Consider the following 57,081-nt stretch of genomic DNA (forward strand, 5'->3'; position numbering starts at 1 on the left):
CCCGTTACGACAAACGCGGCTACGTCTACCTCGGCACCGTCACCGCAGCCGCCCTCGTCATCTGGCTCCGCACATGATCGGCCGGACAGCTCCTAGCCGGTTCCTGACCGGCCCCGATCGCCGCGAGTGCGCCCTGCCGGACCCGGTCCGGCAGGGCGCACTCGCCGTGCCGGACGGCGCATCCCCGACCACCCCCACCACCCGTCGCGCACAACCGGCCACCCTTCACGGAAAGCGCTTTCCAAGCGGCCTCGGACTGGGTAGGCTCGATCACCATGGCAGGCCTCCTGCCTCCCCTCCCGCAGCGTGCCGCGCCCCAGGCCACCGGCCGGCGGGACTGGCCGTCCGACGGCCGCACCCTCCCCGAAGCCCTCCGAAAGCTGGCCCCTGATGCTCGACCACGACGAAACCGGGTACCTCCGTGACGGGGTGCCGCACCGCGTAGTCTCCGGTGCCCTGCACTACTTCCGCGTCCATCCCGACCTCTGGGAGGACCGCCTGCGCCGGCTGCGCGCGATGGGTGCCAACACCGTCGACACGTACATCCCGTGGAACTTCCACGAACTGCCGACCGGCGCCTTCGACTTCACCGGCTGGCGCGACCTCGGCCGCTTCTGTCGCACCGCGGGAGAGGTGGGCCTCGATGTCATCCTGCGGCCCGGCCCCTACATCTGCGCGGAGTGGGAGTTCGGCGGCCTGCCCGCCCGGCTGCTCGCCGCCGACGGGATGCGGCTGCGCTGCGCCGACCCGGCCTACCTGGCCGAGGTGGACGGCTGGTTCGACGCCGTCGTGCCCGAGATCCTGCCGCTCCTGGCCGGCCGGGGCGGCCCCGTGGTGGCGGTGCAGATCGAGAACGAGTACGGCAGCTACGGCAACGACGCCGCCTACCTCTGCCACCTGCGCGACGGTCTGCTCGCCCGCGGCGTCGACTGCCTGCTGTTCACGGCGGACGGGGCGGAGGACGCGATGCAGCAGGGCGGCGGCGTTCCCGGCCACCTGGCCACCGCGACGTTCGGCTCCCGGCCCGCCGAGCGCTTCGAGGTGCTGCGTCGCTACCAGCCCGAGGGCCCGATGACGGCGATGGAGTTCTGGATCGGCTGGTTCGACCACTGGGGCGAGCCGCACCACGTGCGCGACGCCGCGGAGTCCGCCCAGGCGCTGGACGACCTCCTCGCCACCGGGGGCTCCGTCAACCTCTACATGGCCCACGGCGGCACCAACTTCGGCTTCTGGGCCGGCGCCAACCACACCGGCACCCTCCCGTCCGACGCCGGGTTCCAGCCGACCGTCACCAGCTACGACTACGACGCGCCGATCGGCGAGGCCGGCGAACTCACCGAGAAGTTCCACGCCTTCCGCGCCGTCATCGGCAAGTACCTGCCCCTGCCCGAGGGCGAGCTGCCCGAGCCCGCCCCCCGCGTCGCCCCCCAGCGGGTCCGGCGCCGCGCCGCCTCGGCCCGGCTCCTGGCGAACCTCGACGCCCTGTCCGAGCCGGTGCGCAGCCCGGTGCCCGAGCCGATGGAGAAGGTCGGCCAGTCCCTCGGCCTCATCCACTACCGCACCCGGATCTCCGGCCCGCGGCCGTCCATGCCGCTGCGCATCGACGGCATCGGCGACCGCGCCCACGTGTTCGCGGACGGCCGGCCGCTCGGCGTCCTGCACCGCGACGCCCCGGCGGAGACCCTGCCGCTGGAGGTCGGCCCCGAGGGCGTCGTGCTGGACATCCTGGTCGAGGCGCTCGGCCGGGTGAACTACGGCCCCCTGCTGGACGACCGCAAGGGCATCACCCGCGGCGTCTCGCACGGGCACCAGCGGCTGTTCGACTGGGAGATCCGTCCCCTGCCGCTCTCCGACCCGGGGCACCTGCGCTACGAGGACCCGGACCCGGCGGGCGCCGCGGACCCGGCCTTCCACCGCTTCGAGGCCTCGCTCACCGAGCCCGCCGACGCCTTCGTCGCCCTGCCCGGCTGGACCCGCGGGCTCCTCTGGCTGAACGGCTTCCTGCTCGGCCGCTACTCCGCCCAGGGTCCTCAGCAGACCCTCTACGCCCCGGCTCCGCTGTGGCGGGCGGGCGTCAACGAGCTCGTCCTGCTCGAACTGGACGGCCACGGCGAGGAGATCGAGCTCCGCGACCGGCCCGACCTCGGGCCGCTCGCCGCCGCCCCCAGCTCCGAGTACTGAGCCCGCGGGAACTCGCGGGAGCCCGCGGGAGCCCGCACACCGGCGGCCGTGCCCCCTCCGGGGAGCACGGCCGCCGACCGCTGTCCGGAGCCTGGCCCGGAACCGGGAGCAAAAAAGTGGGGATTCCACCGCGAAACGCCCGAGGGCCGCAGGAGTCGGGTGACTCCTGCGGCCCTCGGCGCACCGCCGGACCGGGGCTCTCCCCCGGTCAGGCGGTACGGTCCAGGTCGCCGCGCAGCACCGGGTGGGCGAAGGGGCTGCCGTCCGCGTAGCGGGCCAGCTCGTCCGCCGCCGCGGCCGCCATCCGCCACAGCTCACCGCCGAGCGAGCCGGCCACGTGCGGGGTGAGCAGCACGTTGGGCAGGTCGTACAGGGGCGAGTCGGCGGGCAGCACCTCCGGGACGGTGACGTCCAGAACGGCGCCGAGGCGGCCCGTGACCAGCTCCTCGACCAGGGCGTCCTGGTCGATCAGCGACCCACGGGAGGTGTTCACCAGCGTCGTCCCGTCGCGCATCAGGGCGAGCCTGCGGCGGTCGATCATGTGCCGGGTGCCGGGCAGTTCGGGCGCGTGCACGCTCACCACGTCGCTGCGCTCGCACAGTTCGTCGAGCGTCACCGAGCGGGCGCCCAGCGCGGCGGCCTCGGCCTCGTCCACGTACGGGTCGTGGAGCAGCAGCTCCAGGTCGAAGGGGCGGAGCAGTTCGAGGACGCGGCGGCCGATCCGGGAGGCGCCGACGATGCCCGTGGTACGCCGGTAGTTGCCGGCCGCGGGGTAGGCGGCCTGCCAGTCGTGCGGGGCCCGCCTGGCACGGTAGTCGGCGCTGAGCCTGAGCACCTGCTTGTTGGCGAACAGCACGTTGGCGACGGTGTACTCGGCGACGGGCAGGGCGTTGGCCCAGGCCGCCGAGGAGACCTGGATGCCGCGCTCCCAGCAGGCCGCGGTGACGTGGTGCTTGACCGATCCGGCGGCGTGGACGACGGCGCGCAGCCGGGGTGCGGCGGCGAGGACGGCCTCGTCGAGCGGCGGGCAGCCCCAGCTGCTGACGATCACCTCGGTCTCGGCGAGCACGGCGGCCGCCTCGGGGGAGGTGAAGTCGTCGACGACGAACACGGGATCGAGCTCGGCGAGGGTGGTGAGCCGGTCCATGGTCTCGTCGTCGACCAGGCGGCCGACGAGGTCCGGGGTCATGGCCAGCAGGGCGCGCGGGCGCCGTCGCGGCGAGGCGGGTGAACTCCCGTGCGCGGCGGTCGGGTTCGGCGGGTTGGACACGTGGTTCTCCGGCGCGGTCGTGGAGTCTGCTGTCTGGTGGGTCACTTGACGCTTCCCGCGGTCAGGCCGGCCTTCCAGTGGCGCTGGAGGCCGACGAACGCGACGACCAGCGGCACGACGGCCAGCAGCGACCCGGTGACGACCAGCGGGTAGAACTCGGGGAAGGCGTGGGTCTGGGTGTTCCACGAGTAGAGGCCGAGGCTGACCGGGAAGAGCCGGTTGTCGGAGAGCATCACCAATGGCAGGAAGAAGTTGTTCCAGATCGCGGTGAACTGGAAGAGGAACACCGTGACGAAGCCGGGCATGACCATCCTGAGCCCGATCGACCAGAAGGTGCGCAGCTCGCTCGCGCCGTCCGTGCGGGCGGCCTCCAGCACCTCGCCGGGGATGTAGCCGGCGCAGAACACCCGGGAGAGGTAGACCCCGAAGGGGTTCACCAGGGAGGGCAGGAAGACCGCCCAGAAGGTGTTGGCGAGGCCGAGTTCGGAGGCGAGCAGGTACATCGGCAGGGCCAGGGCCGTGGTCGGCACCAGCACGCCGAGCAGGACCAGCCCGAACAGCTTCTCCTTGCCCCGGAACTCGTACACGTGGAAGGCGTAGCCGGCGCAGACGCAGACGAGGGCGCAGAGCACGGCCCCGATGCCCGCGTAGAGCAGCGAGTTGAGGTACCAGCGGAAGTAGATGCCGTCGCCGGTGGTGGCGAGGGCGTGCAGGTTGTCGCCGAGGTGCCAGTTGGACGGGGTGAGGCCGTGGCCGCCGAGGAGGTCGCCGGTGTTCTTGGCGGCGGCGGTGAGCAGCCAGCCGAGCGGCAGCAGCGTGTAGGCGGCGGCCAGCACGAGGGCGCCGTTGACGGCGGCCTTGGAGAGCGTCCAGGGCGTGCGCGGGGCGCGGCCGCGGCCGGCCTTGGGCGCGCGCGGGCGCCTGCGGGTGTCGCGTTCGGGGGTGTCGCGTTCGGGGGCGAGGGTGGTCATGCCGGGTCCTCCGTGCGGCGGGCGGGGCGGGTGCGGGTCGCCCAGGTGACGAGGAAGGACAGGACGGCCGCGGTGATGGCGAGCAGCACCGAGGAGGCGGCGGCGAGGCCGTAGTCGCCGCGGTCGAAGGCGGCGGTGTAGGCGTACATGTTGGGAGTCCAGGTGCTGACGACGCCGGGTGAGGCGCCGTGCAGGATCATCGGTTCGGTGAACAGCTGGAGGGAGCCGATCACGGTGAACAGGCCGACCATCACGATCGAGGCGCGGATCAGCGGGATCTTGATGCTGAGGACGGTGCGCAGCGGGCCGGCGCCGTCCACGACGGCGGCCTCCAGCACCTCGCGCGGGACGGCCTGGAGCGCGGCGTAGAAGATGACGGTGTTGTAGCCGACCCACTCCCAGAGCGCGATGTTGACCACCGCGGGCAGTGGGTTGCCCAGCAGGTCGGGGCTGCTCCCGACGGAGTTCAGCGCCTCGATGACCGGGCTGATGCCGGGGGTGTACAGGTACATCCAGATCAGGGCGGCGATGATGCCGGGCACCGCGTGCGGCAGGAACAGCGCGAGTTGGAAGAAGCGCCGGGCGCGGGCCAGCGTGGAGTCCAGGAGCAGCGCGAACGTCAGGGACAGGCCGACCATCAGCGGGATGTACAGCAGGCAGTACAGCGCCGTGGTCCAGAAGCCCTCGCGGAAGGCCTGGTCGCCGAGGGCGCGGGTGTAGTTGCCGAGGCCGGTGAAGACCGTCTCGATGCCGCCGAAGCCGAGGCCGGAGCGGTGCTCCGTGTAGAGGCTGAGGTGGACGGCGTACCCGATCGGGACGAGGGTGCAGGCGGTGAAGAGGATCAGGAACGGCGCGAGGAGCAGGGCGGGCGCGCCGTACCGTCCGTACCGGCGCCGCCCGCGGGTGGGGCGGGCGGGCGCGGTACGGGCGGCGCGGTCGGTTGGAGCGGTGGTCACTGGGCGACCTTGATTCCGCGGTTCTTCAGCTCGGCGACGGTGGCCTGCTGCGCGGCGTCCACGGAGGACTGGACGGTGCCGCCCTGGGTGAGCTTGCCGAAGGCGTCCTTGAGGGAGGTGTTGGTGGCGCCCATGGCCGGGCCCCACTGCCAGCCGGGCTTGATGGACTTGGCGGCGTCGGCGTAGATCGCGTAGACGTCCTGGCCGCCGTAGAAGTCCGTCTTGAACGCGCCCTGGGCGACGGGCACCAGGGCCGGCGCGGCCGGGTAGGCGGAGGAGGTGCCGGAGGCGATGCGGGCGCTGAAGCCCTCGGGCGTGGTGGTGGCCCAGGTGGCGAACTCCACCGCGGCCTTGGCCTTCTTGCTGTTCTTGGAGACCGCGAAGGTGGTGCCGCCGACCATGCCGCTGGCGGGGGTGCCGTCCCAGGTGGGGACGGGGGCGACGGCCCACTTGCCGGAGGCGTCGGGGACGGTGCCCTTGAGCACTCCGCCGCCCCAGGAGGCGCCGAGGTAGCCGGCCGTCTCGCCCTTCTGGAGGGAGGCCGTCCACTGCTGGCTGAAGGACGGCATGACCCGGACGAGGTCGTCGTTGATCAGCTGCTGCCAGTAGTCGCTGACCTTCTTGGTCTCCGCGCCGGTGGCGTCGACCTTCCAGGAGTCGCCCGAGCTCTTGAACCAGTGGGCGTCGGCCTGCCAGGCCATGGCCTCGAAGGTGGTCGGGTCGTCGGGGAAGAAGGTGGCGATCCGGGCGTCCGGCTTGGCCTCCTTCAGCTTCTGGGCGGCGGTGCGGAACTCGTCCCAGGTCTTCGGCGCGGTGACGCCGGCCTGGTCGAGGAGGTCCTTGCGGTAGTAGAAGGCCTGCGGGGAGGCGTCCAGCGGCAGGGCCCAGGTGCTGCCGCCGAGGGTGGTCAGGTCCAGGGCCTGGTTCAGGTACTTGGACTTGACGTCGTCCGTGACGAACTTGCCGAGGTCCTGGACGGCCCCCTGGCTGACGAAGTCCGGCAGCTGCGAGTACTCGACGTTGAACACGTCGGGCGCGTTGCCCGCCTTGACCGCGTTGGAGATCTTCGCGTAGCCGCCGGCGACCCCGGCGGGGATCTCCTCGTACGTCACCTGGATGTCCGGGTGGGAGGCGTTGAAGGCGGCCACGACCTCCTTGGTGCCCTTGGCCCAGCCCCAGAAGGTGAGGGTGGTGGGCTTGCCGTCGTCGGAGCCACCGCTCGACGAACCGCTCGACGAACCGCTGCCGCAGGCCGCGAGGGACGTCACGCAGAGGGCGGACGCGACGAGGGCCGCGGCCAGACGGGGGGCTCTGCGGACCGGGGTGGGGGTGGTGGGCATGGCTCGTCTCCTGTCGGAGGGGTGCGAGGGGTGTGGCCATCCTGGGACCGCGCTCCGATCGAAGTCAAGCCTTTCTGATCAAATGATCCTCTTCGATCTGACATGCCCGGCAACGTTCAGGCTTCTTTACGGGAATGCACCCTTTCCGTGATGTTCACCCCCGTCCGCGTGGATCATTTGATCAATACGATGGACGATCGATCTGGGGTTGTTCCCGGATCCGGTCCACCCGACCCGGCCGAGGAGCCCCGCATGCCCCCGATCGAGCTACCGCCCGAAGACCGCAGGCTCAGCCCCTTCACCGGCTGGACCAGGGCCCACTGGGAGGCCGCCGCCGACGGCCTGCTGGCCGCCGTCCGCCACCACGCGGGCCCCGGACACGCGCTGATCGGGCTGCCGGGCGACCGCCCCAGCTGGTCGGGCCCCCGCTCGGACGGACTGGAGGGGTACGCCAGGACCTTCCTGCTGGCCGCCTTCCGCGTCGCGGGCGCCGGCGGCGACGACCCCCACGGACTGCTCCCCGCCTACGCGGAGGGGCTCGCCGCCGGCACCCGCCGCCCGACCGCCGAACGCGCCCTCACCGACGCCGACCCCGCCTCCTGGCCGGTGATCACCGACCGGGGCCAGGCCATGGTCGAGGCCGCCTCGATCGCTCTGGGCCTGCGGATCACCCGCCCCTGGCTCTGGGACCGGCTGGACCACGACGTGCGCGAACGGGCCGGCGCCTGGCTGGCCGGCGCCCTCCACCGGGCCCCGGTGGACAACAACTGGTGGCTCTTCCCGCTGACCGTCGGCGGCTTCCTCTCCGAGGCGGGCATCGACGACGCGGCCGCGGAGCAGGCCGTGGAGCGCGGCCTCGCGAGGATCGAGTCCTGGTACCGGGGCGACGGCTGGTACACCGACGGGCGCCCGCGCGCCTTCGACCACTACAACGGCTGGGCCTTCCACCTCTACCCCGTCCTCCACGCCCACCTGGGCGGCGACCGGCGGCTGCTCGACCTGTACGGCGGCCGGCTCGCCGCCCACCTCGACGCCTGCGCGCACACCTTCGGCGCCGACGGCGCCCCCGTCCACCAGGGCCGCTCGCTCACCTACCGCTTCGCCGCCGCGGCCCCGCTGTGGGCCGGGGCGCTGTCCGGGCACACCCCGCTGGCCGCGGGCACCACCCGCCGCCTCGCCTCCGGTGCCCTGCGGTACTTCCTCGACCGCGGCGCGCTCGACGCCGAGGGCCTGCTCACCTCCGGCTGGCACGGGCCGTACCCGCCGATGGTGCAGCCGTACTCGGGCCCCGCCTCGCCGTACTGGGCGAGCAAGGGGTTCCTCGGGCTGCTGCTCCCGCCGGACCACCCGGTGTGGACGGCCACCGAGGAGCCCGGGCCCGCCGAACTCGGCGACGCCGTCCGACCGCTCCCCCGCCCCGGCTGGCTGATCCAGTCCACCGCCGCCGACGGCCTCGTCCGGCTGCACAACCACGGCAGCGACGACCAGCCCGCGGACGAGGTGCTGCCCGACGACCCGCTCTACGCACGCCTCGCCCACTCCACCGCGACCGGGCCGGTGCTGGACGGTCCGCCGGACAACCACCTCGGGCTGGTGGTCGGCGGCGCGCTCACCGAGCGCGGCCCGATCCGGCCGCTCGGCGCCGGCGACGGCTGGGCCGCCTCCGAACACCGGCCCCGGACGGGCGGCGCGGAACTCCCCGGGGTCGTCGTGACCTCGCTCGTCCTCGCCGCCGGGGCCGAGGAGGTGCGCGCCCACCTGGTCACCGGGGCCGAACCCGGAACCGAGGTCCGGCACAGCGGGTGGGCGGTGGCGAGCGACCGCGTCGAGACCTCCGTGGCCGGACCGCTCGCCACCGCCACCGCCACCGGTCCCGACGGCGGGCGGCTCGTCTCGCTGCTGCGCCGCGCGGACGGCTTCAGCACGGCCGCCACCGACCCGCTGCCCGCGGGCACCGCGTTCGGCGCCGTCGGCGCGGTGCCCCGCGTCACCGGGCGGACCACCGGCACGGCCACGCTGTTCGTCAGCACCGCGCGGCTCGCCCGGGGCCAGGCGCACCCGCCCCTCACGGCCGTCGAGGTCCGGACCGAGCGGGTGCCCGAGGGCCACCGCCTCCACGTCCGCTGGCCGGACGGCGGGCGGCACACCGCCCTGCTCGCCACCGGCTCCGTCACCGTCCACCGGGAGGACTGACCAGCATGCGACCCGCCCTCTCCACCCTCGGCCTGCCGGGCCTCCCGCTCGCCGAGGTGCTCCGGCTGGCGGCCGAGCACCACTGGCAGGGACTCGAACTGCGGTGCGCGCCCGGCGAACCGGTGCACCCCGCCATGACGGCCGGCGAACTGCGCAGCGCCCGAAGGGAGTTCGCCACCCACGGGATCACCCCGCTCGCCGTCGCTTCCTATCTCGGGGTCGCCGCGCCCGGCGACGACGACCGGCTGGTCGCCGCCCTGACCGACCACCTGCGGCTGGCCGCCGACCTCGGGGCGCGCCACCTGCGCGTCTTCCCGCACGGCGCGGAGTCCGCGACGGGCGCCGCCGACCGGCGGGCCGCACGGCGGCTGGCCGCGGCGGCCGGCACCGCCCGCTCGCTCGGCGTCCGCATCCTGTTGGAGACCCACGACTCGCACCGCTCGGGGCGGGACGTGGCGCGCGTGCTCGGCCTCGTCGGCGATCCGGCCGTCGGCGCGCTGTGGGACCTGATGCACACCCACCTGGCCGGCGAGCGCCCGGCGGAGACCCTGGCCGCGCTCGCGCCCCACCTCGGCTACGTCCAGGTCAAGGACATCGCGGGCGAGGACGACCTCACGCCGCTCGCGCTCGGGGCGGGCGTGCTGCCGATCGCCGCGTGCGTACGCGCCCTGCCGGCGGACTGCTGGGTGTCCTGGGAGTACGAGGCGCCCTGGCACCCCGCCGCCGCCCCGCTGCCCGGGCTGCTGGGCCCCGGCGCGGCCTACCTCGCCCGGCTCGCGGCCTGAGGCCGGGGCGGGGCGGACTGCTCAGGGGCGCGGGCGGGCCTGACGCCCCTGGGCGCCGTCCGCCCGTGCCTCAGCCGGCCTCGCCCGCGCCCCCGCACGAGGTGCGGATCTCCAGCGAGGGCAGCAGTTCGAGACGGTGCACGGGCAGCGAGCCGCCGCGGTCCAGACGGCGCAGCAGCAGCTCCACGGCGGCCGCGCCCACGGCCCGCTTCGGCGGGGCGACGGCCGTCAGCGGCGGCGCGGCGAGGGCCGCGAACACGTCGTCGTACGCGATCAGCGCCACGTCGTCCGGCACCTGGAGGCCCCGCGCCCGCAGCAGCGGCGGAAGCTGGATGGCATCCTGGTCGTTGTGGACCAGGACGGCCCGCACGCCCCGGGCTGCGGCCTCGGCGATCCGCTCGGCGACGGCCTCGGAGTCGACGCCGGGGCGGCGGATGTCGATCACCGGCTGCGGTTCCAGCCCGAGCAGCGCCGTCCCCTCGGCGTAGCCGGTCCGGACCCGGTGCGCCGTCCAGGTGTCCTCGCGGGCGGCCAGCAGCACCGAGCCGTGCCCCAGCGAGACCAGGTGGCGCAGGGCGAGCAGCACGCCGTGCCGGTGGTCCGAGCCGACGGAGTCCAGCAGCGCGCCCTCGCCGTCGGCGGGCGGGCGGCGCTCGACGAGCACGGCGGGCACCGGGAGCCCACCGGTCCACGGGCCGTCCTCGCCGCCGGCCGGGCGCCAGTTGGGGGTCAGGAGCAGACCGTCCACCCCCGAGTCGAGCAGCTGTCCGACCTGGGCGCGGTCGTTGTCGGACTCGTACGGGGCGATCGCGAGCACCAGGCGCGCACCGGCGGCCGCGGCGGCCGCGCGGGCACCGCCGATCACCTCGTCGAAGTACGAACCGACGGTGGGGACGAGCATGCCCAGGACCCGGTCGGTGCCCCCGGCCGCGGCGGACTTGGCACGCGGCAGCGAGACGGAGCCGTGCGAGCGGTGCAGCAGCCCGTCGTCGGCGAGCGCCGCCACGTCGCGGCGGACGGTGACGGCCGAGAGGCCCATCCGGGTGGCGAGGTCCACCACCCGAACCGTCCTGAGGTCACGGACGACCTCCAGGATCCGGGACCGACGTTCCTCTGCCGTGATGGTCATGGCTTCCCTCCTGCGTGCCCGGTGCCGCACGGCAACTGATCAATCTACATCGTTCAATCGAAATACGATCGAACGAACACAGATGTGCTGAGTCGATCAGAACCACCGTACCGGTCACCCGATCATCCGGTCAGGTCCTCCCGCGTTCCCGGCCTGCGGAAACCCCGCCGCACCGCCGGACGGACGGACCGCCGAACCACGGACCGCCGGTTCACCGGACGTCCGGCACCACCGCACCGCCGGCCTGTGCTCCCCCGTTCACCGGGTCCGCGGGGCCGGCGCCGCGGTACTCCCCCGCAACACGACCCGGGTCGGCAGGGCCAGCCGGACCGGCCGTCCACCGCCCCCGCCGGACTCCAGCGCCAGGGTGACGGCTCCCGCGCCGAGCCGTTCCAGCGGCATCCGCACCGTCGAAAGCGCCGGTGCCACGTCGGCGGCGAACGGGATGTCGTCGAAGCCGGCCACCGACATCACGCCGGGCACGTCGATCCCCCGCACCCGGAGTTCGCCGAGCACGCCGACCGCGCAGACGTCGGACAGCGCCAGCACGGCGGTCGGCCACTCGTCCTGCGGGCGGTCGAGTAGCCGCCGCACCGCCTCGCGCCCCCCGTCGCGGGTGAACTCCACGTGCTGGACGGCCCCTTCGGCCGGTTCGATGCCCGCCTCGGCGAGCGCCTCGCGCACCCCGGCGAGCCGGTCCATCGGGACGCGCAGCCGCTCCGGCCCGGTGATCACGGCGAACTCGCGGTGCCCCAGGCCCAGCAGGGCCCGGGTCAGGTCGGCCGCGCCCCCGCGGTTGTCCGGCAGGACGGCGTCGTAGGCGGGGCCGTGGTCGGTGATGGTCGCGATCAGCCCGCCGTCCGCCCGGTAGTCGGCGAGCGCCGCGTCGACGGCGAGGACGGCGGCCGGGTCGGTGTGGGCGGACCCGGCCAGGACGATGGCCCGCACGCGCTGACCGTGCAGCATCCGGATGCCCCGTACCTGCGTCTCCGGCTCCCCGTCCGTGTTGATCACCAGCGGGAGCAGCCCGGCCTGCCCGGCGGCGTCGGAGACACCGCGGGCGATGGCCGCGAAGTACGGGTCGGCCACGTCGTGCAGCAGCACGCCGACGTTGGCCGTGGCGGCGCGGGCGAGCGCCTGGGCGGGGGCGTTCGGCAGGTACCCGAGGGCGTCGGCACTCGCCCTGACCTTCGCGGCCAGCGCCTCGCCGACCGTCCGGGCCGAGCCGTTGAGGGCGCGGGAGGCCGTCGCGAGCGAGACCCCGGCGTGACGGGCGACCTCACTGAGGGTGACACCCATCGACCGATTCCCCGCTTTCCCCGGCACCTGCGTTGACGTGCGCAGCATATCTCCCTAACCTCTCGGAAAGCGCTTTCCCACTGCTTTCCCACTGACCGCACCGGACCCGGAGGACCACGCATGACTCAGAGAGTGATCGGCGTCGTGATGAACGGCGTCACCGGACGAATGGGCTACCGCCAGCACCTGGTGCGCTCGATCCTGGCCATCCGCGAGCAGGGCGGACTCCCCCTGGAGGGCGGCGACACGCTGTGGCCCGAGCCGATCCTGGTCGGCCGCGACGCCCGCAAGCTCCAGGACCTGGCGGACCGCCACGGGCTGACCCACTGGACGACCTCGCTGGACGAGGCGCTGGCCCACCCGCTCGCCGAGATCTACTTCGACGCCCAGGTCACCCCGGCCCGCGAGCAGGCCCTGCGCACCGCCATCGCGGCCGGCAAGCACGTCTACACCGAGAAGCCCACCGCCGAGTCCCTCGACGCCGCGCTCGAACTGGCCCGGCTGGCCCGCGAGGCCGGGGTGTGCAACGGCGCGGTGCAGGACAAGCTCTTCCTGCCCGGCCTGCTCAAGCTCAAGCGGCTGGTGGACGGCGGCTTCTTCGGCCGCATCCTGTCGGTGCGCGGCGAGTTCGGCTACTGGGTGTTCGAGGGCGACTGGCAGGACGCGCAGCGCCCCTCCTGGAACTACCGCGCGCAGGACGGCGGCGGCATGATCCTCGACATGTTCCCGCACTGGCGGTACGTGCTGGACCAGATCATCGCGCCCGTCCGCTCGGTGTACGCGCACAGCGCCACCCACATCCCCGAGCGGGTCGACGAGCAGGGCCGCGGCTACCCGGCGACCGCCGACGACGCCGCCTACGGCGTCTTCGAGCTGGAGGGCGGGATCACCGCCCAGATCAACTCCTCCTGGGCCGTCCGGGTCGACCGGGACGAGCTGGTGGAGTTCCAGGTCGACGGCACCGAGGGCAGCGCGGTCGCCGGGCTGCGCAACTGCCGGATCCAGCACCGGGCCACCACCCCGAAGCCCGTGTGGAACCCGGACCTGCCGGCCACCGAGCGGTTCCGCGAGCAGTGGCAGCAGGTCCCGGACAACGGCGAGTTCGACAACGGCTTCAAGGCGCAGTGGGAGCTCTTCCTGCGGCACGTCGTCACCGGCTCCCCGTACACCTGGGACCTGCTGGAGGGCGCCAAGGGCGTCCAGCTGGCCGAACTCGGCCTGCGCTCCGCCCGCGAGGGCCGCCGTCTGGACGTCCCCGAGCTGGAGATCCGATGACCGAGCTGAACCTTCCCGGCCACGGCCGGCACCGGCTGGCCGCCCCCGAGCCGCTGGAGATCCCGGCGCACCCGCCCAGGAGCCGGACGGCCTTCGCCGCCGCGCACGTCGTCGCCGACCCGCTCGGCGGCAACGCCCCCGGCGCCCCGGCGGCCGTCGACTGGGACGCCACCCTCGCCTTCCGCCGCTACCTGTGGTCCCTCGGCCTCGGCGTCGCCGACGCCATGGACACCGCCCAGCGCGGCATGGGCCTGGACTGGGCCGCCACCCGGGAGCTGATCGTCCGCTCCGGCGCGGAGGCCCGCGCCGTCGGCGGTCTCCTCGCCTGCGGCGTCGGCACGGACCAGCTCACCGGCCCGGCCACGGACCTCGCCGGGATCACGGCCGCCTACGAGGAGCAGCTCGCGGTGGTCGAGGAGGCCGGTGCGCAGCCCGTCCTGATGGCCAGCCGCGCACTCGCCGCGCAGGCCCGCGGGCCCGAGGACTACCTCCGGGTCTACGGCCGGCTGATCGCCCAGGCCGGCCGGCCGGTGGTCCTGCACTGGCTCGGCGAGATGTTCGACCCGGCGCTGTCCGGCTACTGGGGCTCCGCCGACCTGGACGCGGCCACCGCGACGGTGCTCGCGCTGATCCGGGAGCACCGCGCCGGCATCGACGGCATCAAGGTATCCCTGCTCGACGCCGACCGGGAGGTCGCCCTGCGCCGCGCCCTGCCCGAGGGCGTCCGGCTCTACACCGGCGACGACTTCAACTACCCGGAGCTCATCCGCGGCGACGCGCTCGGCCACAGCCACGCGCTGCTGGGCGTCTTCGACCCGATCGCCACCCGCGCCGCCGCCGCGCTGCACGCCCTGGACGCCGGGGACACCGACCGGTACGACGCGCTGCTCGCCCCCACCCTCCCGCTGGCCCGCCACCTGTTCGCGGCGCCGACGTACCACTACAAGACGGGCGTCGTCTTCCTCGCCTGGCTGGCCGGCCACCAGAGCCACTTCACCATGGTCGGCGGGGCACAGAGCGGCCGTTCCGTCGTCCACCTGGTGGAGCTGTTCCGGCTGGCGGACGCCGCCGGGGTGCTGCCGGACCCGGAGCTGGCGGCGCACCGGATGCGGCAGTTCCTCGCGGTGGCGGGGGTGGAGGCGTGAACCGGATCTCGCTGAACCAGATCACCACCAAGGGCTGGAGCCTGCCGGAGGCGGTGCGCGGCTGCGCGGAGGCCGGCGTCCCCGCGATCGGGCTCTGGCGCGACAAGGTCGAGGAGGTCGGCGTCGGGGTCGCGGCCAAGCTGGTCCGCGAGGCGGGACTGGCCGTCAGCAGCCTGTGCCGGGGCGGATTCCTCACCGCCGAGGGCCCGGACGCCCACCGGGCGGCGCTCGCCGACAACCTCCGCGCGCTGGAGGACGCGGCCGAACTGGGCACCGACACCCTGGTGATGGTCGTCGGCGGCGTCCCCGAGGGCAGCCGCGACCTGGCCGGGGCGCGGGAGCGGGTCGCCGACCGGCTGGCCGAGCTCGCCCCGTACGCCGGTGACCTGGGCGTGCGGCTGGCGATCGAACCGCTGCACCCGATGTTCTGCGCCGACCGGGCCGTGGTCTCCACCCTCGGCCAGGCCCTCGACCTGGCCGAGCCCCACCCCGTCGGGCAGGTCGGCGTCGTCGTCGACAGCTACCACGTGTGGTGGGATCCGGACCTCGCCGCGCAGATCGCCCGCGCGGGCGCCCGGATCGCCTCCTACCAGGTCTGCGACTGGACGCTGCCGCTGCCCGCCGACGTCCTGCTCGGCCGGGGCCACGTGGGAGACGGGTGCATCGACTTCGGGGCGCTGACGGAGATGGTCACGGCCGCCGGCTACACCGGCTGGATCGAGACCGAGATCTTCAACCAGGAGATCTGGGACGCCCCCGGGGCGCGGACCCTCGCGACGGTGGTCGAGCGCCACCGGGCCCACGTGGAGAGCGCATGAGGGTCGTCCTCGCGCCGGACTCCTTCAAGGGGACGGTCACGGCGACGGACGCCGCCCGGGCGCTGGCCGACGGCTGGCGCTCGGTGCGGCCGGACGACGAGCTGATCGAGCGTCCGATGGCCGACGGCGGCGAGGGCACCATCGCCGCCGTCGCGGCCGCCCTGCCCGGCACCACCGAGCACGACGTCCCCGGCTGCACCGGCCCCGACGGGCGGCCGGTCACCGGGCGGTACGCCCTCCTGCCCGACGGCACCGCGCTGGTGGAACTCGCCGTCGCCGGCGGACTGCCCCTGATGTCGCGCCCCGCACCGCTCACCGCGACCACGCGGGGCACCGGCGAGACGGTCGCGGCGGCCCTCGACGCGGGGGCCCGCCGGCTGGCGGTCGCCCTCGGCGGCTCCGCCTCCACCGACGGCGGCGCCGGTCTGCTCGCGGCGCTCGGCCTGCGGCTGACCGACGTACAGGGCCGGGAACTCCCCGACGGCGGCGGGGCGCTGGTACGGGCCCACCGGGTCGACGCGACGGCCCTGCGCCCGGCACCGCCCGAGGGCGTGGTGCTCCTCACCGACGTCACCGATCCGCTGCTCGGCCCGGACGGCGCCGCCGCCGTCTACGGCCCGCAGAAGGGCGCGGGCCCGGACGAGGTCGCCCTGCTCGACCGGGGCCTCTCCCGGCTCGCCGCGCTCCTCGGCGCGGACCCGGCCCTGCCCGGCACCGGGGCGGCGGGCGGCACCGCCTACGGCCTCGCGGCCGCGTGGGGCGCCGTCATCCGCCCCGGCGCCGCCGCCGTCGCCGAACTCCTCCGCCTCGACCGGGACATCGACACGGCGCAGCTGGTGATCACCGGTGAGGGCCGGTACGACGCGACCAGCCTGCGAGGCAAGGCGGTCGGCGAGGTCCTCGCCCGTGCCGCCCGTGCCGGTGTCCCCGCCAGGATCGTCGCGGGCGAGTCGGCCGACGACCGGGCCCTGACCCTCAGCGCGCTCGCGGGCGACCCGGCCTCCGCCCGGGAACACGCCGGGACGTGGCTGTTCCGCGCCGGCGCCCGCCTCGCGCACGAGGTGGCGGAGGGCTGAACCCTCGTCGTCCTGCGCGGCCGGACCGCCGGCCGCGCAGGACGGCACCGGGAGGACCGAGGTCGGCCAGGGACGGCCGGGGACGGAGCCGGGGACGGGCAGCCCGTCCGGTCAGACCCGCTCGGGCAGCACGGCCACGGCCTCCACCTCCACCAACTGGTCGTGGTACCCGAGCACCGAGACGCCGAGCAGGGTGCTCGGGGCGTCGTGCTCCCCCATGTAGGAGCGGTAGACGTTCCACACCTTCACCAGGTCCGCCTGGTCACCGGAGGCCACGTAGACGGTGGTCCTGGCGATGTCGGTGAGGGCCGCCCCGCTGTCCTCCAGCACGGCTATCAGGTTCCGCATCACCTGGTGGGCCTGGGCCTCGTGGTCGCCGACCGCGACCGTCCTGCCCTCCTCGTCGAGCGGGCAGGCGCCGGCCAGCCAGAGCGAGCGGGCGGGGGCGTCGACCTCGGCCGCGTAGGCGTAGTCCACCGCCTTGGTCAGGCGCGTGCTACGGATCAGCTTGACGGCGCTGCTCATGTGGTCTCCTCCGACGGTCCCGGCCGAACGTTCGCGCCCATCGTTGGCCTCTCCTGAACGACCGTCAAACCATTTACCGGCGAACTCCCCTCCGTTTCAAGGTTCCTGGATTCACGATTCACCGTTGCGGGTGATGGCGGACCCGCCCGCCGGCGCGGAATCCTGGTGCGGATCCACGCACCACCGCCCGCACCGCCGCCGCACCGCCACCGCCATCTGGAGGCACCGCCATGGAATCCCGACCGCACGGCCCCGACCAGTCCTCCGGAGTCCGCCGGCGCCGCATGCTCGGCCTCGCGCTCGGGGCGGGCCTCGTCCCGGCACTCGGCTCCGCCGCCCAGGCGGCCTCCGACCCCTCGCCCGGCACCGGGACGGCCCGGGTGCTGCCGGCCGCCGCACTGGGCCGCCGGGCCGCCGAGGTGGCCGCGAGCCAGATCGGCGTGCCGTACGCCTGGGGCGGCGGGGACCGGCTGGGTGCGGGCCTCGGCTTCTGCGACGAGGAGAACGGCTGGCTGAACGGCGTGTGCATGGGCGAGAAGACGGTCGGCTTCGACTGCAGCGGCCTGTCGCTCTACTGCTGGTACCGAGCCAGCCACGGCACCGTCGAGCTCGGGCACTACACCGTCGCCCAGTTCAACCTCAGCGCCCCCGTGGAGCGCGACGCGCTCGCCCCGGGCGACCTGCTGTTCTTCTCCCGCCCCGACGCACCCCTGCACCACGTCGGCGTCTACGCCGGCGAGGGCGCGATGATCCACGCCGAGCGCACCGGCACGCTGGTCGCCCGGGTCGAGAACGTGCTCGACATCCCGCGCTGGGCGGGCGAGTTCGCCGGTGCCCGCCGCCCGGGCCCGCCCGCGACCTGACCCGCCGCCCGCGTCGGCCCCTCCCGTCACACGCCGCCGCGCCGCTCCCCCGTCCCGTGGTGCACCAGCATCAGCAGTTCCTGAAGCGCCTGCCGCTGCCCCGCGTCCAGCGGCGCGAGCACCTCGTCCTGCACCGCCCGCGCCAGCGCGTCCAGTTCGGCCAGCAGCGCCCGTCCGTCGTCGGTGACGGAGACCGAGACCCGCCGCCGGTCGGCCCGGTCCCTGGCCCGTTCGACGTACCCGGCGGCGGCGAGCCGGTCGGCGACCTTGGCCAGGTCGCTCGGGTCGATGGCGAGGCGCCGCACCAGGTCCCGCTGGGCCTGCGGGCCGAAGTCGGCGAGCGCGGCCAGCACCGCCATGTCCCAGAGCCGCAGGCCGCGTTCGGCCAGTCGTTCGGCGAGCCGGCCGCGCGCCGTCCTGCCGACCCGGGAGAGCAGGTAGGTGCTGAGGTCCAGCAGGGTCGGCGGGAGTCCGTCTGCGGGGTGCGGGTTCTCGGAGGCCATGGCGGCAGTCTAGGGACTTTCCCTATAGTGGGTTTCGACCCATCAATTCGAAACCGGCCGAAGACCCGCCCCCCTGCCAGGAGTTCGCCCGTGGACGCCCTGTACCCCCGTCTGCTCGTCACCCGCTTCGCCGAGTGCTTCGGCTTCTACCGCGCGATAATCCCGCCGCTCACCGGCGCCGCCCTGGTCAAGGGCACTCCCGAAGGCCCGTACGCCAACTGGGACGTCGCCGACCAGACCCTCCTGGTCCTCTACGACCGCTCGGCGATGGCCGCCACCCTCGGCACCACCGGGCTGCCCGTCCGCCCCGCCGCACCCGCGCAGGACACCGCGATGCTGGTCTTCCGGGTGGACGACGTGGACGCCGCCCTCGGCCTCTGCCTGCGCCACGGCGGCACCCTGGCGGCACCGGCGGCCGACCGCCCGGAGTGGGGCCCCAATCTGCGCAGCGCCCATCTGCGCGACCCGGACGGCCACCTGGTCGAGCTCCAGTCCTACTGACCGGCGCGCGCCGCACGGGCTCGTGCCGTGTGCGCCGCGCGCCGTCAGGCGAGCAGCACGGGACGCCCGCCCGGCCACCCCTCCGGAGACGAGGGCCCGAAGGCGCCGAACCCGCCCTCGCCCCGGGCAAGCACGGCGGCCCCGAAGTCCGGGGAACAGGCCCGCCCGAGGGTCTGCGAGGCGGCGTCGGCCCCCGGGACGTGCCCGAGCACGGCGGCGCAGTACTGGACGGCGGGGACGGGCAGCGGACGGAGCTCGGCGGCGGAGGCCGAGGCCGCCGGGGTGACGGTCACCGCCCCGGCGAGGGCGAGACAGCCGGCCAGAGCGGGAGCGGCGAGGCCGCGTGGGATGCGCATCGGGGTACCTCCGTACGGGTGGGGACAGCCGCGGCCGCGGACTCGGCCGCCCGGCCCATTCGACGGGCGGCCGGCGCCCACGGGCCGGTCGACACTCCGCGCACCGCACTAGTCGTACGTACGCCACCGGCGCGGCGGCCGGCCCCGCAGCGGGTCGTCCGTACAGTGGCGACCCGCCCCGCGCGGGAGCGCCGCCACCGGTTCAGCGCCCGGCGGCCTCCGCCCACAGCTCCGCCTCGCACGCCGCCACCAGCGCGCCGATCCGCGCCCACGCCTCCTCGGCCGGCAGCGGCTCCAGCCGGCGGCCGTCCCGCAGACGCAGCGCGACCCGGTCGTCCACGGCCTCCCTGGCCCCGATCACCGCCTGGTACGGCACCAGCCTGGCCTCGCGGACGCGGGCACCGAGGCTGCCGTGCTCGGGCCCGGCGACCTCGGCACGCAGTCCGAGGTCCAGGCAGCGCTGCCGGAACCGTTCGGCCTGCGGCACTTCCGCGTCGGAGACCGGCAGCAGCACCACCTGGACGGGCGCCAGCCAGGCCGGGAACGCGCCGCCGTACAGCTCGATCAGGTGGGCGACCACCCTCTCGACGCTGCCGATCACGCTGCGGTGAACCATCACCGGGCGGTGCCTGGCGCCGTCCGCGCCGATGTAGTGCAGGTTGAACCGCTCCGGCTGGTGGAAGTCGATCTGCACGGTGGAGAGGGTGAACTCGCGCCCGGCGCCGTCGGCGATCTGCACGTCGATCTTGGGACCGTAGAACGCGGCCTCGCCCTCCGCCGCCTCGAACGGCACCCCGGAGCGTTCCAGCACCTCGGTGAGCAGCGCGACCGCGCGCTCCCAGAGAGCCGGGTCGGCCACGTACTTGCCGCCGGCGCCGGGCAGCGAGAGACGGTAGCGGACGGGTACGACGCCGAGCACCCGGTGCACCTCGCGGATCAGCTCCAGGGCGGCGACGGCCTCGTCGGCCGCCTGCTCCGGGGTGCAGAACACGTGGGCGTCGTTCAGCTGGATCGCCCGGACCCTGGTCAGCCCGCCCAGCACCCCGGACAGCTCGGAGCGGTACATGCCGCCCAACTCGGCCATCCTCAGGGGTAGTTCCCGGTAGCTGTGGGGGCGGGAGCGGTAGATCAGCGCGTGGTGCGGACAGAGGCTGGGGCGCAGCACCATCTCCTCGGAGCCGAGCTCCATGGGCGGGAACATGTCCTCGCGGTAGTGCGCCCAGTGGCCGGAGATCTCGTACAGCTCGCGCTTGCCGAGCACCGGGGAGTAGACGTGGCGGTAGCCGGCCCGGCGCTCGCGGCCGCGGATGAACTCCTCCAGGGAGTGCCGGATCGCGGCGCCGTCGGGGAGCCAGTACGGCAGGCCGGAGCCCATCAGCGGGTCGGTGTCGAAGAGGTCGAGTTCGCGGCCGAGCCTGCGGTGGTCGGGCGCGGCGTGGTCGGGCGCGGGGTTGTCCTGTGCGGCGTGGTCGGGAGCGGGGCAGTCGTTCACCGGGCGGTCCTGCGCCGGGCGGACGTTCGAGGGCTGGTCGGGCATGAGGGCGGTCTCCACTCGGGTCTGCGGGCGAGTGGGTCCGGGAAACGGCGAAGCCCCGGGGCACTCGCCCCGGGGCTTCGGACTAGGTCAGCAGTCAGCGCGCCGGGACTCTCTCCGGCGTCGTCGTGGCGAGTGCAGCGCGCTTCATGCGTTCCACGGTAGCAGTTCCGCGGTGGAGGCGTTGATCCTTTCCGGACCGGGGCCCGGCGCGCGGCCCCCGGGAGGGCGACGGACCGGCGGCCGGTTCAGAACAGCGTGACGCACCCGCGCGCGGCCAGTGCCGTCAGCAGCCCTGCGGAGGGACGCACCTCGTTCCACCGCAGGTCCAGCTTCTCCAGCGCGGGCAGCGTGCCCGGATCGGCCAGCCAGTCGGGCAGTTCCGCGATCCGGTTGCCACGAAGGTCGAGGCGGCGCAGCCGGGGAAGCCCGGCGAGCGCGGCGGGGAGTTCGGTGAGGGCGTTCTCCCTGAGCTCCAGCTCGCGCAGCTCGCCGAGCCGTCCGACGGAGTCCGGCAGGCCGGTCAACTCGTTTCCGCGCAGCCACAGTTCGCGCAGCGACGCGCCGAGCCCGCCGATCGAATCCGGCAGGGCGGTGAGCCGGTTGTGCTGCGCGCGCAGCTCGACCAGCGAGGTCAACGATCCGATGGCCTCGGGAAGTTCGCCGATCCGATTCTCGCCCACGTTGAGGTAGCGCAGCGCGGTGAGCCGCCCGAGCGCCTCGGGCAGGGCGGTCAGCTCGTTGTCGTGCAGGTAGAGGAAGTCGCCGAGCCCGGTGAGACCGAAGAGCTCGGCGGGCAGTTCGGCGAGCCGGTTGTGCCCCAGGTCGAGGGTCCGCAGGCTCGTCAACCGGCCGATGCCGGGAGGAAGTTCACGGATTCCGGTGTCCGCGAGGATGAGCACCGTCAGCTCGGTGCGGTCCCACACCCCGGCCGGGACCGCGTCGAGCGGCTGCCGCCAGAGGTTGAGCGTCACGTCCGCCGTCACCGCGCCTCCACCTCGTCCCGGCCGATGCGGTACTCGGTCAGCCGGCGGCCGTACCACCGGTCGGTCAGCCCGGTGCAGGTCATCCCGAGGCGCCGGCAGACCGCTGCCGACCGGGTGTTGTCGGGGTTCAGCACGGCCAGGATCTCCGTCAGGCCGTCCGCGAAGCCCTTGGCCAGGACGGCCCGCGCGGCTTCGGTGGCGATGCCCTGGCCCCAGCTGTCGGGGTGGAGGTGCCAGCCGATCTCGATCTCGCCGTCCCTCTCACCGTCCCCGTCGCCGTCCCCGTACGGCAGTGGCACCAGCAGGATCGTTCCGGCGATCGTGCCGGTGTCGCGTCGCTCGATCGCCCAGGCGCCGTAGCGGGGGTCCGCGGAGCGCTTCCGGCAGCGCTCGATGAAGGCCCCGGCCTCCTCGGGATCGGTCATGGCCTTCGGTGTCCGGCCGAGCCAGCGGGCCACCTCCCAGGGGGAGTAGAGGTCGAAGGCGCGAGCCTGGTCAGCCGTGGTCCAGTGCCGCACCACCAGCCGCTCGGTGGTCAGCACCGCCTCCGCGCCCCGTTCCGTTTCCGCCATGCCGCGCGCCCCTTCCCCGTCTCCGTAGGCCGTCTCCTGATCACCGTACGCAGCCGGGGCCGCCGGACGGAACTCGGGCACCACGCCCCCTCCCCGGCTCTCAGGTCGCGGGCGGCAGGTAGCGCTCCGCCGCGAGCTTGGCCACCGTCCGGAGCCTGGCGAAGTAGGCGGCGCAGTACTCCTCGTTGATCAGGGGCACGACCCTGTCGAGGTAGGCAATGGCCGCCCAGAGGACGGCGACGCCGCTGTCGTCGAGCCCGCCGTCCAGCTCCTGATGGATGAGGCCCGCGATGTTGGAGTCCGCGACGATCAGCGGCATCTCCGCGATGTTCTCCCCGACGAAGCTCTCCGGGAACCTCGCCGCCCGGCATTCCTCCCACAGCCGGGCGAGCCGGTCCGGTGCCGGCACCCCGCTCGCCTCCTCGGCTGTCAGGTCCGCCATCGGAGGCGGGCCGAGGAGCGCGGCCACGGCGTCGAAGACGGCACGGGTCAGCTGGACGGCCCGCTCCGGACTGATGGCACCGCTCGTCACCGTGCCGCGCGCGACCTTGTCACGGAGCCACAGACCGCGGTCGAGTTCGGCGGCCACCCCGCCGTCGAGGATCCCACGGGTGACGGCCCGCCCGATCAGTTCCCCCGTCGGCGCATCGACGGCCAGCCGCTCGGCGAGGACCTGCTCCAGGGCGTACAGCGCGTGGGTGACGGCCACGGTGGCGAACTCGTACCGCTGGTAGGAGTACCGGATAAGCTCCCGGGAGGTCTCCAGCGCGCTCATGACGGCCATCGACGCCCCGGCGGGCAGCTGCAATCCGGCGATCACGTCCTGCATACCGGGAAAGTCGGGGGCGACGCCCCAGGAACGCGGGTCCAGTACGGGCTCCAGCCCCGAGGTGTTCACCGGTGCAGTATCACCACCGGGCGAGACCGGTGCCACAGGTTTTCGGTCGGGTGCTCGACGCCGGGCCGCATCCGGGCACCCGGGCGCCGCCGAGCTGCGCCGGTCCGGGGACGGCGCAGCTCAGCTCAGCTGGTCAACGGCCCGGTGCCGCGACCGGCCCCTCGGCCCGGTTCTCAAGCGGTCCGGCACCGATCACGGGTCACCGGCACCGATCACCGGCGTCGCGGTCACCGGTCACCGGTCACCACAGAAGGTCGCCTCCAGGAAGGCCCCCTCCGCCCCGATCTGCGCACCCATCTCCTGCGGCGTGCCGCGCATGGTGACGGATATCGCGACCTGTCGGTCACCCGAGCTCCACAGCTGCGTGGCGTAGCCGGACACCCCGCCGTCGTGCCCGACGATCGGGCCGCAGGACAGCTGCCCCTTGGCCAGGCCCAGCCCGTAACTCAGGCCCGTCGGCTGCCCGTTGACCTCGATGGGGATCGTCGTGGTCATCTCCCGCAGCAGCTCCGGCTTGAGCAGCCTGCCACCCAGCAGGGCCTGTTCGAAGCGGTTCAGGTCACTCAGGGTCGAGATCAGCTCGCCCGCGGAGTTCGCCCAGGAGACGCTGGCCTCGGTGACGTCCCGGTCGCTGACGTCCTGCGGCCCCGGGCCCTCGACCACCGTCAGGTAGCCGTGCGCGTGCCGGCCGCGAATGCCGGTCGCGGTGCCCGGGAAGTACGTCGACTCCAGGCCGAGCGGGCGCAGGATGCGCGCGGTGATCTCCTGCGCGTAGCCGTGCCCGGTGACCTTCTCGATGATCATGCCGAGCAGCGTGTAGTTGACGTTGGAGTAGCCGAACGTGCTGCCCGGCGGGAAGTTGGGCGCGTGCGCCACCGAGGCGGCCACCACCTGGGCCGGGGTGATGGTGCGGGTCATGCCGCCCTGGTCCAGCCAGTTCCGGATCGCCGCCGGGTCCTGCTGGTCGGGGAAGAGGCCGCCCTTCTCGTTGGTCGCGTCCCAGAGGCCGGAGCTGTGGTTGAGCAGCTGGCGGACGGTGATCCGCGCACCGTTCGGGACGAGGCCGGGCAGGTAGCGCTCGACCGGGTCGTCCAGGCCGATCCGGTGCTCCCCCACCAGCTGGAGCACGGTGGTGGCGGTGAACGTCTTGGTGACGCTGCCGGCCCGGAAGCGCCCGTCGGTACGGACCGGCGCGTTGGTGGCCAGGTCGGCGACGCCCGACCGTCCGCGCCAGGTGCCCTTCCCGTCCTTGATCTCCGCGATCGCGGCGACCGCGCCCGCCGCGGTGATCGCCCGCAGACCGGCCGTCCGGCGATCGTCGCCCTTCCCCGGCTTCGCCGCGTCCGCCGACTGAGCCGTGACGACCGGCACAGCCGCGGCCACCGGCGCCGCCAGCGCCAGACAGACCGCCGCCCCCACCAGCACGGAAACCGTACGACGCATCATCATCTCCCCAAGTCCCCCGGCGGGCACCGCCCCGCCTTCGCCGCCAAGCCTCCCGGGCGCCCGGCGATCAGTCATCAGCCGCTGGGAGGAGCCGACGGTCCGTCACCCACCGGAGGGCGTACGCCGAACAAAGGACTCCGCTTGTCGCTTCGACCGCCGCCCCCTTCGCCCTCGACTGTCGGCCCCCTTCGCCCACGGCCGCCGGACGGCGTCTCCTCCGGCTACCGGCCCGGGGCCGGGCGGACCGGGTGCTTGCTCAGGATCGACACCCGGTTGAAGGCGTTGATGGCGATCGCCACCCACACCACGACGGAGATCTCCCCGTCGCTCAGCACTTCGCGCGCCACGCCGTACGCGGCCTCCTGGAGCGCCGCGTCCGCCGGGGAGGTGGTCGCCTCGGCCAGTCCGAGCGCGGCACGCTCGCGGTCGCTGAACACCTCGGTGTCGCGCCAGGCCGGGAGCACGCCCAGGCGCTGACTGGTCTCGCCCTCGCGGATCGCGGCCCTGGTGTGCACGTGCAGGCAGTAGGCGCAGCCGTTGATCTGCGACACGCGCAGGTTGACCAGTTCCACCAGCCGGCGGTCCAGCCCGGCCTCGGCCGCGGCCTCGCGCGCCGCCTCGGCGGCGGCCAGCAGCGCCTGGTACACCCGGGGGGTCTGCTTGTCGATGAACACCCGCTGGTCCGTCGCGACCACCGTCACATCACTCACCTGGGACTCCTCCGTCTGATCACTCGGGCCGGGCCTGCTGTCACCCGCCACTCTGCCATGGCATGATAGTTGAATCCAGAACTAACTGGCACCTGGGAGGGACCCACCGTGAGCACCGTCGAGACCGGCCTCGCCGAGACGCCCGCCGCCGACCCGCGGGTGGAGGTCCTGCCCGCCAGGGACGTCCCGCTCGGCGGCCCGCGCGCGATGACCGTACGCCGTACGCTGCCGCAGCGCTCCCGCACCATGATCGGCGCCTGGTGCTTCGTCGACCACTACGGGCCCGACGACGTCACGAGCACCGGCGGCATGGACGTCGCCCCGCACCCGCATACCGGGCTGCAGACCGTGAGCTGGCTGTTCACCGGCGAGATCGAGCACCGGGACAGCCTCGGCGTGCACGCCCACGTCCGGCCGGGCGAGGTCAACCTGATGACCTCCGGCCACGGCATCGCCCACTCCGAGGTCTCCACCCCGGCCACCACCGTCCTGCACGGGGTCCAGCTGTGGGTCGCCCTGCCCGAGGAGCACCGGCACACCGCACGCGACTTCCACCACCACGCGCCCGCCCCGGTCGCCCTCGACGGCGGCGAGGCCCGGGTCTTCCTCGGCACCCTCGCCGGCGACACCTCCCCCGTCCCCACCTTCACCCCGCTGCTCGGCGCCGAACTCCTCCTGCGCCCGAACGCCACCATCACCCTCGACGTCGACCCCGCCTTCGAACACGGCCTGCTGGTCGACAGCGGCGACGTCCTCCTCGCCGGCACCCCGCTGCGCCCCGCCGAACTCGGCTATCTCGCCCCTGGCCGCACCACCCTCACCCTCACCAACACCGCCGGCACCGACGCCCGGCTCGTCCTCCTCGGCGGCACGCCCTTCGAGGAGCAGATCGTCATGTGGTGGAACTTCATCGGACGCACCCACGAGGACGTCGTCCGGGCCCGCGCCGAGTGGCAGGCCGCCTCCGACCGCTTCGGCGCCGTCCAGGGCTACCCCGGCGACCGCCTCCCCGCCCCGGAGCTCCCCGGCACCCCCCTCAAGCCGCGCGGAAACGCGCGCTGACCTGCACGTTAGACGCTCGGGGGTGTGGTGACCCGGGCCACCACACCGCCCCTGCGCTCACCTCGAAGCGGCCCCTGTCGGCACTCGCTTCCGCACTCGACGCATGACACCGTTCGACCATCCGCGACAGCGTCCGACAGGACCAATGCTGACCCAATGCCGAGTTTGCCAACGGTCCATCAGAACAGATCGGGACGCTCCCGGATTCCGGGAAGTCATCGTCGGGTGCCGCCGCGAGAACCAACGAATGCCCTGGTACGCCCCCTCGTCGGTTGCCGAAGGACGGCCACCACCGGACCGGGGCAAGCCGGAGAGAACGGCCACCATGCCGCCCGCGCCGCCACCGACGATCTTGCTTCAGGCCAGTTATTAGGCCCGAGGCCTCCTGCGGGTCGTTCCGAGCTCACTCCCCCGGCAAGAGCCCGTCGGCCCGCCCCGACCCGGCGCTAGGGTGACCTCATGGCTGACGCCCCGACGACAGCAGCACCTTCGGTCGAGGCGCTGGACGCCCTCGTCGAGCGTGCCTGCGAACCTCCGACCGGCATGTCCCGGGCGAAGCAACTGCGCTGGGTCGCCGGCGAACTGCGCACCGCCCTGGAGCGGGGCGCGATATTGCCCACGGCCGCCGGCTCACTCGCCCAGCTCTTGGCGCCGGACACCCTCACCGACTACCTCGCCGCCGCCGAGCGGGGCCGACTGCGGCGCAAGCCCGCCGCACGACCGGGCCAAACCTCACCCGCGTCCATGCGCGTCCGGGAGGACTGCCTCCGCATCCTCGGCACCCGGGCCGGCATCGCCGTCACCCTCCCGGAGCGCAACCCGCCGAAGGTCGAGCTCCGGCCCGTGGTCGCCGCCCGCCCGCGCAGCATCCTGCTCGACCACCTGGAACACTCGGCCCGCCCCGGCCGGTCCGACTCCCGCAGCCGGATCCTCGCCATCATCGGCACCGTGCTGGACACCGGCTGCCGCGCCGGCGAACTCTGCGCCCTGCACACGGACGACGTCGACCTGCACCGCGGCACGATCCGCCTCACCCGCCTCCCCCAGCACCGCAACCCGCACACCACGCCCGCCACCGAAACAATCACCCTGTCCGGGCCCACCCGGGCTGCGATGCGCCACTGGCTCACCGTCCGCGGCCACCTCGTCGCACGCGACACCACCCAGCCCGTCGGCCCGGGCAACGAGACCACCGACGCCCTGTGGGTGAGCATCGCCCCCAGCGGCCACCCCCGCCCCGGCCTGCCCCTGCACTTCCGCGGCCTGGCCCGCGCCTACGCCCGTGCGATCCACGACCTCAACACCGAGATGGCCACAGAACCCGGCTGGCACCCCCTGCCCCAACGCATGGAACAACTACGCCGCGCCATCGAAATCGAACCGGCCGACCCCGACGGTGCGACCTTCCGCCGCCGCACCCCCACACCTGCCGCCAGCCCCGAGACAACGGCACAGGCTCGGGCGCTTCCTATAGATCATCTGATCGTTGGTTGATGTGTGTCATAGACCAATGCGCAGTGGGCGCGGATAGAGCCCTTGTTGCCGGACCGATCGCCGAGGCGGGTTGGGCGGTGGTGTGGACCATCGACCACGTCCGGAGACCCAACAACTAGCGCCCCAGAACCCGCCTGACCCCCAGTTTAGTAGGGATATCCTACTACCCCTCAAAATGCGCCCACACGCACGTCGTGCGCGTGCAGACGAACATGTTTCGCGCACCTCGCGCGGCAGCGCGCATGACGTGTGGTCCCCAGCTGGTCCCCAGGTCAGGGGCTTGATGGATGGTCCGGGTGGCGTTCATGTCTCCAGGGTAGCGCCACTCCGGCCGCTGATCCAGCGATTCCTTCGGATCACCCAGAAAGCTACCGGACAGAAGCCGAGGAGTCCTCGGAGAAATCAATCTGGTCCAGGCCGAACGCCAGCCAGAGAATGGTCGCCACAAATCCCACTCTCGCCAATTCCGTGCGGTCTCGCAGGAATTCTCGGCGCTCGCCATCGCTCACTCCGGAGACCGGTCCGAGGCTCGGCGCCACGCACCGCGCGTGCTCCGGGTTGTACGAGCCCGACAACCCACAGCCCGCAGGCCGGTCTCATGCTTACGGTCGGCAGCCACCCTTACCAATGATCCCGGGAAGCCCCAATGCGTGCGATCAAGCTGCCCTACCCACCCCCCGCACAGCGTGATCACCGTCGCGGCGTGTCGCCAGCGCGTGTCCCGGCCCGTCGGCCATGCCCGTGCTCCAGGCCCCACTCCGCACGCTCTGCCGCCACACCCACCACTTCCATAACTCTGGACACGCCATCACCACCAGGTTCGAGGAGGAGTCCCATGGCGCAGCGTCCCAAGCGGGGCAGGGTTTACCGGCGGTGCGGGTGCACGGACGGCAACAGCGGGAAGCAGTTGGGTTCGTGGTGTCCGCGGCTGGCCGCCGATGCCGCGCACGGTCGGTGGACGTACGCGGTGGACCTCGCCCCGGAGGACGGAAGGCGCCGTACTCGGCGGCGAGGCGGGTTCGCCAGCCGGGCGGAGGCGGCCCGGGAGATGGCGCGAGTGCTGAATGCCGAGTACCGGGGCGTGTACGAGGACCGCACGCTGCGCGTCGGGCTGTTCCTGTACGAGTGGCTGGAGTCGAAGCGCCCGTCTCTGGCCCCCAACACCTGGACGGGCTACCGGGCGTCTATCGAGCGCGACCTCGTGCCCGCGTTCGGCGGCATGCTGCTCGTCGACCTGCGTCCCAAGCACATCGACGCCTGGGTCAGCACCCAGCTCGCCACCGGCCGCGGGCGCACCACCGTCCACCACGCGGTGGCCATGCTGCGCAACGCCCTGAACCACGCGGTGCGCACCTGGCGGCTGCGCTACAACCCAGCCAAACACTCCGTACCCGCCAAGCCCCGCGCCGCCGAGCGCGTCTGCTGGACCCCCGACCAAGCCGCCGCGTTCCTGCGCCACAACGCCGAGCACTACGCCGACCGGCTCACCGACCTGTTCGAGGTCATGCTCGGCACCGGCATGCGCCGCGGTGAGATCCTCGCCCTGCACTGGTCCGACGTGCACCTCATGGACCGCCAGCTCTACGTCCGCTGGACCCTGACCGCCGTGAACAACGGGAAGATCCACCTCAGCGAGCCCAAGACCGAGGCCAGCCGCGCCTGGATCAGCCTCTCCCCCAGAGTGATGGCCGCCCTCCACCGCCAGGCCGCCCTCCAGATGGCGGCCCACCCGGAAGGCAGGCTGGATGGGCTGGTGTTCGCCCGCCCGGACGGCAAGCCCCTGCGGCCTCAGTGGGTCCTCAACCAGCTCCGCAAACGCACCGCAGAACTCGACCTGCCGAAGATCGGCCTTCACGACCTCAGGCACACCGCGGCCAGCATCATGATCGCCGCCAACATCCCGCTAGCCGTTGTCTCAAAGGCCCTGCGCCACTCCAACCTCGCCATCACCGTCGACCTCTACGGCCACCTCCTCAAGGACTCCGCCGACGACGCCGTCAAAGCACTCGCCTCCGCACTCGACCGGGCGGACGCCGAGGTGGCCGGCCAGGCTGGTCCCGCTGCCCGCTACAACTTCGGCAAGGCCGCGTGAGCGAGCCGGTAGTTCTCGCGTCAGTCCTTCGTACCGGCCGTTGATCAGCCACTTCAGGCCATCGGCATGAGTGAGCTCGGGCTCCTCTTCATCGGTGTCCGGTCGGAGGAGGCTGGGCAGGTCCTGTGCTGCCCTGGCCGAAACGGTACCGCTGTTGGGAACCCGCCCGAGGGCACCACATCGGAGGGATTGAGCAACCCTCGCGAGCACGAGGCCGACTGCTCCATGACATGCACCCACACCGCGATGGTGGAGCAACTCCCGCGTGCGTACGGGACCAACGCCAGCGTCGTCCAGTACTCTGGAGCCCCCGTATGCGGGACCGATCCGCCGTACTGGTCGAGTTCGACCCGGACCCCGGAGCAACCCCCGCGAGCGCGGGGCCGACACGCGGCGGGCCTCGATCAGCGCGGAGCGGAGGGAGCAACCCCCGCGTGTGCGGGGCCGACTTCTGCAGGGTGATCGCGGCCTCGGCCATCGACGAGCAACCCCAGCGTGTGCGGGGCCGACTCCCCGCCGATCGGCGGCAAGAACACGCGGCTGGAGCAACCCCCGCGTGTGCGGGGCCGACGCGCGGGCGGAGGATGCTTCGAGGTGGGTGTAGGAGCAACCCCCGCGTGTGCGGGGCCGACCCCGCCCCGAGGACCAGGATGGTGAAGGGCAAAGAGCAACCCCCGCGTGTGCGGGGCCGACTCCACTGGATTTCCCGAACCGTAGTCGCTACGGGAGCAACCCCCGCGTGTGCGGGGCCGACGCCGGCCGATACCGCGGGACCTGCCCCCGCCGGGAGCAACCCCCGCGTGTGCGGGGCCGACGGACCCCAGGAGGCCGACCCCGGGTGGCTGGAGGAGCAACCCCCGCGTGTGCGGGGCCGACGTCCTGCCCGGCAGCGAGCAGGCCACCGCGCTGGAGCAACCCCCGCGTGTGCGGGGCCGACCCGGCGGCGTCCCTGTCCGGGGGGAGGGGGGTGGAGCAACCCCCGCGTGTGCGGGGCCGACGAAGCCGCTCGCAACTCGACCCTGCCAGTGCAGGAGCAACCCCCGCGTGTGCGGGGCCGACACCACGGCCGGCCGGCGGCCGCGTACCGTCGCCGAGCAACCCCCGCGTGTGCGGGGCCGACGCTCTCTACCCAGGTGATCACGGCCTTCGCTCGGAGCAACCCCCGCGTGTGCGGGGCCGACGCTTCGTGACCTGCGGGTTTATCGGCGAGAGCGGGCTGAGAGAATCAGTCCGTCGAAGTCGACGGGCTTCCAGCGGTCCTTGCCTGCGGTACGGACGGTCCAGCCTTGTTCGTTGGTGGCGGGTTCGACGAGGACGGCTTGGCCGTCGCCGATGCGGGTGGCGAGGAGGTCCCAGAGGCGGTCTCGGATGCGGCGGCTGGGGGTGCCGACGAAGACGCCGGCGTTGACTTCGACCATCCAGCGTGTGAGGTGTCCGCGTAGGCCTTCGGGGGCCGCGATGAGGATGATGACGGTCATGGGCTGCTCGTGTCCTGGGTGAACTCCGGGCCGATGATGGCCAGGTGTTCGTCGCCCATTCCGGGATCGGAGACGGTGGTCGCTGGTGCGTCTTCGGTGCCCGACCAGTTGACGCCTCCTTGGACGGCGCCGACGCGTTCGTCCCAGAGCTCGTTGACCTCAGCATCAGGCATGTCGGTGCCGTCCGGGCTTAGGAGCGTTTTGACGTCGTTGACGATGCGGCCGAGCAGTTTGTCCTGGGCGATGCGGTCGCGCAGGCCGAGGCGGGCGTCGCGTTCTTCGGTGTGGCCCTGTTTGGCGAGGTCGAAGGCCAGGGGGATGGTGTATTCGGCTTTGTAGAGGTCGGCGATGTCGAGGACGAACGAGGTCGCCAGTCCGGTGTGGACGAACCCGAGGCCGGGGCTGGCGCCCAGGCCAGTGATGACGGCATGGCAGATGCCGTAGAGCGCGGCGTTGGCCGCCGACAGGAGACGGTTGAGGTCGTCACCCGCAGCGTAGGCGTCGCCGGCCTTGTAGACGCGCCCGTTCCAGGGGACCTCGGTCCGGCGTGATTCGGCCTGGTAGAGCTTGCGGATGCGGGCGCCTTCACGGCCGCGCAGCTGCTGCATGGTGGCGGTACTGACGTCCTCACCGGGAAAGCGCATGCAGTACATGGCCCGCGCGACGGCCAGGCGTTCCTTCGTGCGACTGACCAGCCAGGCCTGGCGGTTGAGGAGGGCCGCGCCCCTGCTCGGGCCGAGGCCTGCGGCGTACATGCGCACGCCCTGCTCGCCGACCCAGCACACCGTGGTGCCGGAGTCGGCGAGCAGGTTGATCGCCCCATGGGTGACGCGGGTTCCGGGGCCGAGGAGCATGACGGCCACCATTGCGGCGGGCACGCGCACTGTCTCGCGTTTGTTGATGACGACGACGGCATTCTCGTCGCGGTCGATGTGGCTGCGTTCCACATAGACGCTGGAGACGCGGTCGGCGAGGCGGTGCAGGTCGTGGGGGTGGGCCTTCCACCAGATGTCGGCCATCGGTCAGCGGTGTCCACTCGGCAGCGGGGCGAGGGTGAGCAAGCCGCAGCCGTACGCCTTGGAGGGGCCGATGCCGCCGAGGAGGGCGGCTTGGAGGAGGCCGGGGTCGGTGATGCGCAGGTGGCCTTCGAAGGTGGCGGTGGTGAGGGTGACGGGGGTGCGGGTGCCGGGCTTGGTGAAGGTGCTGCGGTTGCGGTCGGTGATCCTCACCTCCCGGGCCGGCTGGGTGTCGGCGGTCGTATCCGAGGAGGACGGTTCGAGGCCCGGTGCGGGGGAGTCGGTGCGGGCTTCGGGGATGGTGAAGCCCCACCGGGTGGTGCGGTCCAGGAGCCAGGTGAGCTGTTGGGCGGCGGTGCGGTGGGGCATGCGGTAGGAGCGGTGGTGGAGTTCGGCGGCGGTCTTGGTGCGGTTCGGGTTCGCCTTGTCGGGCGTGGAGGTGTTCTGTACGGGGCTGGCCTTGAGCCGGAAGGCGAACTCCCGGCCGATGGCGAGCTGGGCGAGTAGCGGGCTGTAGTCGCGAATCGCGTAGTGCTCGCCCTCGGCGTCCGGCCATCCGGCCTGCTCGACGATGTGCGTCCAGTCCGGCTTGGACGGGGTAAGGACGAGCAGCACGGGCCGGCGCGGGTGGTCGGCGTCCAGCCGCCACAGGATGCGGTCGCCGGGTGCGGTGTCGGGGATGCCGGCCAGGACCGCGCCGTGCAGCGCGCGGGGGTTGGCGAGCAGGTTGCGGCCGGCGGCGCGCAGGGGGTTGATGCGCACGCGGGAGAGGTAGGTCATCGGGTCACCAGCCCAGTAGGGCGAACGGGTCGTGGCCGCCGGCCTCAGTGGCCGGTTGCGCGGTCGTGGCGGTCGAGCGGAGACCGGTGGGGACGTCGAACCAGGCGTGGCGGATCCGTCGGGTGGAGAATCCGCGTTCACGGGGCGAGAAGGACCGCGGGACGTCCTGCGCGGTGTCCTGGCCGGACGGGTCGTCGAAGGTTGCGGCCAGGTCGATCCGGTGCGGGGAGAACGGCTCCGGTTCCCGCTCGGCCCGGCGCAGGTACGCGTTCTTGGCCACCACGCCGGCCTGCCAGGGCTCCTCGGCGAGGACGGATTCCAGGGTGCCCTCTCGCACTGCTCCGAGGGTGATCGGCTGGGTGGGCACGCAGGAGCGCCGACCGAGCGCGAGGGGGAAGGCCGGGTGACGGACCGCCTCGGCGAGCGCGGTGACGAGGACGGCCGGGCCCTGGACCGCGGCGACGAACACCGCGTCCTGGAGGTAGTAGCGGTGGGTGACGTGAGTGTCTTTGGCCGGGGAGGTCGGCTTCTGCAGGCCCTTGGCGTTGACGCCCGCCTGCGGCAACGGCCGGCCGCGGTAGTCGCTGACGGTGTGGTAGTCGCGCAGCAACGTGCCCGGCTGGTCGATGCGTACGCCCAGGCGCAGACCGACCAGGTCGGTGATGTCCGCTTCGCGCGGGCGGCCGGCTGCGGCGGCGAGCAGTCCGACGACACCGGACTTGGTCGGCTGAGGCGGGGTGTCGCGGCGGTTGAAGGCGCTGCGTTCGCCCCAGGATTGGAGCGGGCCGGCCAGCCGCAGCACGAGGACCGCTTGCTCGTTGTCCGGGGCTGGTGCGGGGGTGGGGTCGGCGGGCATCAGTTGCCGTTCACCCGCTCGGTGAGGGTGGCACTCAGGCCGTCGCGCAGCTCGGTGAAGGTGCGGTTGGTGCCGAACGCCTCCGTCAGTTCCTGCGCGGTCTCGTCGGTGCCGGTGCCCAGGGTGTGGCAGATGCCGACGTAGAGGGGGGTGTCGCCCCACTGTTCGGTGGCGGTGGTGAACTCGGCGGCGAGGCGGCGGGCGGATTCGGCGACGATGCCGTGGCTCGCCGGGACGGGATTCTCGTACGCGGAGACGAGGTTGACGGGCTGGTCTGCGCGTACGACGACGGCGACCAGGCTGGGGCGGGTGCGGTGGGCGAAGGAGTTTCCGTAGCCGGTGGGCATGGAGCGGGCGAAGGAGTCGACGAAGAGGTCGACGGCGTCGACGGTGGCCTTGTCGTCGCCGAGGTTGTCGCGCAGCTGGTGCAGCCCGATGGTGGCGTAGCGGTACAGGGTGGCGGAGTTGAAGCCGATGGTGCCGATCATGCCGGCGCCGGTCTCCCCGGCGGTGTTCTCGTCGTCGACGGCCGTGTAGTAGTCGAATTCGAGTTCGGTGGCGTGGGTGGAGATGGCGTGGGCGACCTGCGTGGCGGCATCGACGTTAAGGCCGGGGACGTCGGCGACCATGCGTCCGAAGAGCGCGACGTCGGCGGGGTGGCCGCTCTGCAGCTGCTCCTTGACCGGCAGGGCTTTGACGGCCTCGGCGAGGGCCTTCGCGTCGAGGGCGGCGAGTTCGGCGGCGCTGCCGGCGACGAGGTCGACGATGCCGTCGAGCTGGCGGCGGCCGTAGAAGAGGAGGTAGGCGGTGTCGCCTTCCTTCTTTCCGGCGGAGATCCCGGTCTCCTTGACCAGCGCGTCGGCGATCCGCCCGGCGTCCTCGGCCGGGAGGCCGGTGGACGCGGCGATGCCGTTGGTGAGTTGGGCGGCGATCCGCTTGGTACGGGTGCCGAGGTCCTGCGGGTCGCGGCTCTCGGCAAAGTGGATGCGGGTGGCGCGCTTCCACGCCTGGGAGGAGACGCGGGAGCGGCGCTTGCCGCCGAAGTACGCCTCCTTGGGGTTGCCGTTGTCGTCGCGGTTGAGGTTGGCCGGAGGGACGGTCTGCAAGATGTGCACGTCGATGTAGAGGCGGTCGTTCATGCGCTTCTCCTCGGAAGACGGTGGCGGGTAGTACTGCCTGTTGTGCGAATCAGGTGTCGGCGCGCGGCTGGTCCTTCCACGACTGGTAGCCGATGGCCCATTTGAGGCGGACCTCGGGTCGACGGTCGGCATGGTGCCAGGCCCGGATGTCAGCCATCAGGTGGGTGTAGTCCAACGGCTGGCCGACTGTGCGCAGTTGGGTGACTAGGCCGCGCAGGTGGACCAGCAGCGCGGACACGCTGGTGGCACCCGCGAGTTGGGCGACCCGCGTGTCGAGCGCCTCCTCGCTGAACTTGCCGTCTCGGCGTAGGGCGCGCAGCGCCTGGCCGAGCTTGACGCCGCGGCGGTGCATCGGCTTGGACTGGCTCTGCTGGTGGAGACCGAACAGGGCCAGGGCAGCGTGCTCGGCCTTCTGCTCGTCGGAGACCTCGTCGCGCAGCGCGAGGACGTCGTCGACCTCGCAGCTGTACAGCGGCCACATCCTGGGGCTGTCCATCGCCGACCGGCCGAGGCCCGACCGCATGGCCGCGAGGTCCTCTCCGGACGGCCTGCCCGGTTGTCCGGTGCGGGGATCGATGCGCCAGGTGCGATCGTAGGCAGTGGCCCTCTCCCAGTACGGGAGTGACTTGGGGGCGCTCTTGTGCTCAGTGGTCAAAGTCCACTCCAGGGTCGGCTTCGAAGTCGTAGTCGGGTCCGGTCTCGGCCAGGCGGGCAGCCGCGACCTGTTTGCGGACGTCGGCGTAGCGGGGCAGGATCTCGTCAAGTTGTCGCCGGAAGTTGGCGCCGGCCGTGCCGAGACTGTAGGTCAGCTTCTTCCCCGCCTTGCCGGGCTGTTCGACGGAGCGACCGCCGAAGGTGGAAGCGGGCGCGGCCAGCAGAAGGGCGTCGGCCGCCTCCCGCGCACGGCGGTGGGCGACCTGCTCCCAGGCAAGTCGGCCCCGGTGCAGGACGTCCTCGTCGCCACCGGCTCCGCGGACTCCGGCGAGCAAGCGGCGCACCAGCGGGTCGAGTACGTGCAGGAGCAGTTCACCCGGGCGCTGGCCCTTGTCCCAGGGGATGGGGTCCGTCCCTGCGGCCCGGCGCAGGTCGGCGGAGAGGTTGTTGACTGCCCGCGCCAGCTGTTCTGCCTGCTCGGCCACGTCCAGGAGCAGGTCGTGGGCTTCGCTGTCCTGGCGGAGGGCGAGCAGGGAAAGCGGGATGGAGTCGTGGATGACGTCCTCGACCACGGCCGACTGGGTGCCGTACACCATGCCGAAGGTCTCGACCTGGAGCGGGTAGTCGGCGTCGAGGCTGCCGATCTCCCAGAGGCCGCTGATCTCGTCGAGCAGCACGCTGGTCTCGAAGGCGCCTTCCGGGCCCTGGCGGGTCGCCGAGAGAAGGGCTTCCAGACCGCGCCAGGCGGCCTTGCCCTGGGTGTGGCGGCGCGGTCGGCGCTCGGGCCGCACCGAGGCGGACTTCTTGGCCGGTGCCGTGAACGTCCAGGCGGTATGGGGCTCCCGCTCGAACATGGGCGTCAGGCGGTCGCCGGCACTGATGACCACGCGAGCCACCTTCAGCCGCCCGGTCTCGTCCTCGTGCGGGATGAGCCGGATGCGCCGGGCCTGCCAGGTCCACAGGTCGAGAAGGCTCTCAGCCCCTCGGGGCTTCCACGCGGGACTGTGCGGGCCTCGCAGCCACTGCGGGATGCCCTCGGCGCTGGTCGGAGTGACCGGGAGGTTCAGCAGGAGGGTTTCGTACAGGGTGCGCCCCATGGGGACGATGACGCCGAGCTGCCCGAGTGGGCCCGTCGGGTTGCCTGTCGTCTTGCCCGCCTTGACCTGATCGTCGCCGACGACACCGGTCTTGATCGCCGCAGTGTCCCAGCAGTGCGCGTGGACGAGCCAGTGGGCAGCCTGGGCCGGCGTCAGGTCGAGCGGGTCCGCGTCCGTACGGCTGGCGAACAGCGGAACGTTGTTGCCGCTCGCCGCCGTCGCCACCAGGGCCGCGGCACCCTTCGTCTCGTCCTTGGCGGTACGCAGCCCGGCGACCTGCCCGAAGGGGTCCCGCTCGTCGAAGAGGTCGAACCGTGCACGGTTGCCGTCGAGGTAGGTCCGAATCGCGCGAAGTTCGTCCTCCGTGAACCCACCGCCGTCCCGGGCGAGCCGTTCGCCCTTCTCCCGGAGGGTTCGGGGCGCGCCGGTGGCGTGAGCGACGACCGGCAACAGGACCTGCCGCAGAACAGCGGGCAGCTGGGAGGAGAACTCCACTGCGATGCCTTCGAGTTCGTGGGCCCGGGCCAGTAGCTCGGCGATCCCCAGCTCCAGAGGAGCTCCGCCGTCGGCTGGCCGCACCGTCAGCCACGGTTCGTCGACAAGGTTGTACCCGGGCACGCGCCCATCTCCCAACTAGTTACGTCTACGTCGGCAGTTGCTTCATCATCGCACCGCCTGAACCCGGCCGTGGACCAAAATCCCTGAACTCCCGCTGATTCTCGTGAAGTTGGGGGCGCGTGAGCGGGGAGCGCACTCCACCTATTCCACCGGCGCGCGCTACCTGTGTGCGGGCCCGCCGCTCACCACGAGGCCGAGCAGGTCGTCGTAGCGCAGCCTGAAGTCGCCAAGGACGGCTTCGCCGTTCTCATCGAGTTCGAGGGCCGGGCTGTACTGCAGCCACGGGTGGTCGCGCCACCCCGCCAGCGGGCCGAGCGCCTCCTCCGCCGCTGCGGTCAGCTTGGCGGGCAGGCGTACCGTCCCGGAGAGCACGTCGTCCAGCAGCTCCGCCGTGACCTCGCCGTTCGGCCCGAGCCTGCGCCCCGTCACCGCGTGGAACCCGTCCTCCCCGATGCGGTGCACCAGGACGACCTCCAGGCTCCGGTCCCCGTCGCGGACGAGCGCCTCGAAGCCCCCCTCGGCCAGCCTGCTGTGGGCACCGAAGTGCAGCCCCTCCAGGGTGGGCGCTGCGTGCTCGCCGGCCCTGGTCAGCACGTACTGGGCGGCCTTCGCGCGGCGCTCGGCCTGCCGCTCCTCCCACTCCTTCCGGGCCTCCGTCTCGGCCTCGGCCCACTCGGCCGGGACAACGGGGCCGGGCCCGTACACGTCGGCGACCAGGGGCGGCACCTGGCCGGGGATGCTCCACGCGCCGTCGGCCGCCCCCGCCGCGCGCTCGACCTCGGCGGCCGTGCGCAGCAGCAGGTAGCGGCCGTAGATCTTCTCGGAGGCGCCCAGGATCTGCGGTGCACTCCGGTCCGCGAGGTGGATTCCGGTGACGGCGACAACGGGCCGCGACAGGAGGCGGGGGCGTACGACGCCGTCGTGGCGGTGGAGGCGTCCGATGCGCTGGAGGAGCAGGTCCATCGGCGCGAGGTCGGTGATCAGCAGGTCCGCGTCGACGTCGAACGACTGCTCCGCGAGCTGAGTGGCCACAACGATCAGCCGGTGGGGGCGCACGGTGCCGGCGGTCGGCGGGCCGAGGAGCTTCAGCACCTCCTGGGTACGGTCCGCGCGGTGGCCCGCGTGGAGACGGCCGTGCAGGAGCCGGACCTCGCTGCCGAACTCCTCGTGCAGGGCGTCGAAGGTGGACTGGGCCCGGTCCACGGTGTTCCGGATAACCAGGGCGCATCCTCCGTCGACCAGCCGCTCCCTCAGGTAGTCCACGACGACCGTGTCCGGGCGACCGTCGGTGCCGTCCGGGAGCGTGCCGCTGCGCGCCGGCGGTTCGCCGAGCACCTCCACCCGCACGGTCAGGTCTGCGCGCCAGGAGTCAGTGCTCTTGACCAGTGACTCCGTCCGGCCGTCCTGCCCCGACCACACCGCCGTCACGCTCGGGTACCCGTCCGACTCGGGGACGTCCAGCGTCTCCGACGCCTCCGCCGACCGCGTGCCAGCCAGGTAGGCGGCGGCCAGGCGGCGACGCTGCTCCGGCGGCAGGGTCGCCGACAGCAGCACCACCGGCACCCCGGCCTGCCCGAGCCACCACAGGCCCTCCAGCAGGAACTGCGACATGTAGACGTCGGCGGCGTGCACCTCGTCGAGGATCACGACCTTGCCCACGAGGCCGGCCATGCGCAGCATGACGTGCTTGGTGCGGGTCGCGGCGAAGAGGAGCTGGTCGATCGTGCCGACCGCAAACGGGCTCAGCAAGCCACGGCGGCGCCCGAGGAACCACTCGGCGGGGGCCCTGCGCTCGCCACCCTCGCAGCCGTCGAAGCAGTCGGCCGGCATTCCGAACTCGTCCACGCCCACCGACGAGTAGCGGGCATCGGCGTCCTGGCCCCACTCTCCCGTGCCCTCCAGCAGGCCGCGCCACTCCTTGTTGAACATCCGCTTGCCGTGCAGCAGCGCGACCTGACCGTCCAGCCCGTCCTCGACCTTGTCGATATTGCCCAGCCACGCCCGGAGTTGGGTGAACATCGGGTCCGCGGTCGCCTGCGTCGGCATGCCCAGGAACACCCCGCCCGCGCCGAAGCGCGCCGCCAGCACCTCGGCGGCCACCAGCGCCGTCTTCGTCTTCCCCTCCCCCATCGGCGCCTCTACGATCACCAGGCCGGGCCCGCCCATCCGGCGCACCACATCCAGGACCAACTCCTGCGACGGCCTGGGCCCGTGGCCGAAGCGGTCCTGGAACACCTCCGGGCCGGGAACGGTCAGCTGCCCCCAGCCGCCACGCAGCCCGAGCTTGGACCAGGCGGCGCTGGCCCGCTGCCGTGCCCTCGGCATCGTCACCCTCGCCAGGTCGGGCTCGCCCTTGAAGTGCAGCTCGTCGCTGGCGATCCAGTCCGCCATCACCACGAAGCCGGACAACTGGAGCTGCACCGCACGGCTCGGCACCAAGGCGGGCTCCACACCGGCGAGCGGCGAGCCCCCCTCATAACCGAGTTCCCGGGAGAACACCTCCACCAGGACCGCTTGCACCAACTTCCAGGACGGGCCCTTCCCCTGGAGGTCCACCTTCTTCGGAGCCAACTGCCCCACCGTGGGAAACAACCCGTGGTGACCCGCGACCAGCGGCCACACCCAGTCGACCTGCTCCTGCACCCAACCCGCCCGCTCAAGCAGCACCCGCAGCAGACGGCCTCCCGCCTTGTCGTGCCGCCAAGTTGCGCCATTCACAGCGTACTTGTCCCACGAAAGCCCCACCCCGCGCACGGCCGCCTCCCCAGCCGCATCGAGCCGCTGGAACGCCGGTGTCGCCTTGCCCAAGTCGTGGATGCCGCACAGCCAGGAGAACAGCCGCCGCCCCCGACCGGGGCCTCCCGCCACGGCATCGAGCTGCCACCGCGTCACCTGCGGCAGGTAGCAGTCCCAGATCACCTCCGCCACGGCAGCGGTGTCCAGCATGTGCGACAGCAGAAGGTTGACCTTCCCCCCGGCCTTCCCGGCAGACTTGCCCCACAGCACACCCAGCCAGGCCCTGACCTCGGACGGATACCACTGCCAACGATCCACGGCCACCGTCTCCACCTCCACGTACAAGTACGCTGCGGAGCGTAAAGCACTCCACTGACAACTCACTTCGGAGCAAGGAGAGATGAAGGCCATACATCAGCTTCGCTCCGATCGGACTGAATCAGCCGGCGCCTCGTGACACCGAACGTCGCAGGTCAGTAAGTGTCGGCCCCGCGCTCGCGGGGGTTGCTCCCGGAGGCCCTACGCTCGCCGGTGGTGACAGAGGTCGGCCCCGCGCTCGCGGGGGTTGCTCCGGGACCTCCCTGGACTGGGGCCGACCTCACCTGTCGGCCCCGCGCTCGCGGGGGTTGCTCCACCGCACGGGTGCATCGCGATCCCCCTCGGAAGTCGGCCCCGCGCCCGCGGGGGTTGCTCCGGCACCGGTACCAAAATTGTCGGCATCGGCGAGTCGGCCCCGCGCTCGCGGGGGTTGCTCCTACACCGACCGCGTCCACCAGGTGCTCACCGAGTCGGCCCCGCGCTCGCGGGGGTTGCTCCTACCGGCAGCGCGACGCCATCGAGAGGAACGCGGTCGGCCCCGCGCTCGCGGGGGTTGCTCCAGCGCGCGGCAGAGGCCCGGGCCAGCGTCGAGGTCGGCCCCGCGCTCGCGGGGGTTGCTCCTCGCGGTCCGTGGTCCACGGTTCGGGTTCGATGTCGGCCCCGCGCTCGCGGGGGTTGCTCGAAGGCCGGCGCCGGGAAGTCGAGCGCCTTCGAGTCGGCCCCGCGCTCGCGGGGGTTGCTCGGGGATTCGGAGCGTCGCACAGACCGACGGTAAGTCGGCCCCGCGCTCGCGGGGGTTGCTCGGCGGGCAGCGAGAGGCTGCGTCGGTCGGTCATGTCGGCCCCGCGCTCGCGGGGGTTGCTCCCTTCTCGTAGCCGATGAGCGGGAGGTAGAAGTGTCGGCCCCGCGCTCGCGGGGGTTGCTCGAGGCTGTCGTCGATGTCCAGCGGCGGCCGGGCGTCGGCCCCGCGCTCGCGGGGGTTGCTCCGACCGGCTGGTCCACGGCCGGACGAGCTTCTCGTCGGCCCCGCGCTCTCGGGGGTTGCTCCCAGGAGCACCGGCACCTTCGCGCCGGGGTCGCGTCGGCCCCGCGCTCGCGGGGGTTGCTCCGGACTCAGCGTCACCGACGAGGAGCGGGAGGCGTCGGCCCCGCGCTCGCGGGGGTTGCTCCGTCACCAAGACGACCGTCACCACAGACTCCCTGTCGGCCCCGCGCTCGCGGGGGTTGCTCGAGGGTCGAGATCGTGCCGTCCAGCCCGGGGATGTCGGCCCCGCGCTCGCGGGGGTTACTCCGACCACGGCGCCCACTGCCTCGGCTGCACCCGGTCGGCCCCGCGCTCGCGGGGGGTGCTCCTCCCTCAGTACCGACGGCTTGCCCGGCTTCACCTCGGCCCCGCGCTCGCGGGGGTTGCTCCGCCGTGACCGGCACGATGCAGCTCTACCCGGTGTCGGCTCCGCGCTCGCGGGGGTTGCTCCGCCTCGGGATCCGCGTCGCCCTCGTACTTGTCGTCGGCCCCGCGCTCGCGGGGGTTACTCCTCCCCGGCTCAGGATTGAGCGGTAGTGGTCCGGTCGGCCCCGCGCTCGCGAGGGTTGCTCCCGGCGGGGCGGGCCCGGTGTTGCCCGGACCATGTCGGCCCCGCGCTCGCGGAGGTTGCTCCCGACCCCGAGAGCACCGTGGTGGTGATGCGCTGTCGGCCCCGCGCTCGCGGGGGTTGCTCCTCGGCCGCCACCGGCCTGGCCAAGCCGTCCCGGTCGGCCCCGCGCTCGCGAGAGTTGCTCTTCATCACCGATAATACGAAGGGGGCACCGTGAGTCGATCCCGCGCTCGCAGCGTTGCTCTCCTACGCTGGCAATACGGGCTGCACACCTGTTGGTCGGCCCGCACTCGCGGGGGTCACTCCCGGCCTCGGCAACAGGGATAGATTCACCGAACGTCGGCCCCGCGCTCTCGGGGATTGCTCCTAGTTCCGCCTTGCTCAACTGGTCGGCCCCGCGCTCGCGGGGGTCGCTCCACCGCCAGCCGTCCTCCGTCTTCCACGCGTTGTCCGCCCCGCGCTCGCGGGGGGTTACTCCGCCGAACTGCACTCATACCTCGGTGCACTCGGGTCGGCCCCGCGCTCGCGGGGGTTGCTCCCGCCGCCGCAGGCTGGTCCACGTGGTCGTCGCGTCGGCCCCGCGCACGCGGGGGTTGCTCCAGGTCGAGGACGCCGGCGTAGCGCTGGTTGATGTCGGCCCCGCACACGCGGGGGTTGCTCCCAGTGGGCCACCCTCACGCTCGCGGGGGTTGCTCCGGCGAGTTTCGCACCACCGCCCGCCCGTACACGTCGGCCCCGCGCTCGCGGGGATTGCTCCCACGTAAGGGGTGGTGACGTGTTGAAGGGTAGGTCGGCCCCGCGCTCGCGGGGGGTTACTCCTGGCCGGCCTGGAGGCTCTGGGTGATCTGGTCGTCGGCCCCGCGCTCGCGGGGGTTGCTCCGAGGACGGTTTGGACGGCGTGGACGGCGCAAAGTCGGCCGCGCGCTCGCGGGAGTTGCTCCTGGGAGTGCCGCGGCTGCGGCGAGCGCGGCACGTCGGCCCCGCGCTCGCGGGGGTTGCTCCATCACCCGCAGCGCCGGCTGCACCGCATCCCTGTCGGCCCCGCGCTCGCGGGGTTACTCCCCGCCATGACCACACACACCCTCCACGCCGAGGTCGGCCCCGCGCTCGCGGGGGTTGCTCCGAGTCCGGTGGGTCGGTGAAGACCACTACGGTGTCGGCCGCGCGGTCGCGGGGGTTGCTCGCCGAGGAGGCCGGCGGGCCCGCCTTCTACCCGGTCGGCCCCGCGCTCGCGGGGGTTGCTCCGACGGTGGCGGCGGCACCGGCGGCACTGCCCAGTCGGCCCCGCGCTCGCGGGGGTTGCTCCCCTCGCGGGCCTGCGCTTCGCCGTCACGCTCGCGTCGGCCCCGCGCTCGCGGGGGTCGCTCCACCTCGGTCGCCAGCCTCGACGGCTCGGACTTGTCGGCCCCGCGCTCGCGGGGGTTGCTCCCATGCGGGTGGTGAACGGGTCGTCGTCCTGCGGTCGGCCCCGCGCTCGCGGGGGTTGCTCCAGCAGCGCAGCGGCCGGGCGCTGCCAGTAGCGGTCGGCCCCGCGCTCACGGGGGTTGCTCTCTGCGGTTCACGGGCTATGCCAGCGTGACGGAGTCGGCCCCGCGCCCGCGGGGGTTGCTCCATCACCCAGGGCTCCGCCGTCGTGCCGTCGATGTCAGCCCCGCGCTCGCGGGGGTTGCTCCCGGGCATGCTCTCTGAGCTGTTCCTGGGTCAGGTCGGCCCCACGCTCGCGGGGGTTGCTCCGCGGCCGGCGCCGTGATCGGCGCCGTTCACCTGTCGGCCCCGCACTCGCGGGGGTCGCTCCTTCCGAGCGCCCGCCGCCGCGTACCGCGAGTCCGTGGGCCCACGCTCGCGGGGGTTGCTCCCACTGCCGACCCTCGGAGCAGTTGCCGACCTGTCGACCCCGCAGTGCCGGGGGTCACTCCATCACCATCCAGGTGATGCCCTCGGAGACAGGGCTGTCCCCGCACTCACGGGAGTTACTCCACGTCGACGCGGTAGACCGGTCGCCGCCCCCTCAGCCCTGCTTGCGTGAGCCTGCTCGTTTGGCTCGTCAAGGTCAGTTTGCTGTTCCACCAGGTACCTTGAGTGGATACTTGCTACAAGAAGGCTTGGGACCCGCGCTCGCGGGATTCGCTCCACGATGGCCCAACTTCGAACATCGGCCCCGCGCTCGCGGGGATCTCCCCGTTGGGCCACGGGAGCTGCGACACAGCGCGCACAACACGATGGCCCAACTACGTACAAATTCTAGCGGAGTTGATTGCTCGCCAGATGGCCACCACACTGTCACGTGTGCTGCTACTGTGACTTCGCGGCACAGCTCCATTCGCTCTGCGAAGGGAGGTGAGCATGAAGCAATTGATCGCCAGGATCAGGGAAGCTGCTAGGCGCAACCTGGGCCACGGGCCCCGGGGCGCACAGTGGTTGGTATACGGCAAGGAAGCAGCCGTGTTGGCGCACGCGCTGGCCGGAATCGCCGCGTACCTGCACCACTGGTAGCTGGCCCCGAGGCTTCGTGTTTACCACTGGGGGCCGTTTCGCGCTTACGGGGCGGCCCCCTCATGCGTATCAACCTACCCTGGATTCTCCTGATCTGGACAGCTCTGTGGAGGCAGGGCAAGACACATCGGTCCCGAGTTCACAGGGCTGCCCCTTCGACTCGGCTTTGCAAGCCAGTGCCGGCCCCGCGCTCGCGGGGGTTGCTCCCTGGAGACGGACAAGGACCCGCTGCTGACGCAGTCGAGCCCGCGCTCGCGGGGGTAGCTCCAGCATCGTGGCGCCGTCGTCGGCCCTGCGCTCGCGGGGGTTACTCCAGCATCGCCATGTCGAGGTTCTGGGCCGCGCGATCGGCCCCGCGCTCGTGGGGGAGTGCTCCGACCTCCGTGCCTCGGCGTTCGACGACCCGCTGTCGGCCCCGCGCTCGCGGGGATTGCTCCTGGCCGTACTCGGCCTGGTCGTGTCCCTGGCGGTCGGCCCCGAGCTCGCGGGGGTGCTCCTTTGTCGAGGGTCACGTCCCCTCCTGATGGGGTCGACCTCGCGCTCGCGGGGGGCTACGCCGGGTATGTGCACATCGCCGGCGCGGCGCCTCGACGCACGCACGGGTGCCGACCGGGCAACTCCGAAGCTGGCCCCCTTCCTAGTCAACGCCTACGTCGGCATCGAGCACCGAGGCCGCCGCCTGACTCTGATGCGCACCACCGGGTAGCAGTACGGCAGCCCAGCCGGCCCGCTCCGACGCAATGCCTCCGAGCGTGTCGGCCTCTGGCCGCCCGCCCGGAGGCGTTATCCCAGCTACAGCCGCTCTGGTGTCCCGATTCCGAGGAGGTCCATGCCCTGCCGGAGGGTCTGGCCGGTGAACTGGCACAACAGCAGGCGGGTCTCCATCACCTCGCGGCTGGGGGCCTTGAGGACGGGGCAGTGCTCGTAGAACGTGGTGTACGCCGCCGCGAGGCTGTACAGGTAGGCGCAGAGGCGGTGGGGTTCGAAGGTCTCGGCGACGAGGTCGACGGTGGCGCCGAACTCGTCGAGGAGGAGTCCGAGGGCGCGTTCGGCCGGCTCCAGGGCGAGGTCCTCGTGGGCGGTCGGGGCGACGCCTTCGGGGGCCTTGCGCAGGATGGACTGGATGCGAGCGTAGGCGTACTGGAGGTAGGTGCCGGTGTCGCCGTTGAGGGAGACCATGCGGTCGGCGTCGAAGATGTAGTCGCGGGTGCGGGAGGTCGACAGGTCGGCGTACTTGACCGCGCCGATGCCGACCTGCCTGGCCCGGTCCTCGAGTTCCTCGGTGGCGAGCTGGGGGCTCTTCTCGGAGACGACGGTGCGGGCCCGGACGACGGCTTCGTCGAGGAGGTCCATGAGGCGGACGGTCTCGCCGGAGCGGGTCTTGAAGGGCTTGCCGTCCTTGCCGAGGACGGTGCCGAAGCCGAGGTGCAGGGCACGGACGTCGTCGGGGAGCCAGCCGGCGCGGCGCGCGGTCTCGAAGACCATCTGGAAGTGCAGGGCCTGGCGGCTGTCGACGACGTAGAGGAGCTGGTCGGCGCCGAGCATGCCGACGCGATCGCGGATTGCGGCGAGGTCGGTGGTGGCGTAGCCGTAACCGCCGTCGCTCTTCTGAACGATGAGCGGGGTCGGCTCGCCGTCGGGGCCCTTGATGTCGTCGAAGAACACGCACAGGGCACCATCTGAGCGCACGGCCACGCCGGAGGCTTCGAGGTCGGCGCACACGTCGGCGAGCATCGGGTTGTAGTAACTCTCGCCGACGGCGTCCGCGTCTTCGAGGAGGACACCGAGGCGGGCGTAGACGGCTCCGAAGTAGACCTTCGACTCGTCGACCATGCCCTGCCAGGAAGCGACGGTGTCGGCGTGGCCGGCCTGCAGCTCGACGACGCGCCGACGGGCCCGGTCGGCGAATTCGGCGTCGCTGTCGAACGTGGCGCGCGACGCCTTATACAGGCGGTTGAGGCGGGACATCGACGGCCCGGAGTCCTCCGGCTCGGTGCCTTCGTCGAGCTCGGCGGGGTGCTCGATGAGGTACTGGATGAGCATGCCGAACTGGGTGCCCCAGTCGCCGAGGTGGTTGCGCCGGATGACCTTCTCGCTGGTGAACTCGAGGGCGCGCACGAGCGCGTCCCCGATGATCGTGGAGCGCAGGTGGCCGACGTGCATCTCCTTGGCGATGTTCGGCTGGCTGTAGTCGATCACCGTGACGCCGGCCTCGGCGTTGCTGCCCACGCCGAGGCGGGCGTCGGCTGCGCGGGCGGCCAGGCGCTCGAGTATGGCGGCGTCGGTGACGGTGACGTTGATGAAGCCGGGCCCGGAGACCTCCAGGTTCGCGATCACCTGGTCAGCGCCGAGGTTCTCGAGCACGCGCGCGGCCACCTCGCGGGGGTTGGCCCGCAGCGGCTTGGCCAGGCTCATGATGCCGTTGGCCTGGAAGTCGGCGCGGTCGCTTCGTCGCAGCTGGGGGTCGCTGTCCGCGGCGTCGGGGAACGCAGTGGAGATCGCCTGGGCGAAGCGCTCGCGCAGCGCGTCGGCGATGGAGAGGACCGTAGGCATGGATCGAAGGACCACTTCTGTGAGAGGGCGGATCCGCGGACGGGCCGCGGGAGTTGCACAGCGCCGCTCCGTCGAGTCGGCGGGCGCCGTCTGGCGAGTATCCCATTCCCCGCACGGTCTACAGCCCGATTAACTTCGCTACAGAGCCGAGACCGACACGCTCAATGCCATTTGCCACAGGGCATATTGATCGATCATCAGTCGTGGGACAGGACATCCGGCCGGCTCGCACGGGTGTCGGCTGCCGGCCGTGGTGCGAGCTGGCCCCCATACCCGATACGACCGCTCCGAGCCTTCTCCGCAACCGCGATGAACGCCAACTCGGAGAAGAAGAAACCGCCCAGCTGGTCCGCGTCGCGCACCAAGGTGTACCAAGCCTCGACCTCTTCAGGAGCGACCGCGCCACGACCGTGCCGGGCGACGGACAGCAGAGCCTTCCGGATCTGGCCGAGACGCGCCTGCGCATGCCCCGTGAACTCGGTCGACCACGCCAGCAACGGTTCGACACCGACGAAATCCAGCGGGCTGCGCGCCAGGAGCAGCCCCAGCTTGCGGCCGATCCTGCCATCCGCGTGGTCCATCCAGCTCTGCGCATCGTCCGCGAACGCGTGGCACACCCGCCTGTCGAGTTCGGCGTCCGCGCCCGCGATGACCATCGAGTCGAAGTCGACGTGCGCAATGACCGCCCGCCCGCCAGGCCGAAGGACTCTCGCCACCTCGGCCAGCATCTCCTGCGGGTCCGGCAGGCACTCGATGGTGTTGTACGACAGGACGACGTCCACGCTCTCGTCGGAGCACGGGAGACGGTCGCACAGGTCCGCAACGATCGTCGCCATCTGCCCCTTGTGGCCTGCCAGAGCCGCGTGGACCTGGTGCAGCGACTCCGCCGAACGGTCGATCCCTATGAGGGAAGCTCGTGGTGCGATCCGGCTGACAGCCCGAAGAGTCGGTCCCGTGCCGCACCCGAGGTCGACAACAACCTGGCCGGGTTCAGGTGGGCCGGCAAGCTCCGCGAGGCGCGCGTGGATCGGCTCGGCGCTGTCGGACACGGCACTGCCCTCCTCCCCTATCCGCGCCAGAGCCCGAGATGGCGGCAGCAATAGTTCGGGTTTGCACCATATGACAGAGTCCGGGATGCCTCATCCTGAGAGGGGAACCCACCATCCGAGGACCGCCCCTTCGAGCCGCCGTCCACGCCGGCTCCAGCGCTGGGAACCGAAGCAAGCATTCCAGCTGCCCCGGGCGTCGCATCAGGCGCGCGCCGCAAGCGCTTCGCTCCCCCGGAGCCATCCGATGCAGCCGCCCGGCAGTTCCCAGCCCGACACCCCGGTGCGGCCGACGGCCGCCGCAGCACAATCCCGCCCCACCAACTGCTCAACAGCCGCGAAAGCACCCCAAGGGTCCGGCAGGCGAAATGGCTGATGCGCATTAGAAATCCGATGCTCCGCGCGCATATTCTCGGGGATCGCCAAATTTCAGCACTCACTGGTCGACGCTCACGCAATCGCGCCGTCGCACCGCAGGAAGAAGCCGCCGAATTCGCCAACCCGCCCCTTTGTTCGCTTTCCAAGGGGATCGCCGCAGCTCACGGGCACAGTTGGTCGCACAGTTCGCTTCCTCCGCGCCATGATCCGCTCCCTGCCGCGCCAGGGCGCCACGACGTGATGCTTGCGCCAGTCCGATCACACAAGGAGTCGATTCCCGTGAGCCTGCCCGATCCCCAGCGCGGACGCATCTACCGGCGCTGTGGCTGCCGCGACGCCGCCGGACGCCAGTACGGCGCCCGCTGCCCAAGGCTGAACGCCCAGTCCGACCATGGCCGTTGGGCCTACGCCGTCGACCTGCCCAGCGCCTCCGGCAAGCGTGAGACCCGCCGTCGCAGCGGCTTCCCCGACGAGAACGCGGCCCTGACCGCCCTGCAGCGATTCCTGGCGGCAGAGCGCACCGGCATCACTCTGGACGAGACCCTGACCGTCGCCGAGTACCTGACCGAGTGGCTGCTCTCCAAGCAGGAAGTCCTCAAGGCCACCACGTTCGCCGGTACCACCGCCACGTCCACCACGACCTCATACCCGCCTTCGGCGCCCTGCCCCTGCACGCCCTGCGCGACCGGCACGTCACCACCTGGTCCCGAAGGCAGCTGGCCGCCGGCCGCGGACGCCCCACCGTCCACCGCTGCTGCACCATCCTCTCCAGCGCGATGAACGCCGCCGTCAGCGCCGACCTGCTGGCCCGCAATCCCGCCCGCAACGCCGCGCTGAAGCGTCCCGCCGCACCCGAGCGCCGATGCTGGACGCCGCAGCAGGCGTCCGCCTTCCTGCACCACAACGCCGAGACCTACAGCGACGTCTACGCCGACATCTTCGAGGTCATCCTCGGCACCGGAATGCGCCGCGGCGAGGTCCTCGGTCTGCACTGGCCCGAAGTCCACTTCCGCCGGCGTGTCCTGTTCGTGCGCTGGACCCTCGCATCGATCAACAACGCCCGCCTGCACCTGCAAGCACCCAAGACCCGCGCCAGCCGCAACTGGGTCAGCCTCTCCCCCCGTGCCACGGCCGCACTACGCCGCCAGGCCACCCGCCATCGCAGCGTGCATCCCGACCTGCCCCGTCCGGACGGCATGGTCTTCACCCGCCCGGACGGCAAACCCATCAACCCCGAACGGCTCCTGCACACCCTGCGCCAGCGCTCGGCCGAGATCGGCCTGCCCAAGATCGGCCTTCACGACCTGCGCCACACCGCCGCCACCATCATGATCAGCTCCCAGGTGCCGCTCGCCGTCGTCTCCAAAACCCTGCGGCACTCCACCCTGGCCACCACCGTCAACATCTACGGCCATCTGTTCCCCCAAGCCGCCCGCGAGGCCGTCGATCCACTCGCCGACGCGCTCGACCGGGCAGACCTTCCCCGCGAGACAAGCTGACGCTACGTCAGGAGTCGCGATCACCCTGGACTCACCCCGACCGCAAACCACCAGGTCAGAGAGACAGACGCGACCACCCTGCGACCACACGACCCTCGGAAACGACTGAGAGCGGGTGCTTGGCTTCCCAAGTACCCGCTCTCACAACCGACTTCACAGTCGGGACGACAGGATTTGAACCTGCGCCCCCTTGACCCCCCATTTCGGTACGTCATTCTCCCTGAAATGCCTGCTCACGCGCGTCTCGCGCGTTCAGAAAAGCTCTCCTCGGGCAGGTTGCGCACGAGCGTGCAGGACGTGTGGTCCCCAGCTGGTCCCCAGGGCGAGCGACCCCTCGACCCCGTCCCACCTGCTGCCTAACGTCGCCCATGGCTCCAGTGTAGGCCCGTGGCATCGGACATGGAAGGGGGTCAGGAAATACTGGGACGGCCGCCCGGATATCTCACCTTTGATCATCTTGCCTACCGTGCGACAAATAGATCCGGACCCATTTCTGACGGCACCCTTGCCGAATAGTAGCCTCAGTTTCGCCGCCGCCAAGCTCGCCATTCCCCAGCTACGGGAACTGCTCAGCTTCCAGAAGACCGAGGCTGTCCTCGGCAGCCCAGCCGCGTGGGCGAACCTGATCGGGATCGCCCCGGTGGAGGACCGCGATGTCGTCGCCGCCGCCGTCAGCAAGATCGCCGGCATGAAGAACGTCCGGCCACTCACCCTTGGCCGGCAGCTGCCAGCCACCACCGCGACGGCCGCCCAGCAGCCCGCGGGCGGCACCAACTCCGCACGCCGGGGCACGCGATGAGCGCCCACCACCACGTCCTGCCCCCCGTCACCACGCCCGACGACGACGCCGACCTCGCGCGGTGGGACGACGACGGTGCCCCGCCCGTGCAGCCCTCCACCTCCCCGGCCGCGTGGCTGCGTGTGGGAGCCGAACTCGGCGACCGGCTGGTCGCGCTGTCCGGCCGCCAGGACCTGCTGGTCACCTGCCGGCCCGGCACTCGCAGCGGCGCCCCGGCCGCCTACTACCCGCGTGGCGGCGAGATCGAGTTCGACTCCGGCCTGTTCGGCGCTCTCCAGCCGCACGAGATCCGTCCGCGGATCGTGGGCGACGAGGAGCGCTATCCCGCCGCCTGGGGGTCCTCTGCCACGAGGCCGCCCACGCGGCCCACTCCGTGTGGGTGGAGCCGGGCGACGCGGACCCGCGCGTCGTGGAGGCCGCGCTCCTGCTGGAGGAGAGCCGGGTCGAGGGCGCCCACCTGATCAGGCGGCCCACCGACCGCGCGTACCTGCGCACCAGCGCCCGGACCCTGGTCATGCCCGACATCGCCAACCCCAGCGTCCAGGGCATCAGGCACGCGGCCAACGTGGCGGCCCTCATCCTCGGCCGCCGGGACGCCGGCATCCTGGCCGCCGGTGAGACCCGGGCCGTCGCCGACCTGTGCGAACAGGTGCTGGGCGCCGAGCTGCTGGCCACCCTCACCGGCATCTGGACCGCGGCCCAACGGACCGCCGACCACGACGGCGCCACCATGCTCGCGCACGGCCAGGACTGGTGCTCCGCCCTGGACGCCGATTCCCCTTCCCTGCCCCTGCCGCAGGGCCTCACCGATCTGCTGTCCGACGCCGTAGGGGTCGTCATGGACAGCATGGACGCCAACGACGCCGCCGACGCCGCAGCACGGGCCGCCGCGGACAGGGCCGTGACCGCGCGGTCCAGGGCCCAGGCCCTGGACCGCGCCCAGCAGGCCGGCCAGCGACGCAGGGCCGCCGCCACCGCCAAGTCGGTCTTCAACCCCAACGGCACCACCGTCAGTCCCAACGGCACATCGATGCCCTCTGAGAGCCCGGTCACCGGCACCCGCAAGCCCACCGCCGCCGAGCAGACCGCCGCCGCGCGCCTGAGCCGCGCGCTTCGCGCCGCGGCCTTTCGAGAGCGCAGCGAGGAGAGGACAACCAGCCCCACCCCGCCCGGCCGCCTCAACATCCGCCAGGCCCTCGCCCGCGATGCCCAGCGCTCGGCCGGCTCGATCCCCACAGCGGAGCCATTCACCCACATCCGCCGCCGCAGCAGCGCCACCCCACCGCTTCGGGTGGGCATCGCGGTGGACGTCTCCGGCTCCATGAGGGCCGCCTGCGGGCCCGTCGCGTCCGCTGCCTGGATCGTGGCACGGGCAGCGGCCATGACCGGCCCCGACTCCCGTACCGCCACCATCGCCTACGACCATGATCTGACGGCGCTGACCCGCCCCACCCACCGGGCACCGGACCGCGTGACCCAGTTCGCCGCCAACGGCGGCAGCCACAACCTGGGCGACGCCCTGGACGCGCTCGACCACGGCCTCGACCTCAGCCGCCCCGGCACCGGACGCCTCCTCGTGGTCGTGACTGATGCCCGCTACACCCCGGACGAAACCGCCGAGGCGGTCACCCGCATCAACCGCCTCACCACCGCCGGCTGCGCCGTACTCCAGCTCACCCTCAGCACGAACTCCCTACACCTGCCGGGAACGACCCTGCTCCACCTGCCCCGGCCCGACAGCGCCCCCGCCGCCATCGCCCAGGCCGCCACCGCCGCCATCCGCAAAACACGCTGAGCCGCCCTGTCCGCCGACTTCGCCAACCTCACCGAGACGAGTGGTCCACCGCCGGCCAGACTCACCGACTCCGCCGGTTTCATCGAGGCAGGACGCCGGTTGTCGGTAGGGCCCGACCTTCAGCAGCCGGCCCCCGCCGTGTTCGCCTGCAGCAGACGGCCAACCCCTGTACGGACTATGCGAAACCGGGCAGTCCAAGTCAACATGGACGACCACCGCAGCCCCTCGACGAGGAGGACGTTCCCCTGCCCATCGTGATCTCCGCCCCGGTTGTTCGCGGTCCGCGTCCTGGCGACGACATTCCGCACCGAGACTGGCCCACCGGCGAGGGCGACACCGACACCGTGAACGCGTTCCTCTACGAGCATCGCTGGACGTGGGGCGTCGAAGCCGACGGCGGCCTGCACGCCGCGTCGCCGTGCACCCGGGTCCACTTGGGCCACCAGCCCGACAGCCCGAACGCGGACACCTGGACCATCGCCGTGGACGGTACCGCCCGCCAGCCCGGTTGGAGAGCCCGCTTCAACCGGCACACCCCCGCCGAACTCGTCCTCGACCTGCTGACCGCACTGGTCAGCCGGTCCACACCCCGCCCGGATGGTCGCGGTCGGCGGACCGGCGACACCGTTCCCCGCCGCAACTGGCTCACCGGCGAGGGCAATGCCAACATCGTGAACGCGTTCCTCTACGAGCATGGCTGGGCCTGGGTGGTTGACGCCGACGGCGGGCTGCATGCCGCGTCCCCGTGCACCCGGGTCTACGTGGGCTACCAGCCCGACAACCCGAACGCGGACACCTGGACGATCGCCGTGGACGGTACCGCCCGCCAGCCCGGTTGGAGAGCCCGCTTCGATCGGCACACCCCCGCCGAACTCGTCCTCGACCTGCTGACCGCACTGGTCAGCCGCTCCACGCCCCGCCCGGTTACCGCCACTTCCCTTGCTGCCTGAGAGCGCACGTCGATGAGGCGAGTCTCCCTGCTGCGCGGTTGACCGACTACCGAGCAGGCGCCCTCCTCGCCCGGCGCGTCGGCCGGGAACCGCCGACTCCTACAACCGCCGATATGCCATCGCGGCCCGTCGCCGTACTCCGGCTGCCGGTCGACACTCCCGGCCCGGTCACCGCCCCCGCCGTTCCTCCGAAAGGACTCGTCATCACGCTCCGTCTTGATTCCCTCGCCTTCGCCAGGATCCTGGTGGCCGCCTCGGCCTTCGATCTCGTCTACGACGCCGCCTGGGCACACCGCACCACCCTCGGCGGCACGGTTCTGACGGTGGCCCAGCTGGCCGTCGCGTGGACGCTGATGTCGCGCGTCCCGATCCCGGCCGAGCCCTGCCGTGTCGACCGCGCGCCTTGCCCGCGCGGCCCGCAGGACTGATCTGCCCGTGCTCGCACGCCGCCGCGCCTCGGCCCAGCGGCCAGCCACCGACGCCGTTCCCGCGTCGGAGACAGCGACCACGGAGGCCCGTTGGACCCTGAAACCCTCGATCTGCACGGCAGCCGGGTCGGCATCGCCCGCGCCTTCGGCACCGCCTACGGCCCAAGGAACAGCGCTGGCGAGCGGACCCGCTACCACGTCCTGGCTTACCTCGCCCCCAGCGACCTCTACCTGGTGGCAGTCGGCGGCATCGACGCCGGGTACCGCTCCACACGCCTCCACCCGCGCGAAGGACGCTGCGGCTGGACCGCCCCAGAACTGCTCACCGAACTCGTCGTCGCCCACCCGGTGCGCGACCCGCGCGCAGGCCGCACCTTCTGCCACCACCACGTCCTCCCGGCACCACCCGAACTCCCTTGCCGGGTATGCCTGATCCGCCCGCCGCGCACCGACTGCCGCCTCTTCGACCGCTCACGCTACGCTCCGCTGCCCCAGGAGGCTTTGTGACCATCACCTCGACGATCTCCCGCCGCGGACTGCGCCGCGCGGCGATCTACTTGATCTCGCTCACCGCCTTCGCGGGCGCCGAGGCCGTGGCGGGCGCCGTGTGGCACAGACCGGCGATGACCGGGACCATGCTCGTCGGGTGCGCGGTGTCCGTCTTCGCGCTGTACCTGGTGTCCCGGCTGCTCGACGACAACGCCGACCGCGCGGTGCTGGGCCAGCTGGAGGAGGGAACGGCGACCTGCGAGGAACTGGCCGCCCGCCTCGGCCTGCGGCGGTCCGTCGTACGGCTGAGCCTCACCCGACTTCTCGGCGCCGGGCAGCTTTGCGAGAGCGCCCCTGGCACCTTCGGGCTGCTCGGTCGCTGAACTGCGGTGCCCTCCGGGGAATGCGAACAAGGCGGTGCCGCGAGGATTCGCGGCACCGCCTCGTTCGTGGTGCAGATGTCGGATCTCAACACCGGGTACGGCACGCCCGGTCAGGGTCATCTCGGTGTTGGAGTCGGCTACGCGCCGTCGGTGTCCGGCCACGTGCGGGCTTCCACCCGGCGCGCCCGGCGCCGGCGCAGCCGTGCGGCCTTCCGGCCGAACTCGCCGGTGTAGTAGAAGCAGGTGCACCCGCGCCCGGCGTACCGGCACTCATACCGATATCCGCGCAGTTCGCGTCCCAACATCGACGTCATCAGGTCCTCTCCGATCACTTCACATTCGGCCGCACAATGCCGAGTTGCCCATCTGCCGGCGGACCTGCGAGGCTGGGCCGTGGTCAGTTACCTGACCGAGCGCGGAGCTCGCCCGGATAGGGCCCGCACCGCCGGCGCAACTCGGCCGACAGTTCGCCGGCTCATACCGGCGGAGAGTACTTATTCCCGACGTGTCGTATTCTGCGCCAGCGCGGTGGAACCAGCTTCGGCAACCGTGGACTCGTTCCCCTACTGCAGCTGTGCTCGGCCAGCCGGGCCTCAACTCGAGGCCGGCCCCCTGCTCCCGGCTCAAGGCCCCCGGGCGATACATCTTGTATGCCATCACGTGGCATCAGCTGATGGACCATCAGAAGCCGATCGATGGCATGGCGGGATGCTCACCCCGCCGAAAGGCGAGTTACCCACAGCTGGAAGCGAGTGCACGGCGCTGGCTCGGGGTGGGTCCGCCCAACCCTGGCGGGTAGACGGCGGGCCTGGCCGTCAGGTCAGTGTGTGGGTGTCGGATCACTGCCGAGGTGGAGGTCGCTGAGGAGTTCGGCGCGGTCGGTCAGCAGGGTACTGAGGATGGAGCGGGCGGCCTTGAGCAGGTCGGCGACCTCGGGGCTGGTGAGGCGGTAGACGACGCTGGCACCGTCGCGGCGGGAGGCGACGACTCCGGCGCGGCGCAGGATGGCAAGCTGCTGGGAGAGGTGGGCGGCCTCGATCCCGACTTCGGGGAGCATGTCGGCGACGGCGCGTTCGCGCTCGCTCAGCAGTTCCAGGACGCGAATGCGCACGGGGTGGCCGAGGGTTTTGAAGAACTCGGCCTTGTGCTGGTAGAGCGGCACCGTGACGACGGAGGGCTGTCGCGGGGTGTCGGCGTTCAGGGAGATCACCGTCCCCTTATCTGGCGCTGGTTGGGTTGGACTTCATCGGCTGTGACTCTAGCAATGGGGCAAAAGGGGCCGCTCAGGGCATGGTGAGCGCGGTGCGGGCCGTGGCGCTGTCGGGATGGATGCGCAGGATGCCCAGGCCGTGGGCGGTGGCGATCAGGGGCGCCACCCGGTCTCCGAGGCCGCACACCGCCGGCGGGCCGTGGTCTGCGCCGAGGCGGGCGGCGGCGTCGACGATCGCCGCCTCGCCCTCGGCGTTCCAGCCTCGCAGGGCGGACAGGTCGATGCTGACCGGCCCGGTGCGGTGGGCCCGGGTCCAGTCCACGGCTCCGGTGAAGCGGTGCAGTGCGTCCTGGCCCAGGTAGCCGGACAGTCGCAGCAGGTCGACTCCGTCGCTGTGGTCGAGGTCCCATTGAATGCTCACCGCTGCCTCCTGGCCGCACGCCAGGGGCGGCGGTGAGCGTTCACGAGGTCCCGACGACCCATCGGGCGCGGGGGGATGTGCCCGCGGTGCGGGCTCCGTCCGCCTGCGGCCGGGCGCCACAAGTCGCACGCGACCACGAATGCGGCGAGCGGTGCCCAGGCGCAGCGGTGCGGTGGGATGCGCATCCCAGTCCCCTTTCCTCGTGGTTGCCAATATTAGCAACTGCTAAGGTCTGCAATGTGGCGGGGCTGCCGGAAGCGTCCGTCGCAGGGTGGGCCGCCCGGGAACCGACGCCTGGGCGGCCCACCCTTTCGGGGAGGGGTGCGTCGCAGGGGGGACTGTCGGCGCCGGGGTGGTCCGGGGCGGTTGC

General features: G+C 72.4%; 46 protein-coding genes, 2 pseudogenes and 3 CRISPR repeat arrays. Of the genes and pseudogenes, 20 read left to right on the forward strand and 28 right to left on the reverse strand.

Features of this window, described 5'->3' with window-relative positions; genetic code table 11:
• Positions 1 to 390 precede the first annotated feature (390 nt).
• Positions 391 to 2,181 carry a beta-galactosidase family protein gene (locus tag ACIQOW_RS18390; RefSeq protein ID WP_401085916.1) on the forward strand — a complete coding sequence of 597 codons (1,791 nt, stop codon included), beginning with the start codon at positions 391 to 393 and terminating at the stop codon, positions 2,179 to 2,181.
• 208 nt (positions 2,182 to 2,389) lie between these two features.
• Here the strand turns inward: ACIQOW_RS18390 and ACIQOW_RS18395 are convergent, their stop codons facing one another.
• From ACIQOW_RS18395 to ACIQOW_RS18410, 4 genes are all read right to left on the reverse strand, one after another.
• Positions 2,390 to 3,370: a hydroxyacid dehydrogenase gene (locus tag ACIQOW_RS18395; protein ID WP_188301900.1), complete on the reverse strand. Its 981-nt coding sequence runs from the start codon at positions 3,368 to 3,370 to the stop codon at positions 2,390 to 2,392.
• Positions 3,371 to 3,492: 122 nt separating this feature from the next.
• On the reverse strand, positions 3,493 to 4,422 hold the full coding sequence (locus ACIQOW_RS18400) for a carbohydrate ABC transporter permease (protein WP_401085919.1): 930 nt from the start codon (positions 4,420 to 4,422) through the stop codon (positions 3,493 to 3,495).
• The gene (locus ACIQOW_RS18405) at positions 4,419 to 5,378 is read right to left on the reverse strand and encodes a carbohydrate ABC transporter permease (RefSeq protein ID WP_401085922.1); all 960 of its coding nucleotides are present in this window, start codon (positions 5,376 to 5,378) and stop codon (positions 4,419 to 4,421) included. Before ACIQOW_RS18405 ends, ACIQOW_RS18400 begins: the two co-directional genes overlap by 4 nt.
• A complete protein-coding gene (locus ACIQOW_RS18410; RefSeq protein ID WP_188301890.1) occupies positions 5,375 to 6,718 on the reverse strand; it encodes a sugar ABC transporter substrate-binding protein in 1,344 nt (447 codons plus the stop codon). Before ACIQOW_RS18410 ends, ACIQOW_RS18405 begins: the two co-directional genes overlap by 4 nt.
• A 252-nt stretch (positions 6,719 to 6,970) precedes the next feature.
• Between ACIQOW_RS18410 and ACIQOW_RS18415 the strand changes: the two genes are divergently transcribed.
• Together ACIQOW_RS18415 and ACIQOW_RS18420 are read left to right on the forward strand one after the other, a co-directional pair.
• Positions 6,971 to 8,911, forward strand: a complete 1,941-nt coding sequence (locus tag ACIQOW_RS18415) for a DUF2264 domain-containing protein (protein WP_401085926.1) — start codon at positions 6,971 to 6,973, stop codon at positions 8,909 to 8,911.
• Positions 8,912 to 8,916: 5 nt separating this feature from the next.
• Positions 8,917 to 9,696 carry a sugar phosphate isomerase/epimerase family protein gene (locus ACIQOW_RS18420; RefSeq protein WP_401085931.1) on the forward strand — a complete coding sequence of 260 codons (780 nt, stop codon included), beginning with the start codon at positions 8,917 to 8,919 and terminating at the stop codon, positions 9,694 to 9,696.
• 70 nt (positions 9,697 to 9,766) lie between these two features.
• On the opposite strand, the gene ACIQOW_RS18425 is transcribed toward ACIQOW_RS18420, so the two are convergent.
• Complete coding sequence (locus ACIQOW_RS18425; RefSeq protein WP_401085933.1) at positions 9,767 to 10,825, reverse strand: substrate-binding domain-containing protein; 1,059 nt, start codon at positions 10,823 to 10,825, stop codon at positions 9,767 to 9,769.
• 258 nt (positions 10,826 to 11,083) lie between these two features.
• Entirely contained in the window at positions 11,084 to 12,124 is a 1,041-nt protein-coding gene (locus ACIQOW_RS18430; protein WP_401085936.1) for a LacI family DNA-binding transcriptional regulator, read from the reverse strand.
• Positions 12,125 to 12,244: 120 nt separating this feature from the next.
• Between ACIQOW_RS18430 and ACIQOW_RS18435 the strand changes: the two genes are divergently transcribed.
• Genes ACIQOW_RS18435 through ACIQOW_RS18450 form a run of 4 tightly spaced genes read left to right on the forward strand, consistent with a single transcriptional unit; the run spans position 12,245 to position 16,438 of the window.
• Positions 12,245 to 13,399 (forward strand): Gfo/Idh/MocA family protein, encoded by a 1,155-nt coding sequence (locus tag ACIQOW_RS18435; RefSeq protein WP_401085939.1) that lies wholly within the window; start codon positions 12,245 to 12,247, stop codon positions 13,397 to 13,399.
• Positions 13,396 to 14,544, forward strand: coding sequence for a dihydrodipicolinate synthase family protein (locus ACIQOW_RS18440; RefSeq protein ID WP_401085942.1), 1,149 nt, complete (start codon positions 13,396 to 13,398; stop codon positions 14,542 to 14,544). The genes ACIQOW_RS18435 and ACIQOW_RS18440 overlap by 4 nt, the downstream gene beginning before the upstream one ends.
• Positions 14,541 to 15,362, forward strand: a complete 822-nt coding sequence (locus ACIQOW_RS18445; RefSeq protein ID WP_188301275.1) for a sugar phosphate isomerase/epimerase — start codon at positions 14,541 to 14,543, stop codon at positions 15,360 to 15,362. Before ACIQOW_RS18440 ends, ACIQOW_RS18445 begins: the two co-directional genes overlap by 4 nt.
• Positions 15,359 to 16,438: a glycerate kinase gene (locus ACIQOW_RS18450; RefSeq protein WP_401085945.1), complete on the forward strand. Its 1,080-nt coding sequence runs from the start codon at positions 15,359 to 15,361 to the stop codon at positions 16,436 to 16,438. Before ACIQOW_RS18445 ends, ACIQOW_RS18450 begins: the two co-directional genes overlap by 4 nt.
• A gap of 111 nt (positions 16,439 to 16,549) precedes the next feature.
• Here ACIQOW_RS18450 and ACIQOW_RS18455 read toward each other — a convergent pair whose 3' ends face one another.
• Entirely contained in the window at positions 16,550 to 16,963 is a 414-nt protein-coding gene (locus ACIQOW_RS18455) for a RidA family protein (RefSeq protein ID WP_401085948.1), read from the reverse strand.
• Between the two features lie 230 nt (positions 16,964 to 17,193).
• Here ACIQOW_RS18455 and ACIQOW_RS18460 point away from each other — a divergent pair, with 230 nt between their 5' ends.
• Positions 17,194 to 17,826 carry a C40 family peptidase gene (locus ACIQOW_RS18460; protein ID WP_401085951.1) on the forward strand — a complete coding sequence of 211 codons (633 nt, stop codon included), beginning with the start codon at positions 17,194 to 17,196 and terminating at the stop codon, positions 17,824 to 17,826.
• A 26-nt stretch (positions 17,827 to 17,852) separates the two neighbouring features.
• On the opposite strand, the gene ACIQOW_RS18465 is transcribed toward ACIQOW_RS18460, so the two are convergent.
• A complete protein-coding gene (locus ACIQOW_RS18465) occupies positions 17,853 to 18,329 on the reverse strand; it encodes a MarR family winged helix-turn-helix transcriptional regulator (RefSeq protein ID WP_401085954.1) in 477 nt (158 codons plus the stop codon).
• Positions 18,330 to 18,419: 90 nt separating this feature from the next.
• Here ACIQOW_RS18465 and ACIQOW_RS18470 point away from each other — a divergent pair, with 90 nt between their 5' ends.
• Positions 18,420 to 18,830 (forward strand): VOC family protein, encoded by a 411-nt coding sequence (locus ACIQOW_RS18470; protein WP_401085957.1) that lies wholly within the window; start codon positions 18,420 to 18,422, stop codon positions 18,828 to 18,830.
• Positions 18,831 to 18,874: 44 nt separating this feature from the next.
• On the opposite strand, the gene ACIQOW_RS18475 is transcribed toward ACIQOW_RS18470, so the two are convergent.
• The 7 genes from ACIQOW_RS18475 to ACIQOW_RS18505 form a co-directional block, all read right to left on the reverse strand.
• Positions 18,875 to 19,186 carry a hypothetical protein gene (locus tag ACIQOW_RS18475; RefSeq protein ID WP_401085960.1) on the reverse strand — a complete coding sequence of 104 codons (312 nt, stop codon included), beginning with the start codon at positions 19,184 to 19,186 and terminating at the stop codon, positions 18,875 to 18,877.
• A 202-nt stretch (positions 19,187 to 19,388) separates the two neighbouring features.
• Positions 19,389 to 20,723, reverse strand: coding sequence for a threonine--tRNA ligase (thrS, locus tag ACIQOW_RS18480; RefSeq protein ID WP_401085962.1), 1,335 nt, complete (start codon positions 20,721 to 20,723; stop codon positions 19,389 to 19,391).
• A gap of 245 nt (positions 20,724 to 20,968) precedes the next feature.
• A complete protein-coding gene (locus ACIQOW_RS18485) occupies positions 20,969 to 21,706 on the reverse strand; it encodes a leucine-rich repeat domain-containing protein (protein ID WP_401085965.1) in 738 nt (245 codons plus the stop codon).
• Positions 21,703 to 22,278 carry a GNAT family N-acetyltransferase gene (locus ACIQOW_RS18490; protein ID WP_401085967.1) on the reverse strand — a complete coding sequence of 192 codons (576 nt, stop codon included), beginning with the start codon at positions 22,276 to 22,278 and terminating at the stop codon, positions 21,703 to 21,705. Before ACIQOW_RS18490 ends, ACIQOW_RS18485 begins: the two co-directional genes overlap by 4 nt.
• A 100-nt stretch (positions 22,279 to 22,378) precedes the next feature.
• Positions 22,379 to 23,176 carry a hypothetical protein gene (locus ACIQOW_RS18495; protein ID WP_401085970.1) on the reverse strand — a complete coding sequence of 266 codons (798 nt, stop codon included), beginning with the start codon at positions 23,174 to 23,176 and terminating at the stop codon, positions 22,379 to 22,381.
• Positions 23,177 to 23,410: 234 nt separating this feature from the next.
• The gene (locus tag ACIQOW_RS18500; RefSeq protein ID WP_401085972.1) at positions 23,411 to 24,619 is read right to left on the reverse strand and encodes a serine hydrolase domain-containing protein; all 1,209 of its coding nucleotides are present in this window, start codon (positions 24,617 to 24,619) and stop codon (positions 23,411 to 23,413) included.
• Between the two features lie 224 nt (positions 24,620 to 24,843).
• Positions 24,844 to 25,332 carry a carboxymuconolactone decarboxylase family protein gene (locus tag ACIQOW_RS18505; protein ID WP_401085975.1) on the reverse strand — a complete coding sequence of 163 codons (489 nt, stop codon included), beginning with the start codon at positions 25,330 to 25,332 and terminating at the stop codon, positions 24,844 to 24,846.
• A gap of 108 nt (positions 25,333 to 25,440) precedes the next feature.
• Between ACIQOW_RS18505 and ACIQOW_RS18510 the strand changes: the two genes are divergently transcribed.
• From ACIQOW_RS18510 to ACIQOW_RS18520, 3 genes are all read left to right on the forward strand, one after another.
• Positions 25,441 to 26,394, forward strand: a complete 954-nt coding sequence (locus ACIQOW_RS18510) for a pirin family protein (RefSeq protein ID WP_401085978.1) — start codon at positions 25,441 to 25,443, stop codon at positions 26,392 to 26,394.
• A gap of 459 nt (positions 26,395 to 26,853) precedes the next feature.
• Positions 26,854 to 27,888 (forward strand): site-specific integrase, encoded by a 1,035-nt coding sequence (locus ACIQOW_RS18515; protein ID WP_401085981.1) that lies wholly within the window; start codon positions 26,854 to 26,856, stop codon positions 27,886 to 27,888.
• A 1,057-nt stretch (positions 27,889 to 28,945) separates the two neighbouring features.
• Positions 28,946 to 29,980 carry a tyrosine-type recombinase/integrase gene (locus ACIQOW_RS18520; protein WP_401085984.1) on the forward strand — a complete coding sequence of 345 codons (1,035 nt, stop codon included), beginning with the start codon at positions 28,946 to 28,948 and terminating at the stop codon, positions 29,978 to 29,980.
• Between the two features lie 359 nt (positions 29,981 to 30,339).
• Positions 30,340 to 31,161: a CRISPR direct-repeat array (repeat unit 28 nt; unit sequence GAGCAACCCCCGCGTGTGCGGGGCCGAC).
• 18 nt (positions 31,162 to 31,179) lie between these two features.
• Here ACIQOW_RS18520 and cas2e read toward each other — a convergent pair.
• The 10 genes from cas2e to ACIQOW_RS18570 form a co-directional block, all read right to left on the reverse strand.
• On the reverse strand, positions 31,180 to 31,458 hold the full coding sequence (gene cas2e / locus ACIQOW_RS18525) for a type I-E CRISPR-associated endoribonuclease Cas2e (protein WP_331744407.1): 279 nt from the start codon (positions 31,456 to 31,458) through the stop codon (positions 31,180 to 31,182).
• A complete protein-coding gene (gene cas1e, locus ACIQOW_RS18530) occupies positions 31,455 to 32,477 on the reverse strand; it encodes a type I-E CRISPR-associated endonuclease Cas1e (protein WP_401085987.1) in 1,023 nt (340 codons plus the stop codon). Before cas1e ends, cas2e begins: the two co-directional genes overlap by 4 nt.
• Before the next feature lie 3 nt (positions 32,478 to 32,480).
• Positions 32,481 to 33,254: a type I-E CRISPR-associated protein Cas6/Cse3/CasE gene (cas6e, locus tag ACIQOW_RS18535; protein ID WP_401085990.1), complete on the reverse strand. Its 774-nt coding sequence runs from the start codon at positions 33,252 to 33,254 to the stop codon at positions 32,481 to 32,483.
• 4 nt (positions 33,255 to 33,258) lie between these two features.
• Positions 33,259 to 34,110: a type I-E CRISPR-associated protein Cas5/CasD gene (cas5e, locus tag ACIQOW_RS18540; RefSeq protein ID WP_401085993.1), complete on the reverse strand. Its 852-nt coding sequence runs from the start codon at positions 34,108 to 34,110 to the stop codon at positions 33,259 to 33,261.
• A complete protein-coding gene (cas7e, locus tag ACIQOW_RS18545; protein ID WP_401085996.1) occupies positions 34,110 to 35,249 on the reverse strand; it encodes a type I-E CRISPR-associated protein Cas7/Cse4/CasC in 1,140 nt (379 codons plus the stop codon). Before cas7e ends, cas5e begins: the two co-directional genes overlap by 1 nt.
• A 49-nt stretch (positions 35,250 to 35,298) precedes the next feature.
• Positions 35,299 to 35,904, reverse strand: coding sequence for a type I-E CRISPR-associated protein Cse2/CasB (gene casB / locus ACIQOW_RS18550; protein WP_401085998.1), 606 nt, complete (start codon positions 35,902 to 35,904; stop codon positions 35,299 to 35,301).
• Positions 35,894 to 37,618 (reverse strand): type I-E CRISPR-associated protein Cse1/CasA, encoded by a 1,725-nt coding sequence (gene casA / locus ACIQOW_RS18555; RefSeq protein WP_401086000.1) that lies wholly within the window; start codon positions 37,616 to 37,618, stop codon positions 35,894 to 35,896. Before casA ends, casB begins: the two co-directional genes overlap by 11 nt.
• Before the next feature lie 159 nt (positions 37,619 to 37,777).
• Complete coding sequence (gene cas3, locus ACIQOW_RS18560) at positions 37,778 to 40,672, reverse strand: CRISPR-associated helicase Cas3' (RefSeq protein WP_401086003.1); 2,895 nt, start codon at positions 40,670 to 40,672, stop codon at positions 37,778 to 37,780.
• A 164-nt stretch (positions 40,673 to 40,836) separates the two neighbouring features.
• Positions 40,837 to 42,513: a CRISPR direct-repeat array (repeat unit 28 nt; unit sequence GTCGGCCCCGCGCTCGCGGGGGTTGCTC).
• 421 nt (positions 42,514 to 42,934) lie between these two features.
• Positions 42,935 to 44,123: direct repeats of the CRISPR family, unit length 29 nt; unit sequence GTCGGCCCCGCGCTCGCGGGGGTTGCTCC.
• Between the two features lie 1,429 nt (positions 44,124 to 45,552).
• Positions 45,553 to 47,313 (reverse strand): arginine--tRNA ligase, encoded by a 1,761-nt coding sequence (gene argS, locus ACIQOW_RS18565; protein WP_401086006.1) that lies wholly within the window; start codon positions 47,311 to 47,313, stop codon positions 45,553 to 45,555.
• A 197-nt stretch (positions 47,314 to 47,510) separates the two neighbouring features.
• Positions 47,511 to 48,362, reverse strand: coding sequence for a methyltransferase domain-containing protein (locus ACIQOW_RS18570; protein WP_401086009.1), 852 nt, complete (start codon positions 48,360 to 48,362; stop codon positions 47,511 to 47,513).
• A gap of 654 nt (positions 48,363 to 49,016) precedes the next feature.
• On the opposite strand from ACIQOW_RS18570, the gene ACIQOW_RS18575 reads away from it, so the two are divergent.
• The 8 genes and pseudogenes from ACIQOW_RS18575 to ACIQOW_RS18610 all read left to right on the forward strand — a co-directional run bounded on the left by ACIQOW_RS18575 (position 49,017) and on the right by ACIQOW_RS18610 (position 55,080).
• Positions 49,017 to 49,517 (forward strand): hypothetical protein, encoded by a 501-nt coding sequence (locus ACIQOW_RS18575; protein WP_401086012.1) that lies wholly within the window; start codon positions 49,017 to 49,019, stop codon positions 49,515 to 49,517.
• Positions 49,514 to 50,236 carry a tyrosine-type recombinase/integrase gene (locus tag ACIQOW_RS18580; protein WP_401086015.1) on the forward strand — a complete coding sequence of 241 codons (723 nt, stop codon included), beginning with the start codon at positions 49,514 to 49,516 and terminating at the stop codon, positions 50,234 to 50,236. Before ACIQOW_RS18575 ends, ACIQOW_RS18580 begins: the two co-directional genes overlap by 4 nt.
• Before the next feature lie 550 nt (positions 50,237 to 50,786).
• Positions 50,787 to 51,035: pseudogene (locus ACIQOW_RS18585) on the forward strand (hypothetical protein); the annotation flags it as partial.
• Positions 51,032 to 52,830 (forward strand): annotated as a pseudogene (locus ACIQOW_RS18590) (hypothetical protein). The pseudogenes ACIQOW_RS18585 and ACIQOW_RS18590, both read left to right, overlap by 4 nt.
• A gap of 344 nt (positions 52,831 to 53,174) precedes the next feature.
• Positions 53,175 to 53,780 carry a DUF317 domain-containing protein gene (locus tag ACIQOW_RS18595; RefSeq protein ID WP_401086018.1) on the forward strand — a complete coding sequence of 202 codons (606 nt, stop codon included), beginning with the start codon at positions 53,175 to 53,177 and terminating at the stop codon, positions 53,778 to 53,780.
• Between the two features lie 113 nt (positions 53,781 to 53,893).
• A complete protein-coding gene (locus ACIQOW_RS18600; RefSeq protein ID WP_401086021.1) occupies positions 53,894 to 54,208 on the forward strand; it encodes a hypothetical protein in 315 nt (104 codons plus the stop codon).
• Positions 54,209 to 54,298: 90 nt separating this feature from the next.
• Positions 54,299 to 54,715 (forward strand): hypothetical protein, encoded by a 417-nt coding sequence (locus ACIQOW_RS18605; protein WP_401086024.1) that lies wholly within the window; start codon positions 54,299 to 54,301, stop codon positions 54,713 to 54,715.
• Positions 54,712 to 55,080: a hypothetical protein gene (locus tag ACIQOW_RS18610; protein ID WP_401086027.1), complete on the forward strand. Its 369-nt coding sequence runs from the start codon at positions 54,712 to 54,714 to the stop codon at positions 55,078 to 55,080. Before ACIQOW_RS18605 ends, ACIQOW_RS18610 begins: the two co-directional genes overlap by 4 nt.
• Before the next feature lie 137 nt (positions 55,081 to 55,217).
• On the opposite strand, the gene ACIQOW_RS18615 is transcribed toward ACIQOW_RS18610, so the two are convergent.
• From ACIQOW_RS18615 to ACIQOW_RS18625, 3 genes are all read right to left on the reverse strand, one after another.
• Positions 55,218 to 55,394 (reverse strand): hypothetical protein, encoded by a 177-nt coding sequence (locus tag ACIQOW_RS18615; protein ID WP_401086030.1) that lies wholly within the window; start codon positions 55,392 to 55,394, stop codon positions 55,218 to 55,220.
• 506 nt (positions 55,395 to 55,900) lie between these two features.
• Positions 55,901 to 56,290 (reverse strand): ArsR/SmtB family transcription factor, encoded by a 390-nt coding sequence (locus ACIQOW_RS18620; protein WP_401086034.1) that lies wholly within the window; start codon positions 56,288 to 56,290, stop codon positions 55,901 to 55,903.
• A gap of 73 nt (positions 56,291 to 56,363) precedes the next feature.
• The gene (locus ACIQOW_RS18625) at positions 56,364 to 56,711 is read right to left on the reverse strand and encodes a hypothetical protein (RefSeq protein WP_401086037.1); all 348 of its coding nucleotides are present in this window, start codon (positions 56,709 to 56,711) and stop codon (positions 56,364 to 56,366) included.
• Positions 56,712 to 57,081: the final 370 nt, after the last annotated feature.

Origin of the sequence: Kitasatospora sp. NPDC091335, from assembly GCF_044757205.1 — a bacterium.
Taxonomy (GTDB): Bacteria; Actinomycetota; Actinomycetes; order Streptomycetales; family Streptomycetaceae; genus Kitasatospora.

Bases quoted from the DNA above. Each gene is read 5' to 3' on its own strand.
- ACIQOW_RS18500 (WP_401085972.1), bottom strand. From the start codon at position 24,619: ATGCGTCGTACGGTTTCCGTGCTGGTGGGGGCGGCGGTCTGTCTGGCG.
- thrS (WP_401085962.1), bottom strand. From the start codon at position 20,723: ATGCCCGACCAGCCCTCGAACGTCCGCCCGGCGCAGGACCGCCCGGTG.
- ACIQOW_RS18450 (WP_401085945.1), top strand. From the start codon at position 15,359: ATGAGGGTCGTCCTCGCGCCGGACTCCTTCAAGGGGACGGTCACGGCG.
- ACIQOW_RS18430 (WP_401085936.1), bottom strand. From the start codon at position 12,124: ATGGGTGTCACCCTCAGTGAGGTCGCCCGTCACGCCGGGGTCTCGCTC.
- ACIQOW_RS18415 (WP_401085926.1), top strand. From the start codon at position 6,971: ATGCCCCCGATCGAGCTACCGCCCGAAGACCGCAGGCTCAGCCCCTTC.
- cas5e (WP_401085993.1), bottom strand. From the start codon at position 34,110: ATGCCCGCCGACCCCACCCCCGCACCAGCCCCGGACAACGAGCAAGCG.
- cas6e (WP_401085990.1), bottom strand. From the start codon at position 33,254: ATGACCTACCTCTCCCGCGTGCGCATCAACCCCCTGCGCGCCGCCGGC.
- argS (WP_401086006.1), bottom strand. From the start codon at position 47,313: ATGCCTACGGTCCTCTCCATCGCCGACGCGCTGCGCGAGCGCTTCGCC.
- cas1e (WP_401085987.1), bottom strand. From the start codon at position 32,477: ATGGCCGACATCTGGTGGAAGGCCCACCCCCACGACCTGCACCGCCTC.
- ACIQOW_RS18440 (WP_401085942.1), top strand. From the start codon at position 13,396: ATGACCGAGCTGAACCTTCCCGGCCACGGCCGGCACCGGCTGGCCGCC.
- ACIQOW_RS18460 (WP_401085951.1), top strand. From the start codon at position 17,194: ATGGAATCCCGACCGCACGGCCCCGACCAGTCCTCCGGAGTCCGCCGG.
- ACIQOW_RS18515 (WP_401085981.1), top strand. From the start codon at position 26,854: ATGGCTGACGCCCCGACGACAGCAGCACCTTCGGTCGAGGCGCTGGAC.
- ACIQOW_RS18465 (WP_401085954.1), bottom strand. From the start codon at position 18,329: ATGGCCTCCGAGAACCCGCACCCCGCAGACGGACTCCCGCCGACCCTG.
- ACIQOW_RS18425 (WP_401085933.1), bottom strand. From the start codon at position 10,825: ATGACCATCACGGCAGAGGAACGTCGGTCCCGGATCCTGGAGGTCGTC.
- ACIQOW_RS18410 (WP_188301890.1), bottom strand. From the start codon at position 6,718: ATGCCCACCACCCCCACCCCGGTCCGCAGAGCCCCCCGTCTGGCCGCG.
- ACIQOW_RS18580 (WP_401086015.1), top strand. From the start codon at position 49,514: ATGAACGCCGCCGTCAGCGCCGACCTGCTGGCCCGCAATCCCGCCCGC.
- ACIQOW_RS18455 (WP_401085948.1), bottom strand. From the start codon at position 16,963: ATGAGCAGCGCCGTCAAGCTGATCCGTAGCACGCGCCTGACCAAGGCG.
- ACIQOW_RS18615 (WP_401086030.1), bottom strand. From the start codon at position 55,394: ATGACGTCGATGTTGGGACGCGAACTGCGCGGATATCGGTATGAGTGC.
- cas2e (WP_331744407.1), bottom strand. From the start codon at position 31,458: ATGACCGTCATCATCCTCATCGCGGCCCCCGAAGGCCTACGCGGACAC.
- ACIQOW_RS18435 (WP_401085939.1), top strand. From the start codon at position 12,245: ATGACTCAGAGAGTGATCGGCGTCGTGATGAACGGCGTCACCGGACGA.
- ACIQOW_RS18395 (WP_188301900.1), bottom strand. From the start codon at position 3,370: ATGACCCCGGACCTCGTCGGCCGCCTGGTCGACGACGAGACCATGGAC.
- ACIQOW_RS18490 (WP_401085967.1), bottom strand. From the start codon at position 22,278: ATGGCGGAAACGGAACGGGGCGCGGAGGCGGTGCTGACCACCGAGCGG.
- ACIQOW_RS18400 (WP_401085919.1), bottom strand. From the start codon at position 4,422: ATGACCACCCTCGCCCCCGAACGCGACACCCCCGAACGCGACACCCGC.
- ACIQOW_RS18600 (WP_401086021.1), top strand. From the start codon at position 53,894: ATGCCATCGCGGCCCGTCGCCGTACTCCGGCTGCCGGTCGACACTCCC.
- cas7e (WP_401085996.1), bottom strand. From the start codon at position 35,249: ATGAACGACCGCCTCTACATCGACGTGCACATCTTGCAGACCGTCCCT.
- ACIQOW_RS18420 (WP_401085931.1), top strand. From the start codon at position 8,917: ATGCGACCCGCCCTCTCCACCCTCGGCCTGCCGGGCCTCCCGCTCGCC.
- ACIQOW_RS18390 (WP_401085916.1), top strand. From the start codon at position 391: ATGCTCGACCACGACGAAACCGGGTACCTCCGTGACGGGGTGCCGCAC.
- ACIQOW_RS18475 (WP_401085960.1), bottom strand. From the start codon at position 19,186: ATGCGCATCCCACGCGGCCTCGCCGCTCCCGCTCTGGCCGGCTGTCTC.